Origin of the sequence: Ensifer sp. ENS06, from assembly GCF_014852205.1 — a bacterium.
GTDB classification, from domain to species: Bacteria; Pseudomonadota; Alphaproteobacteria; order Rhizobiales; family Rhizobiaceae; genus Ensifer; species Ensifer adhaerens.
On the sequence record NZ_JACVBC010000019.1, the window covers coordinates 1 to 57,671 of the forward strand.

Consider the following 57,671-nt stretch of genomic DNA (forward strand, 5'->3'; position numbering starts at 1 on the left):
GTCCGGTCGGGGGCTTGCCTCAGCGCCAGCGGAGATGTCGAGTGTCGCATGTCTAAATGGCTGGCGACGCGCCCAAAGTGACATTTCTACTTTGCGCCAACGTGGACAGTTCAACTTGGCTGCCACAACGTCACGGTATAACATTACATAACAAGGCGGCTTAATGCATGAAGATTTGGATGTTATGCCCCCTGGAAAGGAGCTGCCTCCGCTGGGCCTCCAAAGGCAGGTCCCTCACCGAAATCGCTTTGCTCGAAGGAAAGAGCGTCGACGAAATTGAGCAGCGCTTGCGAAGCGCTGTCGCCTTCATGGCAGCAAAGTCTCTTGAAGAGGCAACCGAAAGCACCCATCTCGAGGTGCCGACCGACTAGTTGGGAAAAGCGGTGCGTTCTTGGCAACGCCCTTTTCGAGCGAAATGACGGCCTCCTCGACCTGATCTCACACGGCTCTCCGCGCGGCGCCTGCGGGACCATTTCCGCCACCAATTCTGCACTAACCGCCGAAAGCGTCCAGCCACGGTGGCCATAGTCCGTGTTGTAGAACACGCCAAGCCTGCTCCCGGCTTTGATCCGCGGCATCATGTCTGGCTTTATCGGACGTTGCCTGCCCAAGGGAAGAAACGCGAGGTGAAGCCCTGGAAAAAACTGCCTCACCCACCCGACCAGTGCCTGGCAGGAAAGTCTCTCTGGCCAGACCGACGCAGACCACCAGTGGGACGTCTAAGAGCGATGGCTAAGCGCATAGTCGGTCGTTACGCTGGTGATTTCGGCCTCGAATGCGGCAATATGAGCCATGCTGTTCCCCAGCGCGTGCTGGCGGGACTTCCCATGTCCCATAGCTCCCAATCTTTCTTTCTACCTGAGAGCTTCTCCCTCGAGGTGACGGTCTGGTGGATGCAGCCCGTGCCTCTCTCTGGAGTTGTTTAACGGTGCTGTCCATTGGGCTGAGTGTTACCTTCAGGAATGCTCCTTCGGCGTGGCGTCACGCGCCATCTGTCCTGCATGGTTTCTTGAATACCAAGCGGAAGTTCAAGTGACGGCGGCGGCACCCAATCAGCTGGCTGTGCCGCCGCCGATCATGAGCGAGAGTGTTCGGGCGTCTCGCAGCATGATTCTTCGACTTAACGATCCAAGTGTTTCATACTCAGGGATCGTTGATAGACCGAACCTTCGGCTTGGTTGCAACCGGGCGCGCTCCAGTCCCGCTCCCGGCCCCTCTCGAAAATCAGAAACAATTCTTGAACAACGCCTTGGTGCTTTCAAGTGTCAGTTCGACCGGGTTGCCGCCGGCGGTCGGATCGACGATCGCCATTTCCGACATCTCGTCGATGCGGTCGGTGCCGACGCCAAGCGCCGAAAGCTTGTCGGGAACGCCCAGTTCCTCGCGCAGCTTCAGCACGTAGTCGTAGAAGCCGTCGAAGCCACCGGCAATGCCGAGATAGGCGGCGGCGCGCGCGATCCTCTCCTCGATCGCCGAACGGTTGAAGCGCAGCACCGGCGGCATCACCACGGCATTGGTCATGCCATGATGGGTGTTGTAGATCGCGCCGACCGGATGCGAGAGCGAATGGATGGCGCCGAGCCCCTTCTGGAAGGCGACGGCGCCCATGGCGGCCGCGCTCATCATGTTGGAGCGGGCCTCAATGTCGGTGCCGTCCTTGTACGCGCGTGGTAAATACTCTTTCACCAGGCGCATGCCTTCAAGCGCGATACCGGCCGACATCGGATGGTAGAACGGCGAGGAATAGGCTTCCAGGCAATGGGCAAAGGCGTCCATGCCGGTGCCGGCGGTGATCACCTTCGGCATGCCGACCGTCAGTTCCGGGTCGCAGATGGTGACGGCTGGCAGGAACCTCGGGTGGAAGATGACCTTCTTCACGTGGCTGGCCGAGTTGGTGATGACGCTGGCGCGGCCGACTTCGGAGCCGGTGCCGGCGGTCGTCGGCACGGCGACGATCGGCGCGATGCCCTCGACGCTCGCGCGCGTCCACCAGTCGCCGACATCCTCGAAGTCCCAGACCGGGCGGCTCTGGCCGGCCATGAAGGCGACGCACTTGCCGAGGTCGAGGCCGGAGCCGCCGCCGAAGGCGACAACGCCGTCATGGCCGCCGTCCTTGAAGGCCTTGACGCCCGCAGCGAGATTGACGTCGTTCGGGTTCGGATCGACGTCGGCAAAGATCGCCCGGCCGAGGCCGTTCGCCTCGAGGATATCGAGCGCGTTCTGCGTGATCGCCATCGGCGCCAGGCCGCGGTCGGTGATCAACAGCGGCTTCTTCATGCCGGCCGCCTTGCAATGGTCGGCAAGCTCCTTGATCCGGCCGGCGCCAAACTTGATGGCGGTCGGATAGCTCCAGTTCGCGGTGATCGTCATGCTGTGACTTTCTTCAGATGGTAGGATTTCGGACGGGTAAGGTTCTGGAAGCCGATGACCGAAAGCGAGCCGCCGCGGCCGGTTTCCTTGACGCCGGTCCAGCACAAGGCCGGATCGAGATAGTCGGCGCGGTTCATGAAGACGGTGCCGGTTTCAAGGTCGCGGCCGATGCGCGAGGCGCGGTCCGCATCCTGGGTCCACAACGACACGGTCAGCCCGTACTGGCAATCGTTCATCAGCTCGATCGCCTGGCTGTCGCTCTTCACCTTCATGATGCCGACGGCCGGGCCAAAAGTTTCCTCGCGCATGAAGGCCATGGAGTGATCGACATCGACAAGCACCTGCGGCGCGAGATAGGCACCGCCGTCGTCCTGCGGGAACAGCTTCGGGTCGACCAGCGCCTTGGCGCCCTTCGAGAGCGCATCGGCGATCTGCTCGCGAACGGTCGCGGCGAAGCGCTTGTGCGCCATCGGCCCAAGCGTCGTTTCCGGATCGAGCGGACTGCCGAGCTTGTAGTTCGACACCCAGGCAACCGACTTCTCGACGAAGGCGTCATAGAGCGTTTCATGCACGTAGATGCGCTCGATGCCGCAACAGCACTGGCCGGAATTGAAGGTGGCGCCATCCATCAGCGTGTCGACGGCCGCGTCGAGATCGGCGTCTTCCATGACATAGCCCGGGTCCTTGCCGCCAAGTTCGAGGCCGAGACCGGTGAAGGTTCCGGCGGCCGCGCGCTCGATCGACCGGCCGCCTTCGACCGAACCGGTGAAGTTGATGAAGTCGAAGCTCTTGGCCGCAATCAGCGCTGCCGTCGTCTCATGGTCGAGGAAAACGTTCTGGAACACGTCGGCCGGAACGCCGGCCTCGACGAAGGCGCGCACCATGCGTTCGCCGACGAGGATCGTCTGGCTGGCATGCTTGATGATGACAGTGTTGCCGGCCATCAGCGCCGGCGCAACCGTGTTGATCGCGGTCATGTAGGGGTAGTTCCACGGCGCGATGACGAAGACCACGCCATGCGGCTCGCGCTCGATCCGACGGCCGAAGCGGTCGCTCTCCTCGACGAGGATCGGCTTCAGCGCGTCGGCGGCTATCGAGGCGACGTAGTTCGAGCGTTCGTTGAAGCCCTTGAATTCGCCGCCGTAGCGCACCGGCCGGCCCATCTGCCAGGCCAGTTCCGGCACGACCTCGCCGACCATCTCGTTGAGACGGGCAACACCTGATAGTACCAGGTTGACGCGCTCGTCCAGCGGACGGCGGGCCCAGGCCTTCTGCGCCTGGCGCGCATGGGCGACAGCCTGCTTGGCCAGTTCCAGCGGCAGCGCCGGGCGCTCGGCATAAACCTCTCCGTTCACCGGAGAAATACACTTGATCATGCTCATGATCGTCTTCCTGCTTCCATTTCGAATGACGGCGTAGCCGGCCCTTGGCACCGGACCGGCCACTGAGATCTAAGTTTCCGGCCTTGTCAGGCCCGCTCGAAGCCGCGCGCCACTTCCCAGTCGGTGACGCGACGGTCGTATTCTTCCTGCTCCCACTCGGCCGCGCGGACATAGTGGTCGATGACGTCGTCGCCGAAGGCGGTTCGCAGCATCTTGGACCCCGTCAGCGCCTCGGTGGCCGCGCGCAGGGTGCGCGGGATTTCGCGCACGTTCTTGCCGCCATAGGCGTCGCCGACGAAGGGCGCCTCCAGTTCCATCTTGCCTTCGATACCGGAAATGCCGGCGGCAATTTGCGCCGCCATGGCGAGATAGGGGTTCAGGTCCGAGCCGCCGACGCGGCACTCGATGCGGATCGCCTTGGTGTCCTCGCCGCACAGGCGATAGCCGGCCGTGCGGTTGTCCTTGCTCCACACCGCCTTGGTCGGCGCGAAGGTGCCGGCGACAAAGCGCTTGTAAGAGTTGATGTAGGGCGCGAGGAAATAGGTGATCTCGCTGGCATGAGCTAGAAGGCCGGCGACGTAATTCTCCATCAACTGCGACATGCTGTATTTTCTACTTTCGTCGAAGAACAGTGGTGTCTTGCCGTCGGCGCTCCAGAGAGACTGATGAATGTGCGAAGAGCTTCCAGCCGCGTTCGCGTTCCACTTGGCCAGAAAAGTAACGGACTTGCCGCGCTGCCAGGCGATTTCCTTGCAAGCGTTCTTGATGATGGAGTGGCGGTCAGCCATCGTCAGCGCATCGGCATAACGGACGTTGATTTCCTCCTGACCGGCGGATGCCTCGCCCTTGGAGTTCTCGACTGGAATGTCGGCGCCCTGCAGTCCGTTGCGCAGCGCGCGCATCACGTCTTCTTCCTTGGTGGTCTGGAAGATGTGGTAATCCTCACTATAGTAGCCCGCGGGGCGAAGAGCACGGTAGCCGCTGTTGTGGGCATCTTCGAAAGTTTGATCAAAGAGAAAAAACTCGAGTTCGGTTGCCATGAAGGGCTTCATGCCGATTGCTTCAAGGCGCTTAACCTGTTTCTTGAGGATAGCGCGCGGCGAGTGTGGCACCGCCTCGTGGGTGTGATGGTCGAGAACGTCGCACAGGACGAGCGCCGTACCTTCCAGCCAAGGCAATTTGCGCAGAGTCGTAAGATCGGGCTTCATTGTGTAATCGCCGTACCCTGCCGCCCAACTCGTCGATTTATAGCCGGGTACTGTCTCCATCTCCATGTCGGTCGCGAGGAGATAATTACAGCTATGCGTTTCTTCGTAAGCGCCATCTACGAAGAATTGAGCGTGAAAACGCTTGCCCATCAGTCGGCCCTGCATATCGACCAGGCATGCAAGAACGGTGTCGATGCGACCTGCGGCGACATCCTTTTTCAAGTCATCGAGTGTGTAGGTTTTTGTCATTGTCTGCCTCAGATGGGGGGCCAACCGAGAGCGCCGGACGACCGGCCGCAAACTCGGGTTGCGCCGGTGGCTTCTAGTTCGCAGTGTGACTGGCTCTCATCGCTGAGGCAGCCTTTTCGATGAGAGTGGTGAGGTATGTCGCGATCGCGAGGTCTTCATTAGCGCTCGTTAGAAGGTCATTTCGGACCTCTATCATCACGTTCGGAATGGAGTTTGCGATACCGTGCTTGAGCAAGGTGTGGGTAACGCCATCGGCTGGACCGTAGGGCTGGTTTCGCTTCACGACATACTTCTGGGTCTGCCGCTGTGCCTCGGAAAGCATGGCGTCGGCGAACCGACTGTCGCTATCGTGCAATATTCCGATCTCGACCTCTCGCCTTTCTCCAAAGTAAATTGGAGTGAAGCTGTGAATGGTTACGAGAATGGTTGGACGCCCCGTGGACCTGCGATAAGACAGAATTCCAAACAGCCCGTCTCTGAACGGTAAGTAGATTTCATTTACTCGAGCTTGCCGCTGTGCCTCGGAAATATCCTTGTTGCCCGGGATTTGAAAGATCTCACTTTTTTCTGGGATAGCCGACGCTGCTTCCGGCGGCCGGTTGCAGTCGTAGACCAATCGCGAATACCGTTGATACACTAGGACAGCGTCCAGGTTGGACGAAAGGCGCCTCGATAATTCAAGAGCGCCAGGGTCCCACGCAATGTGGCTTTCCAACGCCGCTGCATTGAGACCAAGATCTCCTAGCTTCGCCGGCACTAAGCGGGACGCGTGCTCGCAAACGACAACAATATCGCCGTTGGCGCCTTCATTCTCAACTTCAATCGCTGACGCGCCAGCTTCCAGTAGTGTGTCATTTTGCATGTTCGCCTCCGCTCTTGCGGAAACGTTATCAACAAAAACAAAAAAAGCAACATAAGTGCACAATATCCATATTTCGCACATAATTGCCTCGTCCTCTAAATTGCGATGTATCATCGGCAATTTTACCCCAGCTCTATCAGTGGATCCGCAAAGAACAGGCAATCACAAAAGCCATTAAACGGCGCATAACAAAGACATAGAGGATTTAAATGGGCGCACAAAGCCTCGCTTTTTGCTTAAAGCGTCGGCAGATTCCCCATCGTTACGAAAAATATCGACGTGACAAATTTGATTGCAAATGACACAGGCCGAGCAAATTTTGTTGACAAATACATAATATCAACATAAATCCACAATCTAGGAGACTAAAACCGTGGATCTTTCAGTCCTTTCACTCAGCGCCGCAATTGCATCGGGAGAACTCACGTCTGAGGCTCTCGTGCGAGAATGCTTGGCGCGTATTGCGCGGCTCAACCCAATCTTAAACGCCTTTAGCCAGGTGTTCGAACAAAAGGCTCTGGAAGAAGCGCAAGCCTGCGACCGTGAGGCTGCGCAGGGCCGGTTTCGTGGCCCTCTCCACGGCATTCCCATGGGCGTCAAGGACCTCTTTTTCGTGGAAGGTCAGCTGTGTCAGCGTGGATCCAATGCCTATAAGAATTTCGCTCCCAAGGCGACGGCGCCAATCGTTCAGCGGATGATTGACGCCGGATCTATTATAATTGGAAAGACCACGACCACCGAGATGGGGTGGTCGGGTTCGGGCTTCTCCGAATTCTATGGCCCGACCCGCAACCCCTGGAACCCGGATCTGACCAGTGGCGGATCTAGTTCGGGTTCCGGCGCTGCGCTCGGTGCGCGCATGGTGCCCTTTACACTTGGGTCCGACGGCGGTGGCTCTGTCCGCATACCGGCTGCCTTCTGTGGTGTCTTCGCCATGAAGGGCTCTTTGGGGCGTGTGCCCACCTGGCCCTGGAGCGCGACCGAGACGTTGTCCCATGCAGGCCCGATGACAGTGTCCGCCAAAGATAGCGCGCTGTTGTTCAACATTGCTAAGGGTCCGGATCCTCTCGACCACCAAGCGCTACCTGACGACAATGCTGACTACACCGATGCGAGGCTGGCGAAGTCATTGCGTATCGGCTTCGTGCCTAGCCTGTTTGGTTTTGAAGTCACTGCTGAGATCGACCGGGTTGTGCGGGAAGCGGTGGATGCACTCTCCGGGAGCCTCGGGATCGAGATCCGGCCAATTTCGCTTGAATGGGAAGACCCGATAAAGATATTCGAAACTCTTTGGATTGCCGGTCGTGGTGTCGCTTATGGCGCCCAATCGGACCTTTCAAATTTCGGCAGTGGCTTTCGCGCGCTCGTCGAGGCATCGGCGCGCTATGGACTGGCGGATTACCTTTCGGGAGCAAGGGCGCGCGCGGAATTTGCAGGCCATGTCCATGCGCTTTTCGATGAAATTGATCTCTTGCTCCTGCCGACGGTTCCGGTGGAGCCGTTCTCGGCCGAACGCGAGGCGCCTGAAGGCTTTGAGTCGCCCTCGCAGGTTCTTGCTTGGACGGGTTGGACGCCGTTTACTTATCCTTTCAATCTGTCGGGCAATCCGGCAGCTTCCCTGCCCTGCGGACTGACCAAGAATGGCCTCCCGGTCGGCCTGCAGGTCGTGGGCCGCCGTCATGCCGACGCGCTTGTCATGGCGTTCTGCCAACAGGCTGAAGACCATCTTTTCAAAAATAACAATCCTCCGCTCGTCGTTGCTGGCGACCACGCGGGGTGGGGAACAACCAGCAAAACAACTGCGGAGATACCGAAATGGAGTTCAATAGAAGAGCATTCCTAAAGAGTTCGGCGCTTGCGGGTGTTGCACTCAGCGCACCCGTTTTGAACACATCGTTCTTGGTCAATCCGGTCAAGGCCGCTGAGGGAAAAGCCCTCAATTTCTTGTCGGCCGAAAACCTGACCGGCAATTGGGATCCATCGTCTCACACGACCCTTGCGCAGATCAATCTCGAAAGCTTCGTGTTCGGCTATCTGACCCGCGCGCCAATGCGGCCGGATAGTCCGGATGAGCTCGTCATGGAGCTAGCCACCGAGATGAAGCTCATCGATGAACACACGCTTGAGTTCAAACTGCGCGAGGGCGTTACGTTCCATGACGGTAAGCCCTTCAAGGCGGAAGACGTAAAAGCAACTTTCGAATACGCAAGCCAACCCGACCGTCCCGCCGCGTGGTATCCCGGCCCCTGCGAAGTTGAAGTGGTGAGCGACTATGTGGCGCACGTCAAGACGGATAAAGCCGGCTATCCGGCCAGTCTATTCTGGTTCCTCTCAGCATTTCTGCCGATCATGTCCGCTAAGGACGTTGCCAATCCGAAGACCCTCTCCGCACGGCCGAATGGTACCGGCGCATTCAAGTTCGTGAAGCAAGACGGTAATACTACTGTACTCGAAGCCTTCGACGCCTTCTATCTGGGCAAACCCAAGGTTCCCGGGATCAACTTTGGATTTGTCGGCGACGCTACAACCCGTACGCTCGCTCTTCTGAATGGCGAAGCGGATCTGATCGAGCGTCTCGAAGCGGAGCAGGTCCAGACCATCGAAGAGACCGGCGGGTTCCAGCTTCACAAAGCCGTCTCGGTCGAGAACAAGTACCTGTGGTTCCGCTGCTCGAAACCACCCTTTAACGACGTTCGGATACGCCAAGCTGCTGCTCACGCTATCGACCGCTCGGTAATCCTTGATATCCTTGGTGTTTCGGGTCACGCTTCTAACGCGTGGATATCGCCCGTTAAATTCGGATATATTGACACTCCAAATTATCCGAAATTCGACCCGGATCAGTGCCAGAAGCTGCTTGCAGAGGCAGGTTTTCCCAAGGGTGAAGGCCTTCCTGACCTCGAATACATAACGTCGGTCGGCTTCTATCCCAAGACCAAAGAATATGGCGAAGCCATCACCGCCATGCTTCAGGAACAAGGCTTCCCGGTGACGCTTAACGTCATGGAGGTCGCAGCGTGGAACGACCGTCTCTACGATCGCCCGGGTGGTGGTCCTGGTCACATAATTGACTGCGGTTGGTCGACAGGATCTCCCGAACCAGACCTCGTGTTGCGCACGCATTTTCATTCGAGTTCAAAGCGAATTTGCGGCATCGAAGACAAGGACCTCGATGCAGTGCTCGACAAGGAGCGCAACATGCTCGACCCAGCGGCGCGCAAGGCGGTTATCCAGAATGAAGTTATGCCGACCCTCGCCGAGAAGGTGCCCTCTTTGTCGCTCTTCACCTCGGTGTTCATTCACGCTATGCGGGACGAGCTGAAGGAGATGTACTTTTATCCGAACGGGATGATGGACGCGAGCAACGCGACCTTGGCGTGATGGATAGCCGCGGCCGCCGTCGCGGCGGCCGCTTTCGTACCGGTCAGCCTAGGGTAAGCAAATGTTTGTCTTGTCATTCTTGGTAAGGCGGCTCCTGCAAGGGAGTCTGATAATCCTTCTCGTCACCTTCATCATCTTCACGCTCTTGCGCGTGGTGCCGGGGGACCCGGCGCGCCTGATTGTTGGCGGCATGGCCCCCGACGAGGTGGTTGCGATGAAGGCAAAGGAACTCGGTCTGGACCGTCCGATTCCATATCAGTTCGTATCCTACCTCCAGGAGCTCGTGACCGGCGACCTTGGCACGTCGTTTGTCCGGCCCAAAAGCGGCGCAAGTCTCGGGGGGGCCGCTTTCAACGACGCAACCCGGGAGGAACGCGCAAAAGTGCTCGACCTTATTCTCGGTACCTTGCCGATGACCTTGCAACTCGCTTCGGTTGCGCTCGTCATGGCTCTCCTCGTCGCCGTTCCGCTTGGCACTGCCGGAGGGCTCTACCCGGGCCGCTGGCCTGACAAGCTGGCGCTGGCATTGGGCTCGATCTGTGTGTCTACACCGAATTTCTGGCTGGGCATCGTGCTGACACTCTTCCTGTCCGTGAAGTTCAAGCTTCTGCCGGCAATTGGCTATCGCGGCTTCAGTTATACAATCTTGCCGGCGATCGTGCTGGCTGTGGAGATCGTACCCTTCATCCTGCGCACACTCACCGTTTCGGTGGCGCAGGTGATGCGCGAGGACTTCATCCAATTGGCGCCGATCCGAGGGCTTACCCGCAGTCGCACGATCTTTTCACACGCTCTTGGCAATTCGGTAATCCCGCTCATAAACCTGCTCGGCGTGCAACTCGGCATGCTGCTCGGCGGCGTACTCGTCATCGAGTTCATCTTCGACTACCCAGGACTCGGCCTCCTAACGATAAATGCCGTCCTTCAACGCGACTTCCCGCTTATCCAGGGCATCGCGATTTTCATTTCCGTTATGTTCGTAATGATCAACGTTCTTGTCGACCTGATCGCCATGACCATCGATCCGAGACTGGAGTATTGACGTGCCCGATATCGCTCAGCAGGCCGCTGTCCCACTCACAACAACCAAACGCGGTCTCACGCCCACCCGACGGATGCTGCAGATCGCCGCTTCCCGCACGGACTTTCGCATCGGTCTGATTGGCTTTGGCTTGCTCATTGGAATGGCGATTCTCATGCCATTGTTCAGTTCGATCGATCCAATCAAGATTGCGTATAGCTCCAAACTGCTACCGCCCCTCCCCGCGGAAGGCTGGAAGTGGCCCCACTTTCTGGGCACAGATCAATTAGGCCGTGACGTACTCATGCGCTGTCTCGTCGGGCTGCGCTACTCACTGTTCATTGGGGTAACCACGGTGGTCCTAATGTTCGTTGTCGGTTGCAGCCTTGGCCTCTATGCCGGTTTTCGCGGCGGCTGGGTCGATGCGGTGATCATGCGGCTGACGGACGCGCAGCTCTCGATCCCGATGATAATTCTCGCCATCACCATTCTCGGCGTCTCCCGCCCGACGGTGCCAGCGATTATTCTTGTGCTTGGACTGTCCGGTTGGCCACTCTATGCCCGCGTGGCCAGATCCGTGGCGCTTGGCGAGCGCAGCCGCGGCTATGTGCTCGGCGAGCGGGTGCTTGGCGCCTCCGATCTTCGCATCATGCTGCTCTTCGTGGCGCCCGTTGTATTGCCGCCGATCGCATTTGTCGCAGTGCTCGATATTGCCCGCATGATGATCTTTGAATCCATCCTCGGCTTTCTGGGCCTGGGCGTTCAGCCGCCGACCCCAACCTTCGGTAATGTGATTGCCGACGCTCGCAAATATTTGATCAATGCATGGTGGATCGCAACCATGCCGGGTGTGTTCATGCTTGTCTCACTTACGTGCCTCAATCTGGTGGGATCGTCACTTGAGCGTGCGCGCAACGCGGTCCTGAGAGGAGAGGCGTGATGACAACCTCCGTTCTTTCTGTCTCGGATCTGAGCGTGAACTTGATCCGAGAGAACATCCGACGACCTGTCGTTGACAAAGTCAGTTTCGCGTTGCAGCCAGGTGAGGTACTCGGTCTGGTTGGTGAAGCGGGATCAGGAAAATCGGTTCTCGCCCGAGCGTTGGTCAACGCGATTGGTTCCCCGCTCAAGATTGCCTCTGGCGAAGTAATCTTCGAGGGAAGAGACATTCTCTCACTCAGTGCACATGGTCTCTCATCAGTTCGAGGCAACCGCATCGGCTTCATCGGTGCCAACCCGATGGGCTCACTTGATCCCCGACTGCCGATCGGCCACCAGATCGTCGAGAAGTTGCGATCGGTGCGACCCGAAATCGGTAAGGCCGAAGCAACTGATAAGGTTCTCGATCTTCTCGGCCGGGTCCGCATCCCTTCGCCAAAGGCTCGGTTTCATGAAGCGCCTTTTCAGTTCTCTGGAGGCATGATGCAGCGTGTCATGATCGTCGATGCGCTCGTCTCCGACCCGACTTTGGTAATCGCCGACAACATAACGCAACCTCTCGATGTAACCGTCGCGGCGCAGATTATCCGGCTTATCGATGGGCTCAGGCAGAGCATGAACACGGCATTCTTGTTCATCTCTTCGTCACTGCCAGTGGTGTCACAGATTGCGGAAGAGACGCTCGTCATGCAAGGCGGACGGATCGTGGAACGTGGCAGGACCGAAGCAATAGCGTCAAACCCACAGCAATCCTATACACGTGCGCTGCTGTCCCGGATCCCGTCGATTTGGGGTGGTGTGACGGGGCCGGTGGCCAAAGATGGCGAACCCGTGCTCAAAGTAGACAACGCCACGCGCACTTACACAGTTCGCCAGCGCGGGTCCTTCAACAGCTACAACCAGGTCAAGGCCGTACGGGATGTGTCATTTGCCGTTAAGACCGGCGAGAACTTCGGCATCGTGGGTGAAAGCGGTTGCGGCAAATCTACTTTGACACGCCTTCTTGCGTGGCTTGAGCAGCCGAACGATGGCCGTATTGCCTTTCTGGGTAAGGACCTTTCAAGTCTCTCCGCACGCTCAATGGTAGAAATGCGAAAGTCATTCCAACTGCTCTTGCAGGATCCCTATGGGTCCTTGCCAGCTGGCATGCCAGTTCAGCGCATGATTGAGGAACCACTCCTCATTCATGGTGCCAGCCGGCGCGACGCAGGACGGCAGGCGCAGGAAGCGATGGCTGAGGTGGGCCTCGACACGGAACTCGCACAGCGATTGCCGGTGGGGCTCAGTGCTGGACAGCGACAGCGCATAAACATAGCCCGCGCTCTTGTTCTTAAGCCGCGACTATTGATTCTCGACGAAACCTTGTCCGCGTTGGATCAGGTTGAGCAAGCGGAGCTTCTCGATCTCTTCAACAGGCTGCAGGCGACACATGGATTCTCCTATGTGTTTATCTCGCACGACCTCGCGCTCGTTCGGCGCATGTGCCACCGGATCGCGGTGATGTACCTTGGGCGTATCGTCGAACTCGCGGACAACGAAACGCTTTTTGATCATCCGCACCACCCATATACGCGAGCGCTTCTCAGCGCGATGCCGACGCTGGAGGAAAATCGCTTTTCTCGCACCCAGTATCTCCTGGACGGTGAACCGCCGAGTCCGATTGATCTTCCGATCGGCTGCTCATTCCGCTCGCGCTGTCCGCGCGCGCAACTGGACTGCCAGAAAACTGATCCGCCGCTGAGGGCGCGAGACGGCGTCAATTTCGCCGCTTGTCTGCACTGGCATGAGGAGGAGCGTGTAGTTGTCCAGTGAGATCCGCAAGGAGGTCATCCTCGAGCGACTCGACCGCGATCAGCGCGTCAGCGTTCTCGAACTGTCGACGGAGTTCGGCGTATCGGGGGAAACCATACGGCGTGACCTGAAGGACCTTGAAGCCGAAGGTGCCGTGCGGCGCGTTCACGGGGGGGCGATCCCCGCGGGGCGCGCAACCGACACCCCGATTACTGAGCGGATCAAGCTCAACTCTCTCGAGAAGGATGAGGTGGCTGGTGTCGCTCGGCCGCTCATCAAGGATGACTCCGTCATTTTTCTGGATACCGGCACGACAACCTTGGCGCTCGCACGAAAACTCATCGGCTTCAAGAAGCTGAGGCTTTACACAAACTCGCTGATGATTGCCCAAACGGCCTGCCAACATTTCGGCGTGAAGGTGCAGGTGACGCCGGGATACCTGCGAACTGTCGAGCAGGACGTCGTGGGCTACGACACGATTTCATATATCGAGAGGTTCCACTTCGACATGGTCTTCATGGGTATCGGGGCAATCAACGCCAACTTTGGTTTCATGGATTTCGAGGAGGACGAGGCCCGCATTCGCCAGGTACTTCTGACACGCACATCGCGTAGCGTCATGTTGGCTGATCACTCCAAATTTGGCAGGCTCGGCAATGTAATCACAGCTCCTTTCGGCCAGATCGGCACCCTCGTGACCGACTGCCGACCGCCGGAGGACATACTCAGCGCCGTTCGGGGGGAAGAATTGGAGATCATCCATGCATGATGGGCGGACTGTACCAAACTCAAAGTTTGCAGCGATCTTTGACGAGATCGCTAACATCGGCGCCACGCCAAACGAAGGAGTGACGCGCCTAGCAGCCAGCCCCGAGGATGGCGTAGCGCGTGGTGCGTTCGCTAAATGGATGAAGCAAGGCGGTGCACGGATCGCCCACGATGCAATTGGGAACCAATTTGCCTGCTTTGATTGGGCCGGCGACGATGCCCCTTGGATCTTTGCAGGTTCTCATCTCGACACGCAGCCGAGAGGCGGTCGTTTCGATGGTACCCTTGGTGTGCTTTCTGCCGGCTCGGCTGCGCTTGAGCTGCATGAGCAAGTTTCCAGCGGCCGCGTCAGGCCTGCCCGCAACCTTGCGGTTGTCAATTGGACGAATGAGGAAGGAGCCCGATATCAACCGAGCCTCACCGGCAGTGCGGTTTTCTCCGGAGCACTTCCTTTGGATGACGCCCTGGCACTGCGAGATGGCGCCGGGATTTCTCTAAAAGAAGCCCTTGCAGCGATTGGCGTCGTTGGTGATAAGGGGGCCGTCCCCCCCTCACCCGAAGCCTATCTCGAGCTTCATGTTGAGCAGGGACGGAAGCTGCTTGAGGCCGGTCGACAGATCGGAGTTGTTGAAGGAACCTGGGCAGCGCGCAAGGCAACAGTTCGCTGGATCGGTCGGGCGTCTCACACCGGTCCAACGCCGATGAAGGATCGCAGAGATGCACTGCTGGCGGCCGCACAGGGGATTGCCGGCTTCGAGACCGTAATCGCAGCAAATCATCCCCTCCTCCACCGATCCGCGGCACGCCTTGTCGTCGAACCCAACTCGCCGAACGTCGTCGTGGATCGTGCTACCGTCTGGTTCGAGTTGCGGGGCCCCAGCGTGGCCGAACTCGACGCGGCTGGTAACCTCGCCCTTGCCGCCTTCGAAAAGGTCGCCGACGATACGGGGACCCAGTTGGAGATTGTTGCCGATGCTTTGCGAAATCCTGCAAGTATGGACGTCACGCTCATGGCAATCGTTAGACGTGTAGCACAGGCATGCAATTTCCCACCGGAAACGATGCGTTCCGTCGCCGGTCACGATGCTGTCGCCTTGCAAAATCGAGGCATCTCGTCCGCCCTTATCTTCATTCCGAGTGTCGACGGCATCGCGCACCATCCCGATGAGCTGACTCATCCGGACGATGTGCAAGCAGGTCTAACCGTCCTGACCGCCGCGCTACGACACCTTGTGGAGGGAGGGTTCAATGCAACACGACGTTAGACTTCAAGACGCCCTTGAAACAGTTGGTCTGTCGGGCGCGACCCTTTCAGCCCCTATCGGCGGGATCGTCTCACCCATTCACCACGCTGTCGAAAACGTCTGCTGTTTCGCAACCAAGGCAGGCCATAGTCCGGTTTTTATCAAGCGTCGCCACGATGACATGTCGCGATTTATCGCGGCGAACCAAGCGGTTGAACCTAGCCGCAAGGCGGGTGACTTGGGAATTTCCCCACGCCTGTTACATGCCGACCCTGTCAATGGCATCCTCGTTTTCGAGGCGCTTGGCGAGGAATGGGCCTGGGGACACGCCGATGTCCTTCGCCGGCCCGCGGTTCTTGAAAATCTTCTGACTGCGAAGCGTGTTTTCCACAAGGCTCTGCCGCTTGCGGAGACGCGTAGCGTCTTCGACCTTGTCGCCTCGTATTTCCAATTGGCCGCCGCGCCGGAGGTAATCTTACCCATATCGGTCCACGCGGTCGCAACTGCCGTCCTGCGTATTGCCGCCACGATCATTGCGTCCGGGTTCGACACGGTTCCGTGCCATGCAGACGGCGTCTCGTCTAACACTATGGTCGGGCCGGACGGCCGAGTCCGGCTGGTCGATTTCGAGTGGGCGCGCCAGGCGGACCCCGCCTACGATCTCGGAACCGTTCTGGCCGAACTACTCCCCTTCGATGGCGAGGCGCTATTGGCGATCGAGATTGCAACTGGAAAACCGGATGCGAAGGTCCTTGCGCGAGCACGACTCTACGGCGCCGCCGACGATCTTATGTGGGCACTTTGGGGTTTCATTAACGCCGCGCGTTCCCCGCGAAAGCATGTTGAATTCTTCAAATATGCAGAATGGCGGCTTCTCAGGGCGCGGACTGTCATCGAGGGCCCACGCTTCGAGACGTGGCTGAAACAGGTGTGACGGAGGATGCGATGAGACGCAGATTGGGTGAAGGCACATCACAGGCGGAAGAGGCGATCGAGCAGGCTATCACCGCCGTGGCGAACTGGCGCGGCCTTGACGTTTCCTATGAACCCGTGCCCGGCGGTATCAGCAATCCGAACTGGCGGGTCTACGTCGTCGGGGCGTCACACAGTTTCTTTGTGAAGATCCCTGGTGCCGGAACCGAAATGTTTATCGACCGAAAAACGGCGAACGAGGCTGGGCGTAAGGCGCATGCAGCCGGTGTCGGCGCGCGCATCGTTGACTTCTTCCCCGAGACAGGCGTCGAGGTGAGCGAGTTCGTTGAGGGATTGAGAACCTCGACTAATGCCGACTTTCTTGATCCAATCGTACGTCTGAATGGACTTCGCGCACTTAAAGCCTTTAATGACACTCCACCGCTTTCGCAGCAAAAGACGACCTTCGACATGATTGACGAACATTTCCAACAGGTCCTGGAATTGGGTGGCGAATTTCCGAGCGATTTTGGCTGGCTGAATGCGCGCTACCGTGAGGGACGCAGGGCACTGGAGGCGTCAGGTCTCGATTTGGCGCCCTGCATGAACGACACCCTTGCCGGCAATTTCCTTCTGCATGCAGACCGCCGCGTCATGCTTGTGGATTTCGAGTACGCGTCTACCAATGATCGGGCAGCTGAACTCGCGCTATGGTTCTGCGAAATGTGCTTCTCGCAAGAAATCGAGAACGAGTTGATTGAAGAATACTATGGGCGGATCGACCCGAGCATTTTAGCGCGGATCTCACTCTTCAAGGCGCTTGTCGATCTCAAGTGGTCCACATGGGCCATGGTGCAAAACCGAGTCTCGCGCCTCGATTTCGACTTTTTCAAATATGGGTTCTGGAAACACATGCGCGCGCGTTTCGTAATGAGCAATCCTCAATGGCCGCTGTGGCTGAAGGCAGTCTGACATATGGACAATACTGAAAGCGGGATTTCTCCGGAATTCCTTCGCCGCCTCGCGGCCGTTGCCGCGCGCGAAACATTGCCCCGGTTTCGACTGCCGGGCGCCGTCGTCAACAAGGCCGCGGGCGGATTCGATCCGGTCACCGAAGGTGATCGCGAAACGGAAAAAGCGCTTCGAGAACTCATTCGCCGCGAATATCCTGATCACGGTATCTCGGGCGAAGAGTTCGGAAATGAAGGCGTGAATGCCGATCTCGTCTGGGTCATCGACCCGATCGACGGAACAAGGTCATTCATATCAGGTATACCGCTTTGGGGAACGCTGGTTGGACTTACAAAAAACGGCGACGCGGTCGCAGGCATGATGGCGCAACCCTTTATTGGCGAACTGTTCTACGCAACGGGGAATGGCGCCTTTTATGAGGGGCCGCACGGCCAGACACAGCTTTCGACCAGTGCAACGCAGGAGCTCTCCGACGCAACACTGTTCACCACCACGCCTGCCATCTTCGAGCCCTCACGCAGACCAGGGTATGATCAGCTCGAAAGGCAAGTCCGCTTGGCTCGCTATGGAACGGATTGCTACGCCTATTGCATGCTCGCAGCTGGTCAGATTGATTGTGTGGTGGAAGCCGGTCTCTATCCATACGATATCGTGGCGCTGATTCCGATTGTGGAGCAGGCCGGCGGTGTTATTACGGACTGGGATGGTAACCCGGCGGAGCACGGTGGCGGCATTGTGGCAGCGGCAAACGCCGCACTACATGCAAAAGTTCTTACTGCCCTGCACGAGCAATCCCGGTGTTAGATCATTTCTGAAGCGTGCCGACGCGGGAGCAAAATTACCCGTCGATAGAGGGCTTGATCAGTGGGCTTACCCCGAGGTGGGGGCAGTACAACCACTGGCATCGCGCACTGCCGCGAACAAAAGGCTAAATCGACCAAGCGGCAGAAAATTGTCGATGCGAGCGGCCCGCATAGACTAGTTCGGACACAACCGAAATCGACAGCGACCCCATTACCGAAGAAAAACTAGCCGTGAATGATTTCAAGCTCATCTCGCTTAGCAGCAGATAAGATGGCTCCCGGCGGACGACGGTTTGTCACCAATGTGCGAATCTTGGCAAAGGGTGCTGTGATGACATTACCCGTTTTGCCGTACTTAGAATGATCGGCCAGCATAACGCTTTGGCTTGTCTGCTTCAGGAGAACCTGGCGAATGCGGGCCTCGTCTTCCTCAAAATCCATGAAACCGAAATCGGCATTTATCGCGGCCGTTCCCATGAAAACGAGATCGAAATGAAATTGCTGGATATAGGAGAGCGTATCGTAGCCGACTAGGTCCTGTTCGATAGGGCGCAGGTTTCCCGGCGTGACCTGCACCCGCACGCCAAAATGCTGGCAGGCTGCCTGGGCGATCAAGAGGGAATTTGTGTATAGCCTCAATCTCTTAAAACCGAGCAGGCGCCTGGCAAGCGACAACGTCGTCGTGCCCGTATCAAGAAAGATGGCGCAATCGTCGCTTATCAGATTCCGAGCCATGACCGCGACTTCATCTTTTTCGAGAGCATTCAACGTAATGCGTTCGGTGATGGGAGTATCGGCGCTGCGGCCCGCAGGGATAGCGCCTCCGTGAACGCGCCGAACAACACCTTCAGCCTCCAGGTCCTTGAGGTCGCGGCGAATCGTTTCACCTGATACGCTGAACTCCGCCGAGAGCTCGAGAACGCTGACGCGCTGATCGCGGCCGAGTCGTTCCAAAATGACTCCTTTGCGGATTTCACTCGACATAAATGACTTCTCCTTATTCCATGTTTTGTCGGTCGCGTCGGGCGTTAGTGGCAAACACCATCAACCCTGGGCGAAGCGAATTTGTCTCGCAAGGGCTTCGAAGATAATTTGCTGAGGTGCAATCGCGGATTTGATGCTTCAGAGAGCAGCTCACGACGATCTCTCTCGGATTGTGTATTTATGCGGTGTTCGCGGATCTTTCAAACGAAATAGCGCGCCACTTCTACTTGTGACCTTCTCTCTCAAGGCAAGCGCTAAGGCCGCCTGCGATTTAGTGCGGGAATCGATTGCGTCCCAACGTCTCGATGTTCGGCAAACGCTATCTTCTTCAAACGCGGTGTGCGCTTTCATCGAAGAATGCGTGAGAACTAGAAAAATGCCGAGATAGCATTCAACGAAGTGAGGACAGGATCACGCCTGGTTCGGGAAACGGGCTCGGTATCGTGGAGAACCGACGCTGATCGTGATCAGCCAGGTTGTTGAAATGATCACCCACGCAAGAGTGTCTGGCGCAGGCTGGGGCGTATCGAGCTCCGACCGTTGTCGAGCGTGCGACGGGTCGCGACCATGCGAAAGCATCGGTTCCTCGAGCCGCATCCAGGCGCGAAGCTCGGTGACCGCGATGTCGAAAGCTCACGCCCGGCTCACCGGTGCCAGCCGCAACACGGTCAAGTGCCACTTGAGGCGCCGACGGAACAAGGGCGTTGGTGCGGGGCGGGGCACGTGATACGGCTTTAAATGAGCAAGCCTGCGCTGGGATTGTCACACAGGGATTTCTACGTCTGTGGGATGGCGACCCGTTGACTCGAACATCCCCGAGCATCGCCATGTCATACTCTTTCCAATTTATACGATGGACCTCGTCCTCCTGCGGGCTCGATGAGGTATGTCTGATCGAAGACCGGCTTTGCCTCGATCGTCTTCCCGCAACGACCCTCGAAACTCTCATCCCCTGTCAGCTGCGCTGCCATTCCGCGCTGACCAAGGTAGTTTCTCCGGGCCGCCCCTCACGGTGTTTCAGCCCCTTGGGGGGCGGTCCGATGGTCCTCGATCCCTGCGACAGCCATCGAGGCCGCGAAGGGCGCGGCCCGAAGCAAGCGAAAGGAACTTGGACATGCGGAACAGACCGATCGCGGCCACCTTTCGGTCAAGCTGGACGACCCGAGCTTCCCGGCTCCCATCTACGCCACGCTCGCGGAGGCTGAAGGTGAGGACGGCTACCAGCTCATCTGGTCCCGCCCGAACCGGGATTGAGGTCCTGAGAGCCGGCCCCGCTGCCTAGGCGGGGCGGCTTCGCTTTATTGTGAAACCGTGCACTGCTATCAAGCCCGTGGCCGGTTTCTTTGTGCCAAAGACCGCTGGACCCGCTGAGTCTCGGCCAATGGTGCTTGCAATCACGACGACGGCCGTTGAAGTCCTCGCTCTTCCGGGGAATGATCTGGGTATTCGGATCCAAGCTCCCCTCCCTCTTTTCCGTTAGACGAAACTGCTCCGACGGTTTCGGTCTCGTTTTGCGGATCATCAGCATCCGAGCGGTCGGATACCGTATCCGGAGCCGAGTGGAAGCGATTTGATCCGACGCAGGACTTCATGTCATCACGCCGGAACCAGATTGCACGCCCACACCTAAGCGGTGCGTTTCCTGCGGTAAACACGATCTGTTCGTCGGCGCGCATCCTGAGAATTTCATGGGGTTGGATCAGGGGCCGGGCGGCCAACAGCTTTGATCGCGTTCGCGACGACGCCCTCGACTGGAAGCTACGGCTGACCTGGTCGATCTCGACCGTGGTCATGCCACAGCGCTTCGAAATATAGTCGGCCGTATCCGGATCATTGATGGCGGCAAACGAAATCCAGCTCGCGCTCTCGAACCATTTGCTGGCCGCGTCGCGGCCGCCATAGGTTTCGCGCATCTGGCCGATCGATTGATAGAGCATCGTGAGCGTAATGCCATACTTGCGGCCGGCGTCACGTGCGGTTTCCAGAATCCGCATAGGGCCGAGGCGGGCGACCTCGTCCAGGAGGAAGAGCGCACGTCCGCGCATCTTCCCATCACGATTATAGATGGCGTTGAGGAACGATCCGATTATGACGCGCGCCACACCGGAATGGGTCTCCAGAGCAGACAGATCGACATTGATGAACACGTCGATATTGCCCGTTGCCAATTGGTCCGTCGAGAAGCTCGAACCGGAGACGAGCGCCGCGTAGTTTGGATAGGATAGCCAGTGGGTTTCCTTGACGGCATTGGCATAGACTCCGCTGAAGGTCTCGGGTGTCATGTTGACAAAGGACGCGACATTCTCCTTCACGAATGTGGAATTCGAATTACCGTGTATGGTCTGGAGCCGTTCGCGCAATTTCGGCTCTGGCTCGGCGAGGTTCTTACGAACCTGGCGCAGGGTCTGGTGCTCTTTGTCCGTGTGACCGGAAAGGCAGACATCGGCAATCAGCGCTGTCAGAAGCTGCTCGGCAGACGCCCGAAAGAAGTCATCACGAACACCGCGCGCGCCACCGCTGTTGCTCATGATCCATGACGCGACGGCGGCAATATCTTCTTCCTTCCTGCCACCGTGAAGACCGATCCAGTCGAGCGCGTTGAAACCGGTTTCCAGGTTTGTGGGATCGAGGACGCGGACGTCCCGCCCCGCATTCGAGCGGTGCTCGATCACCATGGGCGCCACTTCGTTTGACGGATCCAAGATGATCAATGTACCACCCCATTTGAGGGCGGTCGGGATCGTCACCGACGTCGTTTTGAAACCGCCCGATCCTGCAAAAACAATGCCGTGTGACGATCCGAACGAGCCGTCGAAGCAGAGAAGCGGCGAAGTGCCGCCGGCGCCCCAGGTCTCCGGGCAGTCTGCACGGAACGACCGCGTCGCGGTGCTGTCCTTGTCGGTGCGGTAACGCTCGCCGACGACGATGCCACCGGCATCCGGAAAGAGCTTTCCAGCCTCGGCCAGCGCCATCCAGTCGGCCTCTCCGTGCAGCGCGCGCCGGCCGCGAACACGTTTCGGCTCAGCCTTTGCTAACGGGGCGTTGCCGACCAGCGCAATGCGTAGTGCAAAACCAGTCGACAACAGTGCAGCTCCTGTCCCGGTTGCCGTTGCCGGGTCCGCGTACGACAGGGCCGATTCTCCCGCCGGCAGATGTCCGGTCAATGCGTAAAGCCGCGTCGTCTCGCGCAGGATAGCTATCATTATCGTGGCGCCGCCGCCGGTGACGACACCCCAGCCCACGAGCTTGATATCATTGGATCCGGCACTTGCGAACAGAACCGCGATCCCGATGACGGCCGCCGCGATATAGGGAAAGGCAACCCCGGCGCGACCGAGCGTCAGCCTTGCTGCCTCGGTTTTCCCGAAGCCAGAAAGCCAATGTTCGATCCCCGTCATGCCAATGGTGACGAGGATCATCAGCACGATTGGTGCAACAACGAGCAAGACTCTATTCGCCGTCATCGATGAAGGCCTTCGCCCCGATTGCAGTGAACCGGGCTCTTGCTTCAGGGTCGTCTCTGATGCGCTCCGCAATCGCGATCAGCGCTCCGAACAGCAGTGCACGCTTTTCGTATCTGAGGCCTGCCTTGACGATCAGGCCGCCGAGCTCGATTTTCTCCCGCGTGTCTTTCTTGCGGGCATCGGATGATGTTGTCCGTACCATCCACTCAAGCCACGCTACCATCGCCCGAATACGCGTCAGACGTGACCGCTGCGGTCTGTGTGCCTTCGCCCCTATCCCCGCCGGCCTTTCTAACTCCATTCGAAGCACCCTTGATAGGACGAAACCGTTTGACTATGGCTTCGAAAGCCACTTGCAACTCTGTCTCATCGATCTCGATTTCGCCGAAGCCGACTTTGAGTGCGATACGGCCGATCTTCTCGGCTTCGCGTGTTTCGGTCTGCCTGAGCTGGTCCTGTAGTTTTGCGATTTCTTCGCGGATTTTTGAGGATGGTTTCTTCATGCACGGGGTCTCCCTGGCTGAGAAAGCGTGTCTTTCGAAGCGAGTTTTCCGGACAAAAGTGGGAAACGCACCACTGTGAATCCTACAATCGCCAACGGGGATGCTTTTGTAGATGATCCCAGCCGTTCCGAAGGAGCGGTTTCCAAAGTAGATGTCGCTGGCGCTATGTCTTGCTTTCGCCCCGGCAGGCCCCCTCCCCCTCGACGAACATGTTGAATTCGATCGCAATGGATAAGGGCGTTCCTCCCACTCGCTGCGAAAGATGCGAGCGGCAAGACCTTCGGGACTGTCACGTCAGGCATGACGACCGCCCAGAAGGCTAAGGTTGAGACCGCGTGGAACTACATGAGGATAGCACAGCACTCAGTGCTCACGAACGCACCACAGAAGCGCTCAGGCAGGCGCAGACATTGCGACAAACCAGAAGCCACGGACTCGTACTGAAATGACGTTTGGGGCTGGAACGCGGCGAGCGATGACCACACAACAAAGCAGAGCGATTGCGACCCTGTCGGCGGCGAGTGCGGCAGCTATCCTGTTCATAGCGACCGCCCAGTACGGCGGTTACCGCATCAATTTGACGCCGAGCGGGTCACTGGGCCTCTGGCGCATCGTTCCGCTTTATCGCCCTCCGGATGTCGAGGATCTGGTGTTCATCTGCCCACCGGAAACGGTCGAAATGCGGGAGGGGCGCGCGCGGGGCTATCTGCGCTCAGGTCTTTGTCCCGGCGGCGTTGCGCCTTTCATCAAGGCGGTTGCCGCCGTCGCCGGTCAACATGTCAAGATCGATGCCAACGTCAAAGTTGACGGGCGGGCGATTCCCTCATCGGAGATCGAGCAAAGAGACGGAAAGGGACGGCTGCTGTCGTCCTTTCGGGGCGGCGCCGTCCCGTGGGGATATGTCTTTCTGCATTCCCCATCGGTCGGCTCCTACGATTCCAGATATTTTGGACCAGTGCCCGCTTCCGGCATTCTCGGTCTGGCCGAGGAAGTATTTACCTATGCGCCGTGATTTCGTTCTGCCGATGCTGTTGATACTCTCTTCGATCTTAGTGGGCGCGGTGGCGTGGAGCGGCCACGTGCTGCTTTTCCCTATCGCGCTAGGGTTCCCAATCCTTTGGTCGATTTCGCGAACGAGAACAGTAGCCGCATTCGTCTCCTCGGGATACTTCTTGTCCGCATCACGTGGGTTGCCGCAAGGCGTCGCCGCCTTCTATTCGTCTGATATCTGGCCGGGCTTGTTGCTATGGCTGTGCGCGTCTTTGGGCTTTGTTGTAACTCATTCGATCCTCTGGACAGCGAACCCTATCAATCGCCCGTTTCGCTATCTCCTTGCGGCTGTCATCATGGCAATCCCGCCTTTGGGTATCATGGGTTGGGCGCATCCTGTCACGGCTGCCGGCATTCTATTCCCGGGATCGGGATGGTGGGGACTTGGCTTCATGTCAGCTGGCCTGGCGAGCCTCGTGACCCGCGCTTGGCCTGTTGTCGCAATAGCTTTGGCATGCCATTGGCTGTGGTCCGCCGCAGTCTGGACCGATCCGAGACTACCGGAAGGCTGGCACGGCATCGATCTGAAAATGGGAGCTTCACTCGGCCGCGAAGCCGGTCTTCAACGCCAGCGGGACTTGATCGCAGCGGTACGCGGCGCAACTGGGGATGGCGCTCGATTTGTCGTCCTGCCGGAAAGTGCGCTCGGTTTTTGGACACGGACCGTGGAGCGGGTTTGGAAAAGCGCGTCGGGTAGTGCGGACGCCACGGTCATCGCCGGCGCCGCGGTGGTCGATCCCGAGGGCTACGACAATGTGCTCGTTGCGATCGACAGCAAGGGCGGCCGCATCCTCTATCGCGAACGCATGCCGGTTCCCGGCTCGATGTGGCAGCCCTGGAGATCCTGGTTCGGGAGGGTCGGCGGTGCCAGGGCGGACTTTTTTGCGAACCCGGTTGTTTCTATCGGTGCCAGTAGGGCAGCACCGCTGATCTGTTACGAGCAACTGATTATTTGGCCCATCCTCCAGTCCATGCTCTACGATCCGAATTTCGTCGTTGCTGTCGGAAACGGATGGTGGACCGAAAGGACATCAATCATCGCGATACAGCGTGCTGCTGCCATTGCGTGGGCTCGGCTCTTCGCAAAGCCGCTCGTTCTTTCCTTCAACATGTGAGCGCCAAGGAGGCACCATGCTTCATGCGGCCCTGATAAAGGAATGCGCCGATCCCTCGCTCAAGCCCGCCATCGTGGAGCAGTTCATAGCCGCCGCGGGTTCGCCTGACCCCCTCTCCATCACAGTCAAATCAGGTGGGCGATTGATACTCGTGTCGAAAGCGAGATCGACCAAGGAGGCGATTGAGATCATTCGGCAACATGCTGACAAGGCGGTCGTCCGTGTCGGTCTGACGCAGATTCCCGCCGGTGTGGGAGTAAAACAACTGACGGATTTGAAAACGGACCTAATCGACGCCTGCCAAAACCTTCGCAAAGGTACCGCAATGTTTTCCAAGGTACTGAGGATCGTTGCCAAATGGTACGGGAATCCCATTAGCGCAGACGTTTTCCCGCAGATCTTTGACGATGCTGTTTACGCATGGAAGACCGGCGAGTTTGAGGGGGTCGGCGTGTTTCAGGCAGAAGATCCAGGAAACGGCATGGACATGGAAAATGCTGCACGGCCCACCGACGACGCAGGCAATGGCGACTCCAGTCCGGAGAGCGAGACAACCGAAAGCCCCGAGCAAACACAGCCCATCGGATCGGCAGAGATGCGGATCGACCTCTCGCGGATCGGCGGAAAATGATCTTTCGCAATGCGGCCAGGCATCGGCAACGGTCAGGCTCAAACAAACTGGTTAAGTTCGCGCCAAGCTTATTGGGTCAGCGTGACTTCGTCAAAAGCTCAGCCGGCTCGACCCCTAGCGCCTTGGCGATCTGGCCGAGAACAGTGACACTGGCCGACACATCTGCGCGCTCGATTTTGCCGATGTAACGCGCGCTGAGGCCCGAGCGGTGGGCAAGTTCTTCCTGCGTCAGTTCCTTGCCATGACGTATCCGACGCAGATTAATCGCCATGACCTCCTTGAGATCCATGACGTGACCGGAACCTGAATAGGAATGATCGTTCCAGGAACGATAGTTCCGAATCCGCTTTGCATGTGATATTCATCTCGAAGGCTGTCATCGGCTTCCTTGGGATAAAGGGTATAATCTTCTGCAAGTCAGCCGTGCAGTTATGGCCAGGGTGGTGTAATGCTCGCGGAGATTGTATTTTTGAGAGACAAATGACGTGAACTCATCCGAGACGAACGAAGAAGCAAAACCCATCGGATCTCGCTTCCACTCCATGCAAAAGGCAGAGCTAGAAGCGCTCGCGATATCTGCAATCCGCGAGCACCGCCGGCTTATTGTTGCCGACGAAGCTGTTTATGCGGAGTGGAATCGAGCGTCTTCCGACCCGTCGGTTTCCAGCGACATTATGGAGAGCTTGCAGCAGGAGTATGCCGCGTGTCAGACGAAATCCGAAGCCCAGCAGGAAGAACTCTCGGAAATGATCGAGGCACTTGGGTACATCCCTGAGGTCCCCTGGGATGGCAATCATTCAAACTAACCCGTAATCTTTAGCGATCGCGACAAGTTGTGGAACGGTCGCCGCCTCGAGCTTGCGACGAGCGCTATCCAGGTAGTGCTGGACTGTTCTGGGGTTGATTCCGGTCAGCATAGCCGTTTCGGGCGCATTCTTGCCCTTCGCAGCCCACATGAGGCACATCGCTTCTCTTGGCGAGAGCAACCGTTTCGGGGCTACGATCGTCGTCGCCGCTATAATCTTCAGGCGGTAGTGGATCGCAAGGACCGCCTGTATCGCTTTTTGCGCACCCGGCAATTTGGGATTTTGGGCCCTTTTCTCCGAAGAGGCAAAGGTCAGCATCATTGTCGAGCCGAAACTTCCTTCGACCGGAACCGTCAGCCCACTGCGGATGCCGTGTTCAATCGCCTGATCTCGAAAGTGTCTGAGTTCGGACGCACCGCGAGCCGGCCATTCGTCCGCGGACCAGAAGAACATCTCCATGCGACGCTTCGCTTCGGTGACGACGGGGTCTATGCGCGAATACCGACTGCGCAGGTAAACGCCCTGCCATTCCTCCGGATAGGAGTTGAATGTTTGGACTTCGGCTCCTTCTGTTTGCAAATAAGCGAAACGCTCAAAGCCCAAGGAATTTGCGAAGCTTTTTAAAGCGCTCTTGATCATGCGTTCATCTTGCGCAGCTTCCGTCATATCGATTAGGGAGCGAAGGTCACTGTCCACTGGCTTTCCTCCTATTGCGCAGCTGCGAGCCTCCGACCCACCGCCGTTCATGTGCCGCGAGTTATTGGGGTGCCACCGTTCGGCGAGCCGGAGTCACACGGGACCATGCGATTTCTGTATTCCCTTCGTCTCCGAGGAGAATGCAGTTGCATTCTCAGCGAAGGATATTCACGGTCGTTGCAGACCATAGGTCTACTCACCTCTATCGAGTATTCAAGACCTCTCGATATGAAAGATTCTGGAGGCGAGATTCCAGCGTCAAATTGATTGTCGCGGCATCGAGCGGCGTTACCGATGCGCACGAAATGACCATTTCTGAGCGGGCTAGTGGTCGCGATAGGTTGAAGGGAAGATTATGTCCTGATCAACCAGGACGTTGAACTTGTAGCCTTGGCGAATGCGAATTGTTGGCTGAACGTTTAGATTTTTCGAGATCGTTTGCTCCGCGACGCGACCGAAGCTTTCTGCAAAACTCCGACGCGCGGCGTCCGAGGCGGTATCTTGCGTCGCGAGTGACTGACTCTCGGGCAACGACATGTCAATGCCGGTTCCGATGATTGCCACCAGCGCTGCGGATCCGAAGGTCCTCCAAAGATGACGGTCGACCCGATCCCGGAAGCCTCCATATCCTTCGGCGTCCGTGCCCGCCATACCGCCGACCTGCAGAGTAGACCCATTGGGGAATATGAGGTCAGTCCACACGACGAGGACACGTTCCTGACCGAAGGACACCTTGGAATCGTAGCGACCGAACAGCTTTGCACCTTGTGGGATGAGGAGGCGGTAGCCAGTTGCGCTGTCGTATACATTCTGACTCACTTGGGCGATAATCCGGCCTGGCAGGTCGGAATTCAGCCCCGTGATCAGGGTGGCGGGGATGACCGAACCGCGCTTCAATTCATAGGGTGATATCTGCGGCACGACCCGGTTCGGGAGGTAGCCGAAATCTTTGATATCCTGAGAAAAAAAGCCCTCCTTCAATGCCTGGCCGTTCGGATCGACGTTCTGGCCCATAAGGCCGGATTTCAAGGCGGCAGCATACAGATCTGATGCACCATTAGACGTACCAGTTGCTGTCTGACGGCTCGTGTTCGTATCTGCCAACCGCTCGGCGGCGGATATGTCGACCTTTAGCGGCGAATCGAACGCTGTCGCTCGGGCCTGGAGGCGAGCCATTCGTTGGCGCTGGGCCTCGCGCAGATATTCTTCATCCTGCTCCCGCTTAAGGCGAGCTTCCCACTCCTCTTCGGATTCAAAACTGGGTCGCCGGCCCTGCTGTTCCGTGGGTCCGTGCTCTGCAACTGGCTCTTGCCTCTCGATGTTATTCTCGACGACAGGTGCGGGCTGGAAAGTCTCGCGCTCAACGGGCTCGCCGATAATTCCATCCGATATACTCCGCTTCAGCTGATCGCCGAAACTTGTCGCTGGTGTCTTGGATGTGCTTTCGATGTCGTTGCTTCGGTTGAAAGAGAGCCCGCGCAATGACAAGCCAAGTACGACCACGCCGAGAAACAGCACGACAACTATGATGGCAAAGATGATCGGCAGGCGATTAAGGCGGCGCATGCCCTTTTGATCGTCGGTCCGGCTGGACGCGCCGAGTTGGAGCGACTGGACCATATTCTCCTCCGTCAGTTGTGCTGCATGATCGAAAGCGGACTAGCCGGGATAGCGCCCGCTGCTGTCGGCCTATAAGCCCGGCCAAGGGCGATGGTAGGGGTCGAAAGCCGCACTAGCACCTGTCCGTCAGCGCCATCGATTGAATAGGCAAGCTTGAATGGCTTGATGTTCTTGGTGACCCTCCCGTCCGTAACCACCCGATAGCCCCACCCCTCCAGGGCCGCTTCAAGGGCGGTCGCGAACTCCGAGCCATCCCTTTCCATCTTGATCGTCGTGGCACCGGCCTGGCCGATGTGCTCGACCAGCCGGCTTGCCATGTCGCCGGCGATGGCGCTTGCGGTCGGACCAGTGACCGTCACTAGAGCGGGGCTGGTGGTCAGTGTATTCTCGACCGTTTGGCAACCGCAGAGCAAAGCAGTCGGGATCAAAAGCGCTGGAAATTTTCGCATCCTTTAGCGTCCCCGCCGGATCGTAATTTTCTGCTGCCGCCAACCCACCCCGGAAACAAGGATCGCCTTATCCACCGCATAGTCGACGATCATCATGTCTTTCTTCATCCGGTAGTTGACGATGCGGTTTTGGCCACCAGACACGATGAAGAGTACAGGGGCGTCCTGGCTGGAGACCGACTTCGGGAATTGCAGATAGGTTTTCACCCCGTCCGAATAGACCCGTTTCGGCTTCCACGATGCGCCGCCGCTAATCGAATAGGAGAAGTTCAGCTTGTCCGGCGCGTTACCTGGAATGCCGCTCGTTTCGAGACCGGTTTTGATGTCGTCGAGCTTCGTCGACACGTCCTCCGGGTATTCGAAACCAACTCGCGCCATATATTGGTTGGGATGCGACTTGAGTTGGATGTGATAGGTTCGCCTTGAGGTTGTAACGACCATCGAAGTGAGAAGGCCTGGCTCGGACGGTTTGACGATCAGATGGATTGCCTGCCCGCCCGTTGCGCCCGAGGTTGCGGGCTCCACTTTCCACCGAACTGTGTCACCGACGAGCACGTCGCGGACCATCTCGCCGCCCTGAAGCTCGATGTCGCAGACCTGCAGCGGTGAGCAGACGACGGACGGCTGAGTTTCGCCGAACAGGAAAACCACCTTGCCGTCCGGCCCTATCGCGACCAGCCCGGGCGTCCCGCGCCACTTCCTGGAAATGTTCGTTCCCTTTACCTCGTTCGTTGTCATAGTTTGGGCCTGCGCATTGGCGACGAAAACAAGTTCGGCCATGCAACTGGCAGCTGCGATCAATGCTGTTTTGTTCATTGAAAAGTCCCCTGCCCTCAAAGCTGTGCCGTCCAGTCGAAATCCTCGACATAGAGACCGATCGGATTGAGGCGGATAATCGCCTCGTCTTGCGGGGCGGTGAGCGCCACTGTTGCGATCCCGCGGAACCGTCGCGTGCCGGTCTCCTTGCCCTTTCGATCTCGCTCGTATTCTGTCCAATCGATCTGGAAGTCTGGTTCGAGAGTGCCACGATGTTGTTGACCTCGATGGCGACCGTTGCCGATTTTGCCTTCTCGAATGGCGAATTGCCACGGAACCAGGCGTTGACCTTTTCGGTGGACGGATCGGAGGTTCGCAAATGCGCGTAGGTCCGATCGATATACTGCTTTTGAACCACTGCGTCGGGCGTGATCGAACGGAAGCTGGTGACGAAATTGCCGAGCGTCGCGCGCACGACACGGGCATCGGCATATTCGATCTGTTCTGGAAAGCCGATCGCAACCGACGTACCGAGCTTATCGACTTCGACAATGTAGGGTACCAGCTTGACCTGAGTGCTGAGATACAAAGCGTAGCTGAAACCGATTACGGCCATGGAAAGGCCGATAGTGCCAACGATGCGCCATGCGGCCGCAGCCTGTACATAGGAGCCATAGCGTTCAGTCCATTCCTGGCGAGCGGCAAGATACGGGTTTTCTGGCGCGCGGTTCGTGGCCATCATCCCTCCCTTTCTAACTACGGTTTGTTGTTGCGTTCGGGAGAGGGCTTCGGCCCGCTGTGACCGCTGTGCTGTTTATCAAGCTTGGCGTTGGCCAGTCCGAGGATTGATCCGGCATAAGCGCCCGGAGAGCCGATTGCCTTTTCCTTTGCCGCCGAGCCAGCCGCTTGCGCACCGGTACTGACGCCCGTACCTATGCCGCGAAGAGCGGCACCTCCGAGCGATGAACCCGCGGCGCGGGCAGCTTGTGCGGCGGCGAAACCGGCGTTGGCAGCGCCGACGGCGAGAAAACCAGCCCCGGCCGCGAAAGACGCCGCTTGCCCGCCGTGGCGGATCGTTTCCATTCCACCGGAGATGGATGCGCCCTGAACGACGCCCTGCATTATGTTGGGAACGTACATGGCGATGATAAAGACGACGACGGCAATGCCAGCAATCGCCAGTGCGGTCTGGAACTGGCCGCCGATATCCGGCTGGTTGGCGAGTCCGATCAGCACTTCGGAGCCGATGCGAGAAATCATGACGAGCGCCATGAGCTTCATCCCGACCGAAAAAGCGTAGACCAGATACCGGACTGCGAAATCCTTCGTGTAGGACGAACCGCCGAGGCCTAACATGATCATGCCGGCGAGGAGTCCGATATACATTTCGACCATGACGGAGACAAAAATAGCGGCAACCAGGGAAAAGGCGATCACGGTGACGACCATCGCGAACGCGGCGGAGATTGCGAGCGCGTTGTCTTCAAAGAGGCCGAACCGAATTTTCTCCGACATTTTGGTCGCAACAGCCAAGCCCGCATTGAAGACATCAGCTGGAGAAGCCGTGCCGCCTTCTGCGCCCAGCTGGAAGAGGCTGTCTACCACCGCCTTGGCGAAAGCTGGCCCCTGGGCCAGAACGAAGGCGAAGAAGCCAATGAACATGATCCGTCGCACGAGTTCGGCGAACCAACTGTCAAGAGAAGCAGCTTGCAGCGCCAACCACACTGCCGCGATGCCGATTTCGATCGTCGCCAGAATCCAGAAGAGCGATCTGGCGGCGTTCATAACCGTCGATTCCCACCCCTTTGCGGCTGTGGTGACCTGATTCTGCAGAGAGGTCAGGACCGAACCTTCCTGTGCGAGGGCTGGTTGGGCCCCAACAGCGATGATGACGGCGAACAGCATCGCGGCGCGCAACTGCTGAGGCGACATTGGGCTCCTCACCATTCTGGCGTCACCTTCTGGCCCGCGCTTACGACCGACAATACTGCGGCGGTGGCAATCAGGGTGGTTTCCGTTCTCACCACTCGATTCCCATCCTCTGGCCGCCCGATGTGGAGGGCGCAGTGGCGCTGAAGAACTTCTCCCGCCGCGCCTGCGCCAAGTCCTTGTCGGTTTGCTCTGTTTGCAGCCATGTGCCCATCATGGTCATCTGCTGCGAGACGAGGCCTCGCAGCTTCTGCATCTGGGCGACTTGTTGGGCGGCAATCTGATGCCCAACCTGCAAGGCCTTCATCTGGCCATCGGCGGACTCCGACATGCCGCGGAGTGATTTCATCGCGCCTTCTTCGCTATCGAATTGATCGGCCGTGAGGCTTGCGGCCTTGAGCGTGCTGGCGATCGTATCACGGTTGGTGTCCGACCATGTTTGATATGTCGAGGAGAAGGTCTCGGCATTCGGAAGATTGCTTTTTAGGTCAGCATAACTCTTGAAGCGTTGCTGGAGCACATCGTCCGCATTCCCCATTGAAAATGACATGCTCCGCCCGTGCTTGACGACGTTTCGGAGTTGATTGAGGTCGCTCTGCACCCGTCCCCAGATGTGGTTTGGAAGCTGGGCAGTATTCTGCAGCATGTTCTCGTAGATCTTCAGTTGATTCTGGATCTGATGGGTGAGCTGGTTGATTTGTGTGATTTGGTTTTGAATCTGCTCACCGGACTTTCCGACCAGAGAGATGAGCTGCCCGTTGTTGAGAACTTGCGTCCATTCCGTTGCAGCACCGGTGGCCGTGCCGGCATCGGCCGGCGCCGCTGCCCCGATCGAAACAGCTGTGAGCCCCAAACCGGCAATCCATTTACTCGTTTTTGAGCAGCGATGCGGCATTGTGAATTCCTCTTGATTGCAGCCAATGGAGGGGCCAGTTGCGGCCATGTTCGGATTGAAGGGTGCGAATGCGCTTGAGGTCCTCCTTTTTTGATGCGCCCACGAAGCTAAGGGCGACAGGGCCGAGCGTCATGTCAAAGAGGCGCCGTCCCTCGGGCGTCGCGACGTAGTATTCTCGCTTGGAGACTGCGGCTGCGACGATCTCGATCTGCCTCTCGTTAAAGCCGATCCTCTCATAGAACTCCCGGGCCCCTGGCGCACGCGCAGCACCATTTGGGAGGCAAATCTTGGTTGGACAGGATTCCTTCAGCACGTCAACAATCCCGGAGCGCTCGGCATCCGAGATCGATTGAGTGGCGAGAACGACAGCGCAATTTGCCTTGCGCAACACCTTCAACCATTCTCGAATTTTGCTGCGGAAAACGGGATGGCCAAGCATCAGCCAGGCCTCGTCGAGCACGATCAGACTAGGCGACCCATCCAGGCGCTTCTCGATCCGGTGGAACAGATAGGTCAGGACGGGCACAACATTGCGCTCGCCCATGTTCATGAGTTGCTCGAGCTCGAACGTCTGGAACGCGCCCAGCGACAGGCCGTCCTGCTCGGCATCAAGCAACTGGCCCATCGGTCCGTCGACTGTATAGTGATGCAGCGCATCCTTTATCTCACGCATTTGAACTCCGCTGACGAAATCCGACAGCGAGCGCCCTGGCGCGCGGGCCAACAGGCCAATCTGACGGGAAATCGCGTTTCGGTGATCGGGGGTGATCGTGACGCCTTGCAAAGCAACCAGCATCTCTATCCACTCTGTCGCCCACGCCCGGTCCGCGTCACTTTCGAGTTCGGAAAGCGGGTAGAACGCCAGAGCGCTCCTCGCTTCTGCGATGTCGCCCCCGATCTCATAGTGGTCACCACCTACGGCCAGAGTGAGCGGCAGGAGCGAATTGCCTTTGTCAAATGCGAAAATCTGGGCGTGCTCATAACGGCGGAACTGCGCGGCAATGAGGGCAAGCAATGTCGACTTGCCAGATCCTGTTGGTCCGAAAATCAAGGTGTGGCCGACGTCGTCGACGTGCAGATTCAATCGAAATGGCGTAGAACCGCTTGCGACCTGTGCAAGCGGTGGAGAGTTGGGTGGATAAAACGGGCAAGGTGCAACCGGGGTTCCGGACCACAGGGAATTCAAAGGGACAAGGTCAGCGAGATTGTTGGTGTTGATTAGCGGTTCCCGGATATTGCAATACCAGTTGCCCGGCAGGCTACCAAGAAAGGCGTCGGTGGCATTGAGTGTTTCGATCCTCGCCCCGAAACCTTCCGCTTGGATCAAACGGCGGATTGCTTCCGCCTTCTCCTGCAGTGCGTCTCGATCGTTATCGAACAGCACGACGACCGGCGTGTAGTAGCCGTAGGCAACCAATTGTGACGAGGCTTGTGCGATCGCGTCCTCAGTCTCCGCGACCATCGTGATGGCATCCTGATCTACAGATCGGCTTTGCGTCTGAAACAGCTGGTCAAAAAACGGCCGGACCTTCTGTTGCCATTTCTTGCGCGTACGTTCGAGCTTCCCTCTGGCTTCTTCGGCATCGAGAAAGATGAAGCGGGATGACCAGCGATAGGTGAGTGGCATCAGGTCAAGGCTGTTCAAGATTCCCGGCCAGCTTTCGGCCGGCAGCCCATCGATCGCAACAACCCCCACGAAGCGGCTTTCAACCTTCGGTGTCAGTCCATGCTCAAGCTCGGCTGTTGCGATCCAATCGAGAAACATCGGAACATCCGGTAGCCGGATCGGGTGGCTTTCTCCGGAGATGCAGAAGCGGACGAACTGAAGAAGCTCGTCATAATGGGCAAAGCGCTCCCCTCCCCTCTCGATCGTTTTGCGGGTTTCCATTCGCCTGATCGAAAGCGTGTTTGCGAGATACTGCTCGACCTCGCGGATGGCGTTCCCGAAGAAGAAAAGCGCTGTGTCCGCGTAAGATTTTTTCCGGCTCTCTTCATCAGAGTAGATGTATTTGCTGAGTGCGGACTTCCTGGCCTCCAGTGGGCGATGGGTAAGGATCAGCGCATGTCTGCTCTCGAAATGCCCCTGTTCTCGCGCGAAATGCGCCCGGCGCTCGGCATCTATCGCGCGCGTGACCGGATCAGGAAAGTGACAGCGATCTTCCGACGGATAGTCGACCGTCGGGATGCGGATGGCCTCAACCTGAATCATCCAGCCGCTTCCCAGCCGCGACAAGACCGCATTGATCTGTCTCGACAACTCGTTGCGCTCGAGGTCAGTCGCACTTTCGCAATCTGGGCCTGCAAAGTACCAACCTGCCATCAGACTCCCGTCCTTCAGCAGGACCACGCCGTTGTCGATGACACCGGCATACGGAACGAGGTCGGCGAAGGATGGGCCTTTGGCCCTGAAGCGTTTGAGAGCTACCACCGCCGCTACCTCAGTATCGCCGCCACGGCGAGGAGGTCGCCTTGTAGTATGGCTTGTAGGCGATGTGCCGCACGTAGACCTGTCGCATTTGCGGATCGGACTTCGCCATCATTCTGAGCACCCCCACGACAAGGATCCAGACCACAACACCTACAATCGCTGAGTAAACCGTGAGGACGACGAAGATCAGGATTACTGCCGCAAGACCCGTAATCAGCACCAGCTCCCGGTCCGCACCCATCAACAGGCTTGGGCGAGAAAGCGCACGATGGATGCGGTTGCGCTGCAGACCGGACATGGAGTCAACCATGAACTGCCTCCAGGCCTGCGTTCGAGCCAACCGACGTGATCTGCTTGCTTCTCAGGCCGATGGAGGCGCCGGTCGAGCCAAACAGGCCAACGATCGTGCTCGCGCCCAGCAGGATGCCGGCAACGAGAACGACGTACATCAGCCGCCGCGCAAAATCGTTCAGTTCGCCGCCAAAGATCAACATGCCGCCGGCGATTGCGACCGCCGCAAGCGCGATGTAGCCCGCAACCGGACCGGTGATCGATTTCTGGATCTGCTCGAGGGGCCGCTCCCACGGAAGGTTGCCACCGGAGCCGGCCAGAGCAGACCCGATAGATAAGAAAAAGCTGCACCCTGCCATGAGCGTAACTGCTATTAGCTTGTACTTATGCGACATGACGCGCCTCCTGTTCTTGCGTGGGCTTTTCAGATTCAATCTCGTATCTGCCGCCCGCGAACCGCTCGACGTGGATGACATCTCGAACACGCCGACCGCGCGGCGTCCGCTCGATCGAAATAATCAAATCGACGGCCTCTCCAATCACCTCGTGCATCGGCTGCTGGCTTGCCTCGGCGGTGAGTTGTTCCAGGCGGCGAAGCGCCGAGGTCGCAGTGTTCGAATGAATCGTCGCTACGCCCCCTGGATGGCCGGTATTCCAGGCTTTGAGCAAGGTCAGGGCCGCGCCGTCACGAACTTCGCCTACGACGATCCTATCGGGACGCAGGCGCATAGTGCTCTTCAGGAGCCGCGCCATGTCGATTGTATTGCTCGTATGTAGGAGAACGACATTCTCGGCTGCGCATTGAATTTCCGCAGTGTCCTCAAGAATGACGAGGCGATCGTCCGGCGCGGATTTGACGATCTCATCGATGACTGCGTTCGCAAGTGTCGTCTTGCCCGAGCCGGTCCCCCCAGAAATGATGATGTTGAGCCGGGCAGATATCGCACTACGGATCGTTGCCGCCTGACACTCGGTCATCACCCCTGTGCGTACGTATTCTTCGACCGGTATGAGGCGTGACGCACGGCGCCGTATGTTGAACGCAGGCCCGGCGACCACGGGGGGCAGGAGACCCTCGAAGCGGTGCCCACCGATTGGCAACTCGCCGGAGATGATGGGCTGTTCGGTGTCGACCTCAGACTGAAGCGCATGCGCTACGGTTCCGATCACCATTTCCGCGGCAGCCGGCGACATTTCGCCAGCGGGAGAAACGCCCTGGCCCAAGCGTTCGATGAACAGCTTTCCGTTGGGATTGAGCATGATCTCGACGACATTCGCATCGTCCAGCGCGACGCACAGGTGATCGCCGAGTGCCTCCTGAAGTTTGCGGACAAGCCGTGGGTGAGAGCGAAGCTGGCTCACGGATTTCTCCTTCACGCTGCTTGGCTGAGACAGCTCAGTTCAGAACGATAATTGGAAGGGCGGAGCCTCAGGAATGTCTCCGCACTCGCCTGTAGTGTACCCGCGACGGTCATTGTCACTCCGATCTTCTGTGGGCAACCTAAACGCCGCAGGGGCCATCCGACGCGGGCGAGGATCCGTTCGAAGCGGAAGTCTGTGACCGTGACGATTTCGGTGAAGCCGTTCGAGATCGACCATTCAATGATCCCGGCGAACAGGGTCAGCGTTGCCTCGTGGACCGGTCCTGCGCCCCTTCCTTCGGACAGAGCGGTGTTGACGCAGAACCGGGAGCTCTCGATCATCGCGGGATGAGCCTTCAAGCGATTGTCGGGAAGCAGCGACGGAAAAACGTCTGCCACCATAGTTGGGCCAAGAGCTGGAAGAAGGCGGGCGCATCCAGCCAAAACACCTGTTGCATTTATGGCGAGGATATAGGTCGGGCCAATTTGATCGAACCGGTCGGATTCGCATCCGCTAGCCACTAGAACTTCCCATCCTAGCCGGTCTGAAAAGACCTGGGCACGAAGCTGATGATGAGCATGAAGCAGCTGCGCTTCGGAAATGCTCCGGGGTTGTGTTATTGCCATAATCTGCATGAGGTCCTCCGGCGTTGGTGGGTTGCGGAGAAATCAGCACAGATCTAAATCAAGGTGCAGTTGTTGAATCATACAAACTCACAGCGAGTGAGTCGCGTTCAAACAGCCTCATGTTAGTGAACCGCGGCGGAAGCTGTGCAAAAGCGCACGCGGTGCTTGTAGGATTCACAGTAAAACAAACAGTGAACACCTAGTGTTGCAATTCTTGTTAACATCAAGTTATTGCACGTGAAAATGAAATTCGTTGTATTCCCCTGGGGCCTTCAGTTAACCTTTCGTTAACTGAAAAGCTCTTGCTCAAAAATGAGAATCGGCGCTTATTGCCAGTGGCGGAACTTTACCTGTTTCGCGAAAAATACCGCCACTGGCAAAAAATGGATTTTGAAATGGCGAATACCGCCGCAAAAGCAGCGCCTGTAGTTGAAGGTTTGACCGCATTGATGGAGCGTCATGCCGACGCTCTCTCCAGCCAACTTCAGGCACATCATCTGAAAGTTTTCCCCCCGACTTCCGAGAAAGGCATTCGAACATTCGGGCCGTCTGAGGCGTCCAAGCTGCTGGGCGTTGGTGAATCTTATCTACGACAGACCGCTTCGGAAATGCCTGAGTTGAATGTGAGTATGAGCCCGGGAGGTAGACGGACTTTCTCAATTGAGGATATCCATACAATCCGGAAGCATATGGATCAGATCGGGCGGGGCAACCGACGCTACCTGCCGCATCGTCGAGACGATGAGCAGCTTCAGGTCATCTCAGTTATGAATTTCAAGGGCGGTTCGGGCAAAACGACCACCGCGGCGCATCTGGCCCAATACCTGGCAATGCGCGGGTATCGGGTTCTGGCCATTGATCTCGATCCTCAGGCAAGCCTCTCCGCGTTGTTCGGAAGTCAACCGGAGACGGACGTTGGTCCGAACGAAACGCTCTACGGCGCAATTAGGTACGATGACGAGCAGGTCCCGATCGAGCAAGTCGTGCGAGGAACATACATTCCCGACCTCCATCTCATCCCTGGCAACCTTGAACTGATGGAGTTTGAACACGACACACCACGCGCGTTGATGAAGCGGAAGGAAGGCGATACACTTTTTTACGGGCGGATCAGTCAAGTTATCGAAGATATTGCGGATAACTATGACGTTGTCGTCATCGATTGCCCTCCCCAGTTGGGCTATCTGACGCTCTCGGCTCTGACGGCCGCAACCTCCATCTTAGTAACAGTGCATCCGCAGATGTTGGACGTGATGTCGATGAACCAGTTCCTGGCGATGACATCTAACCTGCTACGCGAAATCGAGAACGCCGGCGCCGAATTCAAGTTCAATTGGATGCGCTACTTGATAACCCGTTTCGAGCCGAGCGACGGACCGCAGAACCAGATGGTTGGTTATCTACGGTCAATCTTTGGTGAAAATGTACTCAATTTTCCGATGCTTAAGACCACCGCGGTTTCGGATGCTGGCCTGACAAACCAAACCCTTTTCGAAGTAGAGCGGGGGCACTTTACGCGATCGACCTATGATCGAGCCTTGGAGGCGATGAACGCCGTCAACGACGAGATCGAAACTTTGATCAAAAAAGCATGGGGTAGAGCGACATGAGCCGGAAGCACATCCTTGGCGTCTCAACAGACGCCCCCGACGCATCGTCCGCCGACAGCAGGGCTGCAAGAAGCCGCTCCATGCCGCTTCTTGGCGTAACAAGGAAGGAGCGCGATCCGGCAGCGAAACTCACCGCAAACATTGGCAACGCACTTCGCGAGCAAAATGAGCGCCTTGGCCGCGCCGATGAGATTGAGCGCCGGCTCGCTGAAGGTCAGGCAGTGATAGAACTTGACCCGTCGTCGATTGCGCCGTCTTTCGTGCAGGATCGTATGCCAGGCGAGATTGATGGGCTCATCGCTTCGATCAGGGAGCAAGGACAGCAGGTACCGATTCTTGTGCGACCTCATCCGGACCAGCCGGCGCGATATCAGGTTGCCTTCGGTCATCGCCGGTTGAGGGCTGTTTCAGAACTGGGCCTTCCAGTCAGGGCGGTTGTTCGCGAACTGACGGACGACCAACTTGTCGTAGCGCAGGGTCAGGAGAACAACGAGCGGGAAGATCTTACCTACATCGAGAAAGCGCGCTTCGCATACCATCTGAATAAGCAGTTTCCGCGCGAGATTGTCATCGCCGCGATGTCGATCGACAAGAGCAATTTGTCGAAGATGCTTCTGCTGGTCGACGCACTTCCCTCGGAACTGATCGATGCGATTGGGGCTGCGCCCGGTGTTGGAAGGCCAAGTTGGCAGCAGCTCGCGGAACTGATCGAGAAAAAGTCTTCAGCGACCGATTTGTTGAAATATGCGAGGTCGGAGGAAGTGCAAGCGCTGCCATCGGTAGATCGGTTCAAAGTGCTGATTGCTAATTTGAAGCCCCGTAAGGTGGCGCGCGGACTTCCCGGTGTGATGTCCACCCCAGATGGGACCAGGCTTGCACAAGTGACGCAGAGCAAATCCAAAGTTGAAATCATGATCGACAAGAAGGCGACGCCTGATTTTGCGGCTTTCGTGCTCGAGCAGTTGCCGACGCTTTATCAAGCGCACCGCGCTAAAAACCAACGGAAACAGGGAGAGTAACCCGCAAAAGAAAAGAGCCCCCTCAACGTCGCCGTCGCGGAAGCCCTTTTGTCTCTGTAGCAAGGACAGAATCGCATTTCCTGGAATCCTCGTCAAGAGTCTTTGGCGCCGTTTTGGTGAGCGGACTTCTTTTGCCTGCTGGAAGGTGAAAGACATGCAGACGGGAAGTGTGACGACGCCTTTCGGGCGGCGGCCGATGACGCTTGCGCTTGTGCGGCGCCAGACGGCGTTAGCCGATATTAAGCAAGGAAAGACTGCGGAGAAATGGAAGGTTTTTAGGGATGCTTCCGCCGCCATGGAACTGCTGGGGATCCAATCCAACAGCCTTGCGGTTCTCGATGCGTTGCTGAGCTTTCATCCGGACAATGAGTTACGCCAAGGCGCACAACTGATTGTCTTCCCTTCAAATTCTCAGCTTGCACTCCGAGCACATGGAATGGCTGGCGCGACTTTGCGCAGGCACGTTGCCATGCTCGTGGAAGCGGGTTTGATCGTCCGGAAGGATAGCGCCAATGGGAAACGTTACGCTCGCAAGGATGGTTCTGGTCAGATCGAGACTGCATTTGGCTTCGACTTGTCCCCGCTCCTCGCCCGATCCGAAGAACTCGCGTTGTTGGCGCAGCAGGTGATGGCCAATCGTGCGGAATTTAGGAAGGCGAAAGAGAGTTTGACGATTTGCCGACGCGACGTTCGCAAACTGATAACTGCGGCCATGGAGGAGGGCGCGGACGGCGACTGGCAACAGGTTGAGGGCACCTATGTGGCCCTTGTGGCCAGGATCCCACGCGTTCCGGCGCTTGCTGACATCAATACAATCCTCGAAGACATGCAGATGCTCCAGCAGGAGATAATCAATCGATTGGAATTGCACGGTATTTCGCAGAATAATGGCACCAATGGTGCTCATGATGAGCAGCACATACAGAATTCAAAATCCGAATCCATCAATGAACTTGAACCTAGCTCTGAAAAAGAGCAGGGCGCAAAGCCGAGCGTGATCAAACGGTCCCAGAGCGAGCCGATCAAAGCGTTCCCGCTTAGTGTCGTGCTAAAGGCCTGCCCGACGATTGGAGATTATGGGCCAAGCGGTGGCATTCGGGGCTGGCGCGATTTGATGTCTGCGGCGGTGGTGGTTCGGTCCGTGCTTGGGGTAAGCCCGTCAGCCTATCAGCACGCCTGCGAAGCAATGGGGCCTGAGAATGCTGCAGCGGCGATTGCCTGCATCCTGGAACGAGCGAGCTTTATTAACTCGGCCGGCGGATACCTTCGGGATCTGACGCTGCGAACAGAACGCGGGGAATTCTCGTTGGGGCCGATGATAATGGCATTGCTGAGAGCGAGCGGACAGGGCAGTTTGAAGGTCGGATAATGGTATGAAACGCACCACGGGTAGTCGGCTCCGACGGGCTCGAAATGACAACCTAACCAATCCATGAGAAGGTTGGGCACCGTATCCTTCTCAAGGGAATTGAGTCTGCACAATAGGTCGAGCCCACAACTGAATCTCGAGGAAGGGGGCAGAGCAAGAGCTGTTCAAAATCCTGCGCTAACGTAGAACGAACCCGAAACGCAATTGCCTTTTTGGCGTACTCAATCGTGTTCTAGGTCTTTTTAGCTCTGATTTTGGCGCATGAAGCCGTGCCCATTCTAAAGAGAGGCTTCCATGTTCAAATTTCTATTGCACGCCCTTGGGTTCTTCTTGCTGATCACCACCGAACTCGCCCACTCTGCGGACGCCATTGGCTTCCGCGAGACTGATATCGATAAAGGTGGAGCGCGGCCCCTTCATATCAGCATATGGTACCCAACCGAAGACGGTGCCAAGGCAGAGATCGTCGGTGAGAATCGTGCATTCTTTGGGGTCCCGGCTATTCGGGATGCGAAACCTGTGTCAACGGGGCGGCCACTTGTTGTATTGTCGCACGGCTACAGCGGTTCTTGGCGAAACCTTAGCTGGTTGGCGATTGATCTCGTGGAGCAAGGTTACATCGTTGCAGCACCTGACCATCCTGGCACGACAACGTTCAATATGGATCCTGTGCAGGCGGCGAAACTCTGGGAACGTCCGCGCGATCTTAGCCGCGTGATCGACCTTTTAAAGGGCGATTCTACCCTCGCCGGCCAGGTCGACGCCGGTCGGATTGTAGCCATCGGGCATTCGTTGGGCGGATGGACGGTCACGGCGTTAGCCGGTGCGCGTTTTGATACGAAGTGGTTTGAAAAGGACTGCCAAGCCCACACCAGCCCTCGGGCGTGCGCTCTTAAGAACGAGCTTGGACTAAGCCGGCTTGAAATTGATAGGGATATGATGGACCCGCGTGTGCGAGCGTTTGTATCCCTTGATCTCGGACTGGCGAGGGGATTTACTCCGGAGAGCTTGGCAACGCTGCGGGTACCATCTCTCGTGATCGCGGCCGGCATCGATATCGGCGGTTTACCGTCGAGGCTTGAAACCGGATATCTTGCGGATCACCTCCCGGAAATGTTCTCGACCTATGTCGAAATTCCAGATGCCATGCACTTCAGCTTCATGGGTCTCTGTAAGCCGGGCGCCGCCGCGCTCATCGAAAAGGAAGAGCCGGGCAATGGCGTGGCGTGCAGGGACGGCGGGACGCGAAACCGTGAAGCAATCCATCGCGAGGTAGCTTATCTCGTTAGCGGATTTTTGACCAAAGCCATCCCGGCCGAGTAGTCAGTATTCGAGCGGCCGGCCGAGCGGCGATAGTCGCTCGGCGTCATGCCTGTTACTCTGACGAACTCCCGGTTGAAGTTGGATTTTGTGTGGAAGCCCGAATCGAACATCACGGCCGTGATTGAGCGGCCGGTACCCGATAGCAAGTGCTGTGCTTCCCTGATCCGGTATTCGTTGACAACCTGCGAGATGTTTCGGCCGAGGGTCCGATTTACTGCACCCGAGATTTGGCGCGACGGAATGCCCAGTTTGCGTGAAAGGCGATTCAGTGTGAGGTCCGGATCACGGAATAGATGTTTGTCCCGCATGATGGTTTCGATTGCAATTATGATCCGAGCGTCATCTTGCGCTATAGACGCTGCCTCGTAGTTGGAGGGCTGTTCGTCCTGACCGTCAACCCAGGTCTGGTTGGACGATTGCGTTTGCGGCACACTCCAACCGAGAACCGCGAGCGCGTAGGCCAACAATGGTAGCGTAGTGACGTTGGCGATGCCGACAATAGAGACGGCGTGAATACCCTGATAAAGAAGGAAGTCGGCAGCGATCATGAGGTCGACGGCACCCGAAAACAGGAGCAGCCAGCCTGCTGATTGCGCTGCCCTTCGAGCGTTAGCAATGTCGCTCAGTCGCGTTCTCTCGAAACCATTGGATTCGCCGTACGAACGATGAATCAGAGATGTGCCATAGGCGAAATACAGAACCGGCAGGAGCAGATCGATCGGCGGGTGCCATCTCTGCCAAGTAGCCGAGAGAACCAGGATCACTGCGGCTGGCAAGAAATGAAGCCACCTTCTATTCGATGGCGATTGCCCAAGATTGGAAAAACAAAGCCAGGCGACGGATGGCAGCAGTGCCGCGACGACGGGCTGGAGAAATCGTGCCATCCGGAGATCAACGCTCCAGCGGAGCCCAACTAGGGTTACCAGAAGAATGCAAACGCTGATGAAACCGGCGAATGGCCGTAGATTGGCTTCGCGCTGGGCAAGGACCCGGATCAGGAGGATCACGAGCAGAAGCGCTATCACAAAAGGCAATGGTAATGCCAACATCAGGTCGCTCTATTGCGCGAGTGACTTGGTCGCCGCGTTTCGTCTCGCACGCGCATAATGGTTTGCCGACTGGTCGCGTATTTTCTGGCGATCGCCGAAACGCTGGTCCCCGTAGCCAATTCGTCACGCACACCTTGCTTCTGTTCATCACTGAGGGTCGAGGGGCGACCGAGGGCCTTCCCCTCGAACCTGGCGCGCCTGAGACCGGATTGCGTTCTCTCGATCAGCAGATCGCGCTCGAACTGCGCGACGGCGTTCAACACATGCATGGTCATGGTGCCTGCCGAACTGGTGAGGTCGGCACCTCCGAGCGCGAGGCAATAGACGCGGACCCCCATTCCGGCCAGCGTCTTGACCGTGGTGCTGACGTCGATCGCATCGCGGCCGAGCCGATCAAGCTTGGTCACGATCAGAATGTCGCCAGACTCCAGCTTGTCCATGAGCCGTGAAAAGCTACGGCGCTGCGCGATGGCAGTGCTGCCGGAAACCGTCTCGGTGACGATCCGGCGCGGCTCGACCAGGAAGCCGGCGGCTTCGATTTCCTGAATCTGATTGTCCGTGGTTTGTCCGGTTGTGGCGACGCGGACATAGGCAAAGGTGCGCGGCATGTGATCAATTTCGTCCGAATAGGCTGTCCGAAATATCCTGCCTGTTCGAAAGCCTGTCAAGTTAATTTGTGGACAGGTCGTTTTGCCCCCGAAATCGACCGTTTCCGGACAGAGGTTTGACCATCAGTGCATATTGTCAGGAGTAAAACGGTGGCCCGGCGGACGCTTCTCAACGCTCAGGTTCGACAAGACCTTTTCGACATTCCAATCGACGAAGACAGTTTGATCCGTCACTATTCCCTGTCCCCCGCAGATCGACTCGAAATCGAGGTTCGCCGGGGCGAGCATAATCGGCTCGGTTTTACGGTGCAGCTCTGCCTCAAGTCGGAGCCGATCCGTCGTCATTCGATTGGTATGCTCGCCGCGAAGAAACACGCGCTGTGGCTGTTCCTCTACACGATCGTCGCCCGCAGGCTGCTAATGAGATGCGATCACGACAGTAAACCGGCAAGTCGGCTGACATCGGCTGCTTCAGATCAAACCCGGCCTTGAAGCGATGGTGGATAGCGCCGACGCTTCGAAGTCCGGCAATTGATGGACTTCGATCTTAAGCGCCTGGCTTATCGCGCCCGCAATGGAAGGTAAGATGGTGTCAGGCTGGAGGCCGGTGCCCTGACCGTGACGCCGCGGGCGAGCGATATTCCCGCCGCGGCCGATGAACTGAACGTCGAAATCAGCGAAATGTATCCGTTGATCGAAGTGCCCGACCTTCTCAGGGAAGTGCATGAGTGGACCGGATGTCCCGACCAGTTCACGCATGTCCGGACGGGCAATGCGCCGCAAAACATCTCCACCATGCTCGCCGGTGTTCTGGCGGACGGCACAATTCTCGGCCCGAAACGCATGGAGGGAGCGTCGAAGGGGATCAGCGCCCACCAGATCGTTTGGATGCGCAGCTTCCATGCTCGTTCCGAGACCTACAGGGCGGGCCAGGCCTGCGTGACAGATGCTCATGCGCGCCATCCGAATTCGCAGCTCTGGGGAGACGGAACGACCGCCTCATCGGATGGGCAGTTCATCCGCGCCAGTGACCGGGCCGCCAAGCGCGGCGACATCAACCTGCATTATGGCAGCGAACCCGGTTCGAAATTCTACAGCCGTCTCTCCGACCAGTACGGTTACTCCGGTATATTACCGATCAGCCCAACCGAAAGAGAGGCCGTCTATGTCCTCGATGGACTGTTGGATCATGATACGATTCTGGAGATCGAGGAGCATTTTACCGATACCGGCGGCGCGAGCGATCACGTTTTTGCGCTGTTCGGCCTGATCGGCAAGCGTTTTTCACCCCGGCTGCGCAACATCAAGGACCGGAAGTTCCACACCTTCGAGAAACCCGATGCCTATCCGGCGCTGGAAACCATATCGGCGCACCGATCAACACCGCCCTCTTCTCGAACGTTGGGATGATCTTCTGCGTCTGGCCGCCTCGATCCCGACGCGCACTGTCGCGCCATCAACGATCCTGTCCACCGGCTCTGAACAGAAGCCTGTTCAGTCCTTGTTCCTGCGCCCTCACCGACAACGACGACGTCGCTCAAACAGTTCGCGAGCAAAGGCGTGGGCGACAACACGCTTCGCGCGGCTGCAGGCTACCTCGAGGCAGACTGCCAGCTTGCAACCGATATCCCCTCCCCTCCCCTGCCCTAGCCGGCGCCGGTGCGCAACCCGTGCCTGGGCGTTACAAACCAAGAGCAGACATGTTGTGATGTTGCGATGCTCTGGGGAAGCTCTCGGTTAATGTGTAAGGCAAGTGCCCGCTCGATCTGCGCGAACGTGCATTGCCTTGCGCCCTGGGCGGACGACGACAATCGCAGGTTTGCAGGTCGACCACGTCATCTACGAAGGACCAGTGCAGACAGATCCATCGAATGCGAGTTCCCCTCCCCTGCCTCTCGATCGGGTTTGCTTTGCAGTAGACGACGAACATGTGCTTTGATCGATCGAGTGGCTGCTATCAGGAACAGCCCGGGCTTGATCCGGCACTGTTCTCGGCGGACAGAGGCTATCCGACCGAGGCGTCAATCGGGGCATCCCCTGTCTAAGGCGATGCAGCAGTCCTATCACAACGCCGTCACGCGGGCGCTCGCTATTACAACCAGACATAGCACAAATGGTCGTCGGCGGCACGTTGGTGAGCTAGCAACCCTGCCGCGAATGCGTTTGGAAAGACGCAGCAACCTCGCAGCACTCAAGGGCTGATTACCGCCTGCGCACGCTCGCCGGCCCTCTCATGCTCCCCACCATCCGTAGCGCCGTGTCACGCTGGCTCCTTGCGGTAGTGAGAACGTCCAATGTACTCTCCATGGAGAACGAGAGCGATAACGATATCAAAGTTAAGGCGTCAGGTGTCGCCGCAAGCTTGTCTGGATCTTGGGGATAGCTGATTTCACCTAGCTGGGCTTCGCTCCATTGTCCGGAGACGTCGACTTGCCTTTAGCGCCAGGGTCGACCGTTTCTCAATGCGCGAGCCCCGGTTCGGATCATCTCAGGCATTGCTTCAGTTCCAGTCCCCTTTCGAAGGGAGGTACATCTAAGTCAACGGACGTTTATCTTCCGGTTAATCGAGTGCGCGGCTTATCCCTTACTGGCGTAAGGTTGTTAGCCCTCATTTAGCATTGCCCAAGCCTCCCTTCGTTTGGACACGAGATGGTGCGAAAAAGCATCGTTTTTTCAATTGCTTAAGACGGTGGTCAGCTGACCACCGGGTGCGATCAACCGGATAATATGGAAAATTAGCCAAAAGAACGTTGGGTTGGCTTAGGTGTGAGCCCATCCCTGATTGTTAGCCGCCGTCAGCCACCATACGGCAGCTTAAGAAAGGCGACAGCGGTTCCTACCGGATCATTCGGAAATATCTGCGAGACGGCGGGGCGGGAGGTTTCTCCACATAGCCTATACCAGAGCTTTTTGGACAGGCATTCCTGTCGCCGGTGCAGTCGTGACCGATGCGTTAGAAGGAGCCGGGTATCGACGCAGAGATGGATCAGCTCGAAGGGATAATCGCGCTGCGGCGTAAAATCGGGTCCGCCGGCTTAAAACCACTGAACCGCAACAAGCTAACGCCCCTGATGGTTCGGCCGACGGTGGACGAAAGACCGCCATAGCTTGCCTGATAATGCGATGCCGCTGGAAAGAGCGGTGCGCCGTGCGGGCGTGTCCATCAGATAGGTAGCGCTCAGCTCACCGCGCCACAATCGTGCCAGACATACCGTAGACTTGCGCTGCCGGCGTTGGAAAAGCTGCCTTCCATGACCGACTGCGTCATCTCCTCTCGGCGCAATGGTTATAAACGGGATCCTTGTGAATGTTCATTGGCATCTAGCGGTGAGTGCTGAGCTCGGCAGCCCGGACCGCTACCATCAGGCGGGAAACTATCGATCGTCCTCTGACCGATTTGACGAGTTGGCGCGCACTGCCCTTCAGGTGTTCGCTGAAGCGCCATTATCATGTTATCGACTGCGATCTGGCCCTCAACAGATTGCGGCACCATAAAGCGCTCTCGTCCATGTGGATTGCCATGAAACCGGTTCATCAAGGTAACTCGGCCCAGAGCTAGACGATCGAAGTCGTCGATTACGATCCGATTAGGTTCGAAGGAAATCCGGAGCGAATGCCTTGTCTTCTCGGTGTGCTTCCTGAAGTCCATCATATTGGTCGCACCTTCGTGCCGGGTCTTTGCGCAGAACTGAAAATCGATCTCCATGTTCCAATGCGATCATACGCCTCTACGCAGGAATGCATGGCTCGGATGTAGGCAGCTGGCAACGTCGCTTTCCGCCGCGACAACCACAATGACGGTGTGGGTGCATCTGTCGTCGATCGGGGACATTACGAACTGATAGACGACCTTCCTTTCCGGCGCAAAGATGGGTGAACCTGTCGCCGTGTTTTCGGAGACATCGTGGCCGATAGCGTACAAGTCGGTGAAGTTGAACCTTCAACCGCGCCGGTGTTTCACCAGGCGAGGAGGACGTTCGCCACCCGACGCACCTGTCCGTTAACCGCATGGGAGCTGTAAACCAGCTTTCCAACCGCTGATCTGCTCCGGCCTTGCATGCGGCTTGGCGATCTTTTGGCGATAATCTTTGTTGACCTCGCTGTCGTTTTTCCTGCTTCGCCGGACTGAATGTTTATTGCTGCAGCGGTATCAACTCATCCCAATGCAGTGGGATCGACTTGGATCGGCGGAATCGCATCTGATTTGCTGGTTGAGGAAGAGGGGTCCGGCTAGCTGTTGAAGCTATGAAGATTGTTCCTTCGAGGAAGTGCTGAGAAGCTTGGGTTGCGAAGCCAACCAACGATCAGCGGGTTCCTCGAATGAACATCCACAAGAATGCGCGTTTAACGCCGTCCGGCCGTGTGGCGGTGAGCGAAAGCTGTTGTTCGAGTTTCGTGGGCGCGGGCCGCCAGCGAACATGAGGCCGTTCATCTCCTGGCTTGACCTCCCTGTCGCCCGCCTGTCGCTTACATGACGCGTCGTCACACTGATTGCTGCTGCGCGACTACTCGATTTGGCCCGGGCGCGACAGCGGTTTGGATCGCCACCGCCTTAAGCCGCCCACGCTAAGTTAGAGACGGATCATGTCCACCAGTTACCCTCTCGCCGACTTCCAGAGGAGGGGAGGGGGCCGTTCGGAAGTTCAGGCTTTAGCGGGACGTCGAATATATCGGTTGGCCCAGTTGATCATTACGAACGATGTGGCGATCGCCGATATGTGGGCTCGTTCGCACGTTGGGCACGTCATGAACCTGACACTCACGAGCGAACCAACCCGAAGCGACGAGCTTCGTCCAGCAATGCTCTGATGGACGATGGCTGCCATTTTCGGCCGCCGCGCGGTGGTCGCTCCTGCATCTGGTCCAACTGGGCGGCAATGTCGCGAAGCGACAGATCGGGATCGGCAATGGCGATCGCTGCCACCAGCTTCATCAGATGGTCCTCGGGGGCGCGGCGAGGGGACCGGGCAAGGAGTTCTTTCTCCGCGAGCTTTTCGCGGACCAGGCGATGAACGGCACGACGGAGGCGCTCGACGGTCCAGCCGTGACCGCGGCGATTAAGAACCTGCACAACATTGTCCCAACTGTGCTGGGGCCGGAGTTGCCGCACCATTGGCAACCACGTCTGCGCAGACGCAATGAGCTCATCGAGATAGAGTTTCTCGCGTGCTTGGGAGACTGCTTTGATAGCCTCCGGTCGTCGTTCGCGCAGACCGGGGTTTCCAGGAAGCTTGCCGCGCGCCTTCGCCGCCTTGATGCCGGCCTTTGTTCGCTCGGCGATCAGCGCCCGCTCGAGCTGGGCGACCGCACCGAGAACCTGTAGAGAGAACATGCCCTGTGGCGTCGAGGTATCAATCGGGTCGCGGATCGACCGGAAATGCACGCCGCGCTCCTCGAGGTCCTCAATCACCTGCAGCAGATGGCTCACGGATCTGGCCAGCCGATCGAGGCGGACGACGACGAGGACGTCGCCCGCGGTGAGCTCGCCGAGCAGCCGCGTCAAGACCGGTCGGGCGCGCGATGTCCCGGAGCCGTGCTCCTGATAGATCCGATCGCAGCCGGCGGCCCGCAGCTCATCCAGCTGGGCATCGTGGACCTGGTCGTCCGTCGAGACGCGGGCGTAGCCAATCAGCCGCTTGAGAGGCTGTTGGACGTTAACTGTTTGTCGCTTCGCCATCGTGCTTTTAACGGCCTCGTTTCGAGATGATTTGTACAGATTAGGCATGCGTGAGAAATTGAACCTTTGCAAGCGTGGTTTATGGTGTGAATGGAAGCCCACCAGACTCGAAATGGCAGTGCGGACGACCGACGGACCGCAAACGGTGACGAAACCGCGTCAGCGGGCTCCTGTGGCGGAAATGCCGAGAAATCGGGTGGTTTGAAGGGGATCGGGTGGCGGCCCTGTTGTTTCAGGTGGACCTGGATGGAGAAATCCACTTCCTGACAAGGTTTGTGCCTGGCCGCTCAGATCGGGTCAGTCCATTCGATCCGGCAGATGATTCCTCCGAACTGGAGCGAAAGGCGGGTAAAAGCCCGGAAAACGGGCGTTTCCGATGATCCTGGGCGACCGACATACGCCGTTTGCGGCTCCAAATCCATCGCTATCGATACGGAGTACCTATCGATAGTGATGGGGCGTGAAAATGGGTGTCTGGATGACGGAAACATATCACTAAATAGCTTCCGTTTGTGGAATTAAATCTGTTAATTCAGTTGGTTAATTTTTGGTCAAACTTGGTAAGATCTGCCACATATCGTAACCGGGGCAGATTGGGTGGCTGTGCCGCATTGATGGGCGAAGCGCGTCGCGATGCGGATCATACCATGGGGTGAAGACGCCGGCGTCGGCGGTGGTGGCGCAACGCCCAGTCGATCGTAGGGGAGGGACGGCTAGGCTCTGGTCGCGACAAGTGTTGCCAACGGCGGGATGGCCTGGACTTCGAGCCCGATGCGATTACCGAGATACTGCCAGAACGACAGTCCGAGCTTCCGGCAGGTCTTCATCAACCCGAGCATGGTGTCGCGCGCGACGCGACCATCCCGGCTCATCGTGCCGCCGGAGTGTTTTCGTTTGGTGACGAAGCTGCGCAGATCATTCTCCGACGCGTTGGTGTGCAGGGGCGTGCCTGGCCGCTCCAGCACCTTGGGCAGTTCATCCTTCCGGCGAGAAAGACGAGCCAGAAGCTTGTCGAGATCTTGATAGCCGGTGCGCAGCGAGAAGATCCGCGCGAAGCGTCTGTGGAATGCGGCGGCAAGGCCGGGCGGGGCCTTTCGCCTGACGCTCTTCAGCGTCCGGTAGAACCGCCAGACGAGATCCCGCACCGTCTCCACTTTCCGGACCTGCCGCGGTGTTGCTGGCATCAATTTCTGCAGCAACCGCTCTGCGTGAACCCAACACAGAGCGTTGTTGCCGACCCGGAACTGGTCGGCATCATCTGAGACGATCACGGTGTCGCCGAGAAGACCATGATGGCGAATGAATCCCCAGATGCCGGCTTCCGCCAGCACACGGACCGCCTGTCTGTCGAAGATGTCGATACCCTTGCCGGCCAGATATTCGAGAAACGGCACCTGGTTCAAAAGCGTCGCTGTTCATGGCTGCGGAGTTTGGACACAAGCGCCGGATCGGCGCGACGGTAGATAGTGGAAGGCGGCGTCGTTGAGGACATAGTCCTGATAGCTGCCTCTGAGCAGCGATAGGAAGTTCAGCCGGGACTTTGAGGCGGTCGTGCGGAACACGGTAAAATGCTCGGCCCCGATCTGGGTGGTGTGGCCGTTATCGCGTTGATGCCGGGCGCCGGTATCGTCGACGGTGATGTAGGGGGCCGAGACAAGGCCGGCATGCAGTATGGCCGCATCCTCGGCGACAAAGCCATCCAGTCCCTTTGTCAAAAGTCGAAGCACCTGGCGCTTGGAGACGTTGACGCCGACATCGTTCAACAACGTCGTCAGCCGCGCCATCGTCACCTGTCCTTGCGCGTGCAGCATCAGGCAAAACCGTCTGAGGTTTGGGCCGTGGCCACCGACGACCCCTTGCGGCAATGGTGCCATCACCGTCTTGCCATCCGGCAGGATCCAGCATTCGCGCCGGTAATGCACGAGCTCAGCGGTGACAATCAGTTCCCGCACATGCAGCTTTTGTAGCCTTTGAAGCGCGAGCCGGGCGGAACATCGACGTGCAGGATTTGCTCGCGGCTCACCCGCTTGAGATCGAGCTTCGCGCCGCGCGGTTTCTTGCTGGTCGCTTGGCAGCCGTCTTGTTTGTCATCCGTCGCCTTATCCATGCCCGACGGTCGAAATGGCGGACGGGGCGGCAGGTTCTTCAGCCGCGCGATCTCGTCGCGCAAAAGCTGGTTGTCGACCTTGAGCCGGGTGTTTTCCAGCCGCAGCGCCGCATTGTCTTCCCGAAGGGCAGCGTTCTCGGAGCGAAGGGTCGTGGCCTCCGCTGAAAGCTGCCTGACCTCATCGACCAGACCCGTCAAGAGCTCGCGCAACGCTTTCAGCGAAAGCGTGTCGGCATGTTAGGGCGAGGCAAGTCGCTTCCTAGCCATGGCCGAAGGGAATCATGATTTGCCCCCGGCGCGGAATCCTCCTGGCGCCCCCCAACACGGCCACACTTCACTTATGCACACTTCGGTCAGCCAATCCGGCGAAAAGTCTGCCACCAAATCTGCCCCGCTTAGGTTGCGACGGCAATCGAGGTAGTTCGGGTGGCCGTGCCGCTTTGATGAGCGAAGCGCATTGCGATGCGGATCATACGATAAGGCGTAGCAGTTCCGCTGAGGCTGGCTAGGCGGTGGTTTCCTACCGAGGCGCGCTGTTGTCTTCAGCCCACTCAGTGAACGCATATCGGCGGGACCAGGCGGGGAAGCCCACCCCGGCTTAGAACCTTCACTTCCCTCCGCTTATATCCGAGTCTTCCCTCGCATTAGCTAGAAGCCTGCCGCCAAATCTGCCCAAGTTAATGCGCCCAGGGTCACGTTGTGCTTTATTTCAATGCCACTCGTTGCGGCTTCTCTAGCGACATAGATCCAATTTTCCGCATTTGTTTAGATGCTGCGTTACCCGACGTTGATAAACGGCCACGATTGATTTGGGGGACGCTATGATTGGGCTTGCAAAGTCATTTGAAAAGTATCTGTCGTTCGGCGCCATCGGCGGGCTGCTCGGAGTATGCAACGACATTGCCACACCATTGGCCGGCTCGAATATTTATGGCGTAATCGTCGGCGCGGCGGCACTTGTGATCGGTCTCCTTTCCGGTGCCTTTCTCGGCTTCGGGAGGGATGCGGTCAAAGGGGTACTGGGTTTCGGTTTTATCATTTTTAGCCTCAGCATCTTTTTCATCGTGAACGGTCCGGATAACAGCGATGCACCAACAGGATATATGGCTGCTGAGTTCGAAGGCTTGAAAAAGGTGCAGGATCAACTGGCCGTGTCGCTCGGGGTTATCGAGCGAAACACGGGCAAGATCGCGGACAATACGACTCAACTCGTCGAGCACACCGAGGATTTGCGTGGCTACGCGATCGACCAGGTTCGCTTTCATCAAGCCATCGAGAATGATGACCGCCGCACTGTGGTACTGGCCTGTCAGTCTGGTCAGCGCGCCGGCGCGACAATCCTTTCGAACAACGAGAAGTCTAGGGATCTGTTTCATGACGAAGACATGGTCCAATTCCTCGTCGAGAATGACTGCGTTGCGAAGAAGTCGATTTGCGGCGCTCTGTTCGAGTTCGAGTTTCCGTTCTCGTTCATGCACGCAGATTTTGCCAATATTGACCGAGTCAATCTGATCTGCGGAACCGAGGTGGGCCAGAAGGTCGCAGAACATCAGGCCGAGCGGAAGAAGAATGGCGACCCGATTTCGAAGATGTTGCAGCAGCAGAATGCGTTTTAGGAAGGGATCTACTCGGCGGACCGAACAATAGAAGTTTGATAATCACCTCCTCCGCCTGGGCCGTTTGTCGCGCCGGGGCGGACTCCTTGCAGCGTTCATCCCCGTCGATCGGCAGCGGCATCGCGATCGCCAGATTGGGCTGAAGTAGCGTGACGGTCTGGCAATGGCGCGGCAGATGATGGAGCGAGAACCGGCCGGCGAATTCCGTGGCGGACTGCCCACGCTCGACATCCCTAAACCGCTCGTCTCGGTCTGCGTGGTGATCAAGACGCTCGACCTCACGCCGCACGGCGATCGTCGGCAGAAGGCGTTGCTCTGGGATTCAATCCTCTTCAATCACCTTGTGCTTTTTCCAAGCCTTCGGATTCCACTCGTCCAGCATATGATGTTCCGCAGCCGGGCCTCCGGTTTGAACATGCAAGGCTCGCATCTGCGCTGATCCGTCAAAACAGAAACCGGTCCTCACGGCATTCGGATCGGTCTCGATCAGCTTCTCCTTGCCGAGGCTGCGCACTTCGAGCGTCGCGGAGCAACTGACGACCACACGCGATCCAGTCCTCCGACCGAGCTCGGTCGCGCGGCGATACTCCCAACGACCAAAGACGAGGCTGACGTCCAGCACTGGCGTGAGGATCCAATCCGGCTGCGCATGAAGCGCCAGATCTCCGCCCGGTGTCTGCCGCTCCAGATCTTCACAGATCAGCACCATGACTCGGCCCAATCCAAGTATGTCGCAAAGAACGAGTTCGTCTCCGGTTGCACAATCCTCCATAATGGTCGTCATGACCGACCGCACAGGGCAGGGCGCACTGCTTCATGCGTGGCGCAGCCATATTGAAAACGTTGAGCTTGCGCTGGCGAAATAGAATTTCGCCAGCGCTTGTCATGATCGATGCCGACATAGTAGCGATCGTGAGACCCGGCTGCTCGCCATTGCGCACGGACTTATCCCCGCCGCGGAGACCGGGATAAAGGAGCATGGCCGCAACCAGGTAGGTACCACATCGGAGTTGGCACGAACACGTCGAGCGGTTGGCTCGCCCAATACGCCGCGACGCAGGTGAAATATCCAATGAAGCCGAAACTCTTTTGTGTGCCCGGCGCGGCTTTCCGGACGCCTGATTGGTCCCGAAGTTATCAATATGGGTGGGACTCCCCGTGCGCAGACATCAAGCGCCACGGCGTGTTTGACAAGTCAATAACACAACGATATTGTTGTGTCATGATTCCGCCACTCGACCCTTTGACCGGCTATTTACCTCAGGGCGTCCATCCAGCGTCTTGGCAAGAGGTGTTCGCCGTTTTTTCAGGAAATGGCCACCGCCAGTGGCTGCTGGAAGGTCTCGCTGCTGCTCTAGAAAACCTAGCTACCGCAGGCTGCCGGACCGTATTGCTCGACGGTAGCTTCATTTCGCAAAAGCAACTCCCGAGCGACTACGATGGCGCTTGGGACACTTTTGGAGTGGACCCCGACTTACTCGATCCGGTGCTTCTCGATTTCTCAAATCAGCGGTCTGCAATGAAGTTGAAGTACGGGGGGGAGCTTTTCCCAGCGTCCGGTCTGGCCGCTCCCGGTGTTACTTATAGGGAGTTTTTTCAGAGTGACCGCAATGGTGTGCCTAAGGGCGTGGTGGAGCTGAATCTAAGGAGTCTGCCATGATCACCAACGAGCGACAGTACAAGATTACCCGCTCCCAGGCCGAAAAGTTTAAGAAGGCGCTGACGGAGTTTTCGCTTGAAGACAGAAAGGGCGTACACCCACGCCTTGTCCAAGCGGAAAGGGAGGCGCTTGAGAGCCAGATCGCCGATCTCGATCTGGAGTTGGCTGAGTACGAGGGGCTGAAGTCGGAAGAGCTAGCTATGCTCACCCTCGATTCTTTTGAAGGATTGGCTGAAGGGCTGATCAAAGCGCGCATTGCATCCGGATTAAGCCAGAAGGATCTTGCGGACCGCCTTGGGCTCAAGGAACAGCAGATTCAGCGCTATGAGGCAGACCGGTATGGTTCGGCGAGCCTCCAGAGACTGCAAGCGGTCGCCCAAGCTATCGGAGTGAGAATCCAGAACGACATCATGTTGCCAATTCCGGCCGTGTCGTTTGACAGCCTCGTCTCCAAACTGCGGCAGGTCGGTCTTGATCGTGATTTTGTCCTTACACGTCTTCTCCCGTCGTCTGATCTTTCACGTCTGACAGGGGAAGCTGACGTTGAGGATCAAAGCCAGATTCTACAGCGAACAGGTGAAATTCTGCAGCGCATTTTCGGGTGGACCCGTGAAAATCTGTTTGGACCTAGCGTCCTGCAATCGCCCCAACTTGCCGCTGCTCACGCTCGCTTTAAAATGCCGGCCAACCGGTCGCAAAAAACCACCACGGCATATGCTGCATACGCCCACTATCTGGCACTAACTGTGCTTCGCGGGTGTGCCGACATGCCACGGCGGCCGATCCCGATAGACCCTACGGTTTTCCGGCAAGCCGTTATTGACGCATACGGAGAGTTTGAGCTGCGCTCGGCCTTGCATTACGCCTGGGATCTTGGCGTCCCTGTCTTGCCATTGCGCGATCGTGGAACATTCCACGGTGCGTGCTGGCGTTACAATCATAGAAATATTGTGGTTCTCAAACAGACGTCGGCTTTCGAGGCCCGATGGCTGTTCGACCTTTTGCACGAGCTTTTTCACGCAGGTCAGGAACCCGAAGCTGCAACTCTTGAGGTAATCGAAGGCGACGAAACCTCAGCAGAACGCCGGAACTCGGACGAAGAAATTGCTGCAAGCCAATTTGCGGGTGACGCCAGTCTTGATGGTCAAGCCGAAGAATTGGCGCAAACCTGTGTAGAGGCGGCCCGCGGTTCCGTTCAGCGACTTAAAGTCGTGGTTCCCCAAATTGCTGAAGACTATGATGTTAGCGTCGGAGCTTTAGCAAATTACATGGCTTTCCGACTTTCTTGGCAGGGTGTCAATTGGTGGGGAGCTGCTGCCAATCTTCAGACTGGTGACGCCGACCCCTGGAGAATTGCTCGAGATGTGTTCCTTGAGCGATTTCCGGCGAAATTTGAAAGTGAAATCGACCGCAATTTGCTCGAACGCGTTCTGCATTGAGGAATCCCGATGACCGAATTCAAAAAACCAGAACCGCTTAAAATCACCTGCACTGCTGTGGACTGTGAAAATGATCTCCATTGTTTTAAGCAACTGAAGAAGATGACGAGTGAGCAGCGCGGAAAGTGCCGCGCGTGCGAAGCGGACCTTGTCGACTGGTCGCGTCTTAAGCAACGCGACCTCAACGATGCGGCCCACACTTTCGAAGCGCTGCAGCATGAGCTCATACGTCACCATTTCTTCCATAAAGAGATTGACGAAGGCGCCGACCGCCATGCTCGCCGCAAAGGTAGATTGGCCTTGTTCGAAGCAGTTGGGACTCGTCTCACAAAGTACCTCGCCCCTGCCGAGCCCCCGAGGGACGGCTATCAAACTCCGCTGAGCGGAAACGCCATCTACTATGCGCAGCACGCAACGGCTACTTGTTGCCGGACCTGCCTCGAATACTGGCACGCGATCCCGAAAGGCCGGCCGCTGACGGCACAGGAACTCGGCTACTGCCAAGCGCTGATCGAGCTCTTCTTGAACAAGCGCCTTCCGGGTCTCAGCGAGTCACCGACAAAAGTGCCGGCACGTCGACATGGGGCAGGGGAAGGGGCGGCACTGCTATGAGCACTGGGCTTCCTGTCAAACCGATCGACACGGAGAAGTTCGCCGAGCGTCTTCGCGCTCGCGCGATAAATGCGG

The 57,671-nt window shown here is 57.7% G+C and carries 53 protein-coding genes, 4 pseudogenes and 1 riboswitch (1 of these 58 running past the window's edge); of the genes and pseudogenes, 28 read left to right on the forward strand and 29 right to left on the reverse strand.

Translation table 11 applies throughout. The features are described from left to right. Positions 1–182: 182 nt before the first annotated feature. From IB279_RS38255 to IB279_RS33850, 5 genes are all read right to left on the reverse strand, one after another. Entirely contained in the window at positions 183–665 is a 483-nt protein-coding gene (locus IB279_RS38255) for a hypothetical protein (RefSeq protein ID WP_375292973.1), read from the reverse strand. Positions 666–921: 256 nt separating this feature from the next. Then, a riboswitch (glycine riboswitch) is annotated at positions 922–1,010 on the reverse strand. 214 nt (positions 1,011–1,224) lie between these two features. Beyond that, complete coding sequence (locus IB279_RS33835; RefSeq protein WP_192340654.1) at positions 1,225–2,370, reverse strand: iron-containing alcohol dehydrogenase; 1,146 nt, start codon at positions 2,368–2,370, stop codon at positions 1,225–1,227. Next, on the reverse strand, positions 2,367–3,752 hold the full coding sequence (locus tag IB279_RS33840; RefSeq protein WP_192340656.1) for an aldehyde dehydrogenase family protein: 1,386 nt from the start codon (positions 3,750–3,752) through the stop codon (positions 2,367–2,369). The genes IB279_RS33835 and IB279_RS33840 overlap by 4 nt, the downstream gene beginning before the upstream one ends. An 86-nt stretch (positions 3,753–3,838) precedes the next feature. After that, positions 3,839–5,209, reverse strand: a complete 1,371-nt coding sequence (locus IB279_RS33845; RefSeq protein WP_192340658.1) for a glutamine synthetase family protein — start codon at positions 5,207–5,209, stop codon at positions 3,839–3,841. 73 nt (positions 5,210–5,282) lie between these two features. Next, the gene (locus IB279_RS33850) at positions 5,283–6,071 is read right to left on the reverse strand and encodes an N-formylglutamate amidohydrolase (protein WP_192340660.1); all 789 of its coding nucleotides are present in this window, start codon (positions 6,069–6,071) and stop codon (positions 5,283–5,285) included. Positions 6,072–6,444: 373 nt separating this feature from the next. Here IB279_RS33850 and IB279_RS33855 point away from each other — a divergent pair, with 373 nt between their 5' ends. The 10 genes from IB279_RS33855 (at position 6,445) to hisN (ending at position 17,903) form a co-directional block, all read left to right on the forward strand. Then, entirely contained in the window at positions 6,445–7,914 is a 1,470-nt protein-coding gene (locus IB279_RS33855; RefSeq protein ID WP_192340662.1) for an amidase, read from the forward strand. Next, positions 7,887–9,452, forward strand: coding sequence for an ABC transporter substrate-binding protein (locus tag IB279_RS33860; protein WP_192340664.1), 1,566 nt, complete (start codon positions 7,887–7,889; stop codon positions 9,450–9,452). Before IB279_RS33855 ends, IB279_RS33860 begins: the two co-directional genes overlap by 28 nt. A 61-nt stretch (positions 9,453–9,513) precedes the next feature. Then, positions 9,514–10,494 carry an ABC transporter permease gene (locus IB279_RS33865; protein ID WP_192340666.1) on the forward strand — a complete coding sequence of 327 codons (981 nt, stop codon included), beginning with the start codon at positions 9,514–9,516 and terminating at the stop codon, positions 10,492–10,494. After that, positions 10,490–11,413, forward strand: coding sequence for an ABC transporter permease (locus IB279_RS33870; protein ID WP_375292974.1), 924 nt, complete (start codon positions 10,490–10,492; stop codon positions 11,411–11,413). Before IB279_RS33865 ends, IB279_RS33870 begins: the two co-directional genes overlap by 5 nt. Then, on the forward strand, positions 11,413–13,224 hold the full coding sequence (locus IB279_RS33875) for an ABC transporter ATP-binding protein (RefSeq protein ID WP_192340668.1): 1,812 nt from the start codon (positions 11,413–11,415) through the stop codon (positions 13,222–13,224). Before IB279_RS33870 ends, IB279_RS33875 begins: the two co-directional genes overlap by 1 nt. Beyond that, the gene (locus tag IB279_RS33880; protein WP_192340670.1) at positions 13,214–13,972 is read left to right on the forward strand and encodes a DeoR/GlpR family DNA-binding transcription regulator; all 759 of its coding nucleotides are present in this window, start codon (positions 13,214–13,216) and stop codon (positions 13,970–13,972) included. The genes IB279_RS33875 and IB279_RS33880 overlap by 11 nt, the downstream gene beginning before the upstream one ends. Continuing rightward, positions 13,965–15,236: a Zn-dependent hydrolase gene (locus IB279_RS33885; RefSeq protein WP_192340672.1), complete on the forward strand. Its 1,272-nt coding sequence runs from the start codon at positions 13,965–13,967 to the stop codon at positions 15,234–15,236. Before IB279_RS33880 ends, IB279_RS33885 begins: the two co-directional genes overlap by 8 nt. Then, positions 15,220–16,149, forward strand: coding sequence for a phosphotransferase (locus tag IB279_RS33890; protein WP_192340674.1), 930 nt, complete (start codon positions 15,220–15,222; stop codon positions 16,147–16,149). The genes IB279_RS33885 and IB279_RS33890 overlap by 17 nt, the downstream gene beginning before the upstream one ends. Positions 16,150–16,160: 11 nt before the next feature. Further along, entirely contained in the window at positions 16,161–17,099 is a 939-nt protein-coding gene (locus tag IB279_RS33895; protein ID WP_192340676.1) for a choline/ethanolamine kinase family protein, read from the forward strand. 3 nt (positions 17,100–17,102) lie between these two features. Continuing rightward, positions 17,103–17,903, forward strand: a complete 801-nt coding sequence (gene hisN, locus IB279_RS33900; RefSeq protein WP_192340678.1) for a histidinol-phosphatase — start codon at positions 17,103–17,105, stop codon at positions 17,901–17,903. A 224-nt stretch (positions 17,904–18,127) separates the two neighbouring features. On the opposite strand, the gene IB279_RS33905 is transcribed toward hisN, so the two are convergent. Further along, positions 18,128–18,886 (reverse strand): DeoR/GlpR family DNA-binding transcription regulator, encoded by a 759-nt coding sequence (locus IB279_RS33905; protein WP_192340680.1) that lies wholly within the window; start codon positions 18,884–18,886, stop codon positions 18,128–18,130. A gap of 1,080 nt (positions 18,887–19,966) precedes the next feature. Here IB279_RS33905 and IB279_RS33910 point away from each other — a divergent pair. After that, a pseudogene (locus IB279_RS33910) lies at positions 19,967–20,140 on the forward strand (DUF736 family protein); the annotation flags it as partial. A gap of 140 nt (positions 20,141–20,280) precedes the next feature. Here the strand turns inward: IB279_RS33910 and traG are convergent. Genes traG through traC form a run of 3 tightly spaced genes read right to left on the reverse strand, consistent with a single transcriptional unit; the run spans position 20,281 to position 22,853 of the window. Then, positions 20,281–22,350 carry a Ti-type conjugative transfer system protein TraG gene (traG, locus tag IB279_RS33915; protein WP_192340682.1) on the reverse strand — a complete coding sequence of 690 codons (2,070 nt, stop codon included), beginning with the start codon at positions 22,348–22,350 and terminating at the stop codon, positions 20,281–20,283. Next, a complete protein-coding gene (gene traD / locus IB279_RS33920; RefSeq protein WP_192340684.1) occupies positions 22,337–22,552 on the reverse strand; it encodes a type IV conjugative transfer system coupling protein TraD in 216 nt (71 codons plus the stop codon). The genes traG and traD overlap by 14 nt, the downstream gene beginning before the upstream one ends. Before the next feature lie 4 nt (positions 22,553–22,556). Continuing rightward, positions 22,557–22,853 (reverse strand): conjugal transfer protein TraC, encoded by a 297-nt coding sequence (gene traC / locus IB279_RS33925; protein ID WP_192340686.1) that lies wholly within the window; start codon positions 22,851–22,853, stop codon positions 22,557–22,559. 234 nt (positions 22,854–23,087) lie between these two features. Between traC and IB279_RS37505 the strand changes: the two are divergent. The 4 genes and pseudogenes from IB279_RS37505 to IB279_RS33940 form a co-directional block, all read left to right on the forward strand. Then, a pseudogene (locus IB279_RS37505) lies at positions 23,088–23,302 on the forward strand (conjugal transfer protein traA); the annotation flags it as partial. A gap of 26 nt (positions 23,303–23,328) precedes the next feature. Further along, a complete protein-coding gene (gene traF, locus IB279_RS33930) occupies positions 23,329–23,865 on the forward strand; it encodes a conjugative transfer signal peptidase TraF (protein ID WP_246802227.1) in 537 nt (178 codons plus the stop codon). Then, on the forward strand, positions 23,855–25,018 hold the full coding sequence (locus IB279_RS33935) for a conjugal transfer protein TraB (RefSeq protein WP_192340690.1): 1,164 nt from the start codon (positions 23,855–23,857) through the stop codon (positions 25,016–25,018). The genes traF and IB279_RS33935 overlap by 11 nt, the downstream gene beginning before the upstream one ends. Positions 25,019–25,034: 16 nt before the next feature. Beyond that, positions 25,035–25,649, forward strand: coding sequence for a TraH family protein (locus IB279_RS33940; protein ID WP_192340692.1), 615 nt, complete (start codon positions 25,035–25,037; stop codon positions 25,647–25,649). A 76-nt stretch (positions 25,650–25,725) separates the two neighbouring features. Here the strand turns inward: IB279_RS33940 and IB279_RS33945 are convergent, their stop codons facing one another. Then, positions 25,726–25,938 carry a helix-turn-helix domain-containing protein gene (locus tag IB279_RS33945; protein WP_192340694.1) on the reverse strand — a complete coding sequence of 71 codons (213 nt, stop codon included), beginning with the start codon at positions 25,936–25,938 and terminating at the stop codon, positions 25,726–25,728. A gap of 196 nt (positions 25,939–26,134) precedes the next feature. Between IB279_RS33945 and IB279_RS33950 the strand changes: the two genes are divergently transcribed. Beyond that, complete coding sequence (locus IB279_RS33950) at positions 26,135–26,455, forward strand: transcriptional repressor TraM (RefSeq protein ID WP_192340696.1); 321 nt, start codon at positions 26,135–26,137, stop codon at positions 26,453–26,455. On the opposite strand, the gene IB279_RS33955 is transcribed toward IB279_RS33950, so the two are convergent. The 12 genes and pseudogenes from IB279_RS33955 to traI form a co-directional block, all read right to left on the reverse strand. Then, on the reverse strand, positions 26,447–27,151 hold the full coding sequence (locus IB279_RS33955) for an autoinducer binding domain-containing protein (RefSeq protein ID WP_192340698.1): 705 nt from the start codon (positions 27,149–27,151) through the stop codon (positions 26,447–26,449). The genes IB279_RS33950 and IB279_RS33955 overlap by 9 nt on opposite strands. A gap of 324 nt (positions 27,152–27,475) precedes the next feature. After that, positions 27,476–28,771: an IncP-type conjugal transfer protein TrbI gene (trbI, locus tag IB279_RS33960; RefSeq protein ID WP_192340700.1), complete on the reverse strand. Its 1,296-nt coding sequence runs from the start codon at positions 28,769–28,771 to the stop codon at positions 27,476–27,478. Between the two features lie 11 nt (positions 28,772–28,782). After that, complete coding sequence (gene trbH / locus IB279_RS33965; RefSeq protein WP_192340702.1) at positions 28,783–29,220, reverse strand: conjugal transfer protein TrbH; 438 nt, start codon at positions 29,218–29,220, stop codon at positions 28,783–28,785. Between the two features lie 3 nt (positions 29,221–29,223). After that, positions 29,224–30,036, reverse strand: coding sequence for a P-type conjugative transfer protein TrbG (gene trbG / locus IB279_RS33970; protein ID WP_192340705.1), 813 nt, complete (start codon positions 30,034–30,036; stop codon positions 29,224–29,226). A gap of 17 nt (positions 30,037–30,053) precedes the next feature. Continuing rightward, positions 30,054–30,715, reverse strand: a pseudogene (locus IB279_RS33975) (conjugal transfer protein TrbF). Between the two features lie 17 nt (positions 30,716–30,732). After that, positions 30,733–31,908, reverse strand: coding sequence for a P-type conjugative transfer protein TrbL (trbL, locus tag IB279_RS33980; protein ID WP_375292972.1), 1,176 nt, complete (start codon positions 31,906–31,908; stop codon positions 30,733–30,735). Positions 31,909–31,996: 88 nt separating this feature from the next. Beyond that, positions 31,997–32,800, reverse strand: coding sequence for a P-type conjugative transfer protein TrbJ (gene trbJ, locus IB279_RS33985; protein WP_192340706.1), 804 nt, complete (start codon positions 32,798–32,800; stop codon positions 31,997–31,999). Next, complete coding sequence (locus IB279_RS33990; protein WP_192340707.1) at positions 32,772–35,228, reverse strand: conjugal transfer protein TrbE; 2,457 nt, start codon at positions 35,226–35,228, stop codon at positions 32,772–32,774. The genes trbJ and IB279_RS33990 overlap by 29 nt, the downstream gene beginning before the upstream one ends. Before the next feature lie 10 nt (positions 35,229–35,238). Continuing rightward, complete coding sequence (locus IB279_RS33995; RefSeq protein WP_192340708.1) at positions 35,239–35,538, reverse strand: conjugal transfer protein TrbD; 300 nt, start codon at positions 35,536–35,538, stop codon at positions 35,239–35,241. Then, on the reverse strand, positions 35,531–35,914 hold the full coding sequence (locus IB279_RS34000; protein ID WP_192340709.1) for a TrbC/VirB2 family protein: 384 nt from the start codon (positions 35,912–35,914) through the stop codon (positions 35,531–35,533). Before IB279_RS34000 ends, IB279_RS33995 begins: the two co-directional genes overlap by 8 nt. Further along, positions 35,904–36,881 (reverse strand): P-type conjugative transfer ATPase TrbB, encoded by a 978-nt coding sequence (gene trbB / locus IB279_RS34005; protein WP_192340710.1) that lies wholly within the window; start codon positions 36,879–36,881, stop codon positions 35,904–35,906. The genes IB279_RS34000 and trbB overlap by 11 nt, the downstream gene beginning before the upstream one ends. Before the next feature lie 11 nt (positions 36,882–36,892). After that, positions 36,893–37,516 carry an acyl-homoserine-lactone synthase TraI gene (gene traI / locus IB279_RS34010; RefSeq protein WP_192340711.1) on the reverse strand — a complete coding sequence of 208 codons (624 nt, stop codon included), beginning with the start codon at positions 37,514–37,516 and terminating at the stop codon, positions 36,893–36,895. Positions 37,517–37,902: 386 nt separating this feature from the next. Here traI and repA point away from each other — a divergent pair, with 386 nt between their 5' ends. From repA to IB279_RS34030, 4 genes are all read left to right on the forward strand, one after another. Continuing rightward, positions 37,903–39,117, forward strand: a complete 1,215-nt coding sequence (gene repA, locus IB279_RS34015; RefSeq protein WP_192340809.1) for a plasmid partitioning protein RepA — start codon at positions 37,903–37,905, stop codon at positions 39,115–39,117. Further along, on the forward strand, positions 39,114–40,136 hold the full coding sequence (gene repB, locus IB279_RS34020) for a plasmid partitioning protein RepB (protein ID WP_192340712.1): 1,023 nt from the start codon (positions 39,114–39,116) through the stop codon (positions 40,134–40,136). The genes repA and repB overlap by 4 nt, the downstream gene beginning before the upstream one ends. Before the next feature lie 154 nt (positions 40,137–40,290). Continuing rightward, positions 40,291–41,505, forward strand: coding sequence for a plasmid replication protein RepC (repC, locus tag IB279_RS34025; protein ID WP_192340713.1), 1,215 nt, complete (start codon positions 40,291–40,293; stop codon positions 41,503–41,505). 294 nt (positions 41,506–41,799) lie between these two features. Next, positions 41,800–42,828, forward strand: coding sequence for an alpha/beta fold hydrolase (locus IB279_RS34030; protein WP_192340714.1), 1,029 nt, complete (start codon positions 41,800–41,802; stop codon positions 42,826–42,828). Here IB279_RS34030 and IB279_RS34035 read toward each other — a convergent pair. Continuing rightward, the gene (locus IB279_RS34035) at positions 42,783–43,877 is read right to left on the reverse strand and encodes a helix-turn-helix domain-containing protein (protein ID WP_192340715.1); all 1,095 of its coding nucleotides are present in this window, start codon (positions 43,875–43,877) and stop codon (positions 42,783–42,785) included. The genes IB279_RS34030 and IB279_RS34035 overlap by 46 nt on opposite strands. Further along, a complete protein-coding gene (locus IB279_RS34040; RefSeq protein ID WP_192340716.1) occupies positions 43,877–44,485 on the reverse strand; it encodes a recombinase family protein in 609 nt (202 codons plus the stop codon). Before IB279_RS34040 ends, IB279_RS34035 begins: the two co-directional genes overlap by 1 nt. Positions 44,486–44,635: 150 nt before the next feature. On the opposite strand from IB279_RS34040, the gene IB279_RS38260 reads away from it, so the two are divergent. From IB279_RS38260 to IB279_RS38265, 3 genes and pseudogenes are all read left to right on the forward strand, one after another. Next, positions 44,636–44,977: a DUF4158 domain-containing protein gene (locus IB279_RS38260; protein ID WP_210338762.1), complete on the forward strand. Its 342-nt coding sequence runs from the start codon at positions 44,636–44,638 to the stop codon at positions 44,975–44,977. A 27-nt stretch (positions 44,978–45,004) separates the two neighbouring features. Then, positions 45,005–45,953, forward strand: a pseudogene (locus IB279_RS34050) (Tn3 family transposase); the annotation flags it as partial. Between the two features lie 2,094 nt (positions 45,954–48,047). Beyond that, on the forward strand, positions 48,048–48,242 hold the full coding sequence (locus tag IB279_RS38265) for a GrpB family protein (RefSeq protein ID WP_192340811.1): 195 nt from the start codon (positions 48,048–48,050) through the stop codon (positions 48,240–48,242). A 1,002-nt stretch (positions 48,243–49,244) separates the two neighbouring features. Here IB279_RS38265 and IB279_RS34060 read toward each other — a convergent pair. From IB279_RS34060 to IB279_RS34070, 4 genes are all read right to left on the reverse strand, one after another. Continuing rightward, entirely contained in the window at positions 49,245–50,162 is a 918-nt protein-coding gene (locus tag IB279_RS34060) for a recombinase family protein (RefSeq protein WP_192340717.1), read from the reverse strand. 713 nt (positions 50,163–50,875) lie between these two features. Then, positions 50,876–51,493: a transposase gene (locus tag IB279_RS37515; protein ID WP_309142329.1), complete on the reverse strand. Its 618-nt coding sequence runs from the start codon at positions 51,491–51,493 to the stop codon at positions 50,876–50,878. An 84-nt stretch (positions 51,494–51,577) separates the two neighbouring features. Further along, positions 51,578–52,114 carry a hypothetical protein gene (locus IB279_RS37520; RefSeq protein ID WP_246802228.1) on the reverse strand — a complete coding sequence of 179 codons (537 nt, stop codon included), beginning with the start codon at positions 52,112–52,114 and terminating at the stop codon, positions 51,578–51,580. Continuing rightward, positions 52,102–52,467 (reverse strand): hypothetical protein, encoded by a 366-nt coding sequence (locus tag IB279_RS34070; protein WP_210338763.1) that lies wholly within the window; start codon positions 52,465–52,467, stop codon positions 52,102–52,104. The genes IB279_RS37520 and IB279_RS34070 overlap by 13 nt, the downstream gene beginning before the upstream one ends. A 623-nt stretch (positions 52,468–53,090) precedes the next feature. On the opposite strand from IB279_RS34070, the gene IB279_RS34075 reads away from it, so the two are divergent. After that, entirely contained in the window at positions 53,091–53,885 is a 795-nt protein-coding gene (locus IB279_RS34075; RefSeq protein WP_192340721.1) for a hypothetical protein, read from the forward strand. A gap of 322 nt (positions 53,886–54,207) precedes the next feature. Here IB279_RS34075 and IB279_RS34080 read toward each other — a convergent pair whose 3' ends face one another. After that, the gene (locus IB279_RS34080) at positions 54,208–54,669 is read right to left on the reverse strand and encodes a hypothetical protein (RefSeq protein WP_192340722.1); all 462 of its coding nucleotides are present in this window, start codon (positions 54,667–54,669) and stop codon (positions 54,208–54,210) included. A 288-nt stretch (positions 54,670–54,957) separates the two neighbouring features. Here IB279_RS34080 and IB279_RS34085 point away from each other — a divergent pair, with 288 nt between their 5' ends. The 4 genes in view from IB279_RS34085 to IB279_RS34100 are tightly spaced (at most 9 nt apart) and all read left to right on the forward strand, a layout consistent with a single transcriptional unit that may run on beyond the window. Continuing rightward, entirely contained in the window at positions 54,958–55,545 is a 588-nt protein-coding gene (locus IB279_RS34085) for a DUF6932 family protein (protein ID WP_246802229.1), read from the forward strand. After that, positions 55,542–56,984: a helix-turn-helix transcriptional regulator gene (locus IB279_RS34090; protein WP_192340723.1), complete on the forward strand. Its 1,443-nt coding sequence runs from the start codon at positions 55,542–55,544 to the stop codon at positions 56,982–56,984. The genes IB279_RS34085 and IB279_RS34090 overlap by 4 nt, the downstream gene beginning before the upstream one ends. A 9-nt stretch (positions 56,985–56,993) precedes the next feature. Beyond that, complete coding sequence (locus tag IB279_RS34095) at positions 56,994–57,596, forward strand: DUF4186 family protein (RefSeq protein ID WP_192340724.1); 603 nt, start codon at positions 56,994–56,996, stop codon at positions 57,594–57,596. After that, a protein-coding gene (locus tag IB279_RS34100; RefSeq protein ID WP_192340726.1) for a hypothetical protein crosses the window boundary here: on the forward strand, positions 57,593–57,671 show its 5' portion. The gene runs 956 nt beyond the window's last position; 79 of the gene's 1,035 nt are visible here — the first part of the coding sequence; its start codon is at positions 57,593–57,595; the stop codon falls past the right edge of the window. The genes IB279_RS34095 and IB279_RS34100 overlap by 4 nt, the downstream gene beginning before the upstream one ends.

Coding starts and splice junctions, on each gene's coding strand:
- IB279_RS33835 (WP_192340654.1), bottom strand. CDS start 2,370: ATGACGATCACCGCGAACTGGAGCTATCCGACCGCCATCAAGTTTGGC.
- IB279_RS33840 (WP_192340656.1), bottom strand. CDS start 3,752: ATGAGCATGATCAAGTGTATTTCTCCGGTGAACGGAGAGGTTTATGCC.
- IB279_RS33845 (WP_192340658.1), bottom strand. CDS start 5,209: ATGACAAAAACCTACACACTCGATGACTTGAAAAAGGATGTCGCCGCA.
- IB279_RS33850 (WP_192340660.1), bottom strand. CDS start 6,071: ATGCAAAATGACACACTACTGGAAGCTGGCGCGTCAGCGATTGAAGTT.
- IB279_RS33860 (WP_192340664.1), top strand. CDS start 7,887: ATGGAGTTCAATAGAAGAGCATTCCTAAAGAGTTCGGCGCTTGCGGGT.
- IB279_RS33865 (WP_192340666.1), top strand. CDS start 9,514: ATGTTTGTCTTGTCATTCTTGGTAAGGCGGCTCCTGCAAGGGAGTCTG.
- IB279_RS33875 (WP_192340668.1), top strand. CDS start 11,413: ATGACAACCTCCGTTCTTTCTGTCTCGGATCTGAGCGTGAACTTGATC.
- IB279_RS33885 (WP_192340672.1), top strand. CDS start 13,965: ATGCATGATGGGCGGACTGTACCAAACTCAAAGTTTGCAGCGATCTTT.
- IB279_RS33890 (WP_192340674.1), top strand. CDS start 15,220: ATGCAACACGACGTTAGACTTCAAGACGCCCTTGAAACAGTTGGTCTG.
- IB279_RS33895 (WP_192340676.1), top strand. CDS start 16,161: ATGAGACGCAGATTGGGTGAAGGCACATCACAGGCGGAAGAGGCGATC.
- hisN (WP_192340678.1), top strand. CDS start 17,103: ATGGACAATACTGAAAGCGGGATTTCTCCGGAATTCCTTCGCCGCCTC.
- IB279_RS33905 (WP_192340680.1), bottom strand. CDS start 18,886: ATGTCGAGTGAAATCCGCAAAGGAGTCATTTTGGAACGACTCGGCCGC.
- traG (WP_192340682.1), bottom strand. CDS start 22,350: ATGACGGCGAATAGAGTCTTGCTCGTTGTTGCACCAATCGTGCTGATG.
- traD (WP_192340684.1), bottom strand. CDS start 22,552: ATGGTACGGACAACATCATCCGATGCCCGCAAGAAAGACACGCGGGAG.
- traC (WP_192340686.1), bottom strand. CDS start 22,853: ATGAAGAAACCATCCTCAAAAATCCGCGAAGAAATCGCAAAACTACAG.
- traF (WP_246802227.1), top strand. CDS start 23,329: ATGACCACACAACAAAGCAGAGCGATTGCGACCCTGTCGGCGGCGAGT.
- IB279_RS33935 (WP_192340690.1), top strand. CDS start 23,855: ATGCGCCGTGATTTCGTTCTGCCGATGCTGTTGATACTCTCTTCGATC.
- IB279_RS33940 (WP_192340692.1), top strand. CDS start 25,035: ATGCTTCATGCGGCCCTGATAAAGGAATGCGCCGATCCCTCGCTCAAG.
- IB279_RS33945 (WP_192340694.1), bottom strand. CDS start 25,938: ATGGATCTCAAGGAGGTCATGGCGATTAATCTGCGTCGGATACGTCAT.
- trbI (WP_192340700.1), bottom strand. CDS start 28,771: ATGGTCCAGTCGCTCCAACTCGGCGCGTCCAGCCGGACCGACGATCAA.
- trbH (WP_192340702.1), bottom strand. CDS start 29,220: ATGCGAAAATTTCCAGCGCTTTTGATCCCGACTGCTTTGCTCTGCGGT.
- trbG (WP_192340705.1), bottom strand. CDS start 30,036: ATGAACAAAACAGCATTGATCGCAGCTGCCAGTTGCATGGCCGAACTT.
- trbL (WP_375292972.1), bottom strand. CDS start 31,908: ATGTCGCCTCAGCAGTTGCGCGCCGCGATGCTGTTCGCCGTCATCATC.
- trbJ (WP_192340706.1), bottom strand. CDS start 32,800: ATGCCGCATCGCTGCTCAAAAACGAGTAAATGGATTGCCGGTTTGGGG.
- IB279_RS33995 (WP_192340708.1), bottom strand. CDS start 35,538: ATGGTTGACTCCATGTCCGGTCTGCAGCGCAACCGCATCCATCGTGCG.
- IB279_RS34000 (WP_192340709.1), bottom strand. CDS start 35,914: ATGTCGCATAAGTACAAGCTAATAGCAGTTACGCTCATGGCAGGGTGC.
- traI (WP_192340711.1), bottom strand. CDS start 37,516: ATGCAGATTATGGCAATAACACAACCCCGGAGCATTTCCGAAGCGCAG.
- repA (WP_192340809.1), top strand. CDS start 37,903: ATGGCGAATACCGCCGCAAAAGCAGCGCCTGTAGTTGAAGGTTTGACC.
- repB (WP_192340712.1), top strand. CDS start 39,114: ATGAGCCGGAAGCACATCCTTGGCGTCTCAACAGACGCCCCCGACGCA.
- repC (WP_192340713.1), top strand. CDS start 40,291: ATGCAGACGGGAAGTGTGACGACGCCTTTCGGGCGGCGGCCGATGACG.
- IB279_RS34030 (WP_192340714.1), top strand. CDS start 41,800: ATGTTCAAATTTCTATTGCACGCCCTTGGGTTCTTCTTGCTGATCACC.
- IB279_RS34035 (WP_192340715.1), bottom strand. CDS start 43,877: ATGTTGGCATTACCATTGCCTTTTGTGATAGCGCTTCTGCTCGTGATC.
- IB279_RS34040 (WP_192340716.1), bottom strand. CDS start 44,485: ATGCCGCGCACCTTTGCCTATGTCCGCGTCGCCACAACCGGACAAACC.
- IB279_RS34060 (WP_192340717.1), bottom strand. CDS start 50,162: ATGGCGAAGCGACAAACAGTTAACGTCCAACAGCCTCTCAAGCGGCTG.
- IB279_RS34075 (WP_192340721.1), top strand. CDS start 53,091: ATGATTGGGCTTGCAAAGTCATTTGAAAAGTATCTGTCGTTCGGCGCC.
- IB279_RS34080 (WP_192340722.1), bottom strand. CDS start 54,669: ATGACGACCATTATGGAGGATTGTGCAACCGGAGACGAACTCGTTCTT.
- IB279_RS34085 (WP_246802229.1), top strand. CDS start 54,958: ATGAAGCCGAAACTCTTTTGTGTGCCCGGCGCGGCTTTCCGGACGCCT.
- IB279_RS34090 (WP_192340723.1), top strand. CDS start 55,542: ATGATCACCAACGAGCGACAGTACAAGATTACCCGCTCCCAGGCCGAA.
- IB279_RS34095 (WP_192340724.1), top strand. CDS start 56,994: ATGACCGAATTCAAAAAACCAGAACCGCTTAAAATCACCTGCACTGCT.